The 53,146-nt window shown below is 63.9% G+C and carries 49 protein-coding genes; 32 read left to right on the forward strand and 17 right to left on the reverse strand.

Annotated features, from left to right (window positions below; genetic code table 11):
• Positions 1–43 precede the first annotated feature (43 nt).
• The 8 genes from AC1DX0_RS04440 (at position 44) to AC1DX0_RS04475 (ending at position 7,740) form a co-directional block, all read left to right on the forward strand.
• Positions 44–1,087: an ADP-ribosylglycohydrolase family protein gene (locus AC1DX0_RS04440; protein ID WP_477354362.1), complete on the forward strand. Its 1,044-nt coding sequence runs from the start codon at positions 44–46 to the stop codon at positions 1,085–1,087.
• Entirely contained in the window at positions 1,084–2,067 is a 984-nt protein-coding gene (locus AC1DX0_RS04445) for a PfkB family carbohydrate kinase (RefSeq protein ID WP_477224515.1), read from the forward strand. Before AC1DX0_RS04440 ends, AC1DX0_RS04445 begins: the two co-directional genes overlap by 4 nt.
• Before the next feature lie 38 nt (positions 2,068–2,105).
• Positions 2,106–3,167, forward strand: coding sequence for an ABC transporter substrate-binding protein (locus AC1DX0_RS04450; RefSeq protein WP_477224516.1), 1,062 nt, complete (start codon positions 2,106–2,108; stop codon positions 3,165–3,167).
• A gap of 66 nt (positions 3,168–3,233) precedes the next feature.
• On the forward strand, positions 3,234–4,103 hold the full coding sequence (locus AC1DX0_RS04455) for an ABC transporter permease (RefSeq protein WP_477224517.1): 870 nt from the start codon (positions 3,234–3,236) through the stop codon (positions 4,101–4,103).
• Positions 4,103–4,891: an ABC transporter permease gene (locus AC1DX0_RS04460; protein WP_477224518.1), complete on the forward strand. Its 789-nt coding sequence runs from the start codon at positions 4,103–4,105 to the stop codon at positions 4,889–4,891. The genes AC1DX0_RS04455 and AC1DX0_RS04460 overlap by 1 nt, the downstream gene beginning before the upstream one ends.
• Positions 4,891–5,958, forward strand: a complete 1,068-nt coding sequence (locus AC1DX0_RS04465; RefSeq protein WP_477224519.1) for an ABC transporter ATP-binding protein — start codon at positions 4,891–4,893, stop codon at positions 5,956–5,958. The genes AC1DX0_RS04460 and AC1DX0_RS04465 overlap by 1 nt, the downstream gene beginning before the upstream one ends.
• A gap of 64 nt (positions 5,959–6,022) precedes the next feature.
• Positions 6,023–7,273, forward strand: a complete 1,251-nt coding sequence (locus AC1DX0_RS04470) for an aconitase X (RefSeq protein ID WP_477224520.1) — start codon at positions 6,023–6,025, stop codon at positions 7,271–7,273.
• Positions 7,270–7,740 (forward strand): aconitase X swivel domain-containing protein, encoded by a 471-nt coding sequence (locus AC1DX0_RS04475; protein ID WP_477224521.1) that lies wholly within the window; start codon positions 7,270–7,272, stop codon positions 7,738–7,740. Before AC1DX0_RS04470 ends, AC1DX0_RS04475 begins: the two co-directional genes overlap by 4 nt.
• Here AC1DX0_RS04475 and AC1DX0_RS04480 read toward each other — a convergent pair.
• Positions 7,701–8,786 carry an SIP domain-containing protein gene (locus tag AC1DX0_RS04480; protein ID WP_477224522.1) on the reverse strand — a complete coding sequence of 362 codons (1,086 nt, stop codon included), beginning with the start codon at positions 8,784–8,786 and terminating at the stop codon, positions 7,701–7,703. The genes AC1DX0_RS04475 and AC1DX0_RS04480 overlap by 40 nt on opposite strands.
• Position 8,787: 1 nt before the next feature.
• Positions 8,788–10,911 (reverse strand): TonB-dependent hemoglobin/transferrin/lactoferrin family receptor, encoded by a 2,124-nt coding sequence (locus AC1DX0_RS04485; RefSeq protein ID WP_477224523.1) that lies wholly within the window; start codon positions 10,909–10,911, stop codon positions 8,788–8,790.
• A gap of 173 nt (positions 10,912–11,084) precedes the next feature.
• Between AC1DX0_RS04485 and AC1DX0_RS04490 the strand changes: the two genes are divergently transcribed.
• Positions 11,085–12,026 (forward strand): heme/hemin ABC transporter substrate-binding protein, encoded by a 942-nt coding sequence (locus tag AC1DX0_RS04490; RefSeq protein WP_477224524.1) that lies wholly within the window; start codon positions 11,085–11,087, stop codon positions 12,024–12,026.
• A gap of 26 nt (positions 12,027–12,052) precedes the next feature.
• Here the strand turns inward: AC1DX0_RS04490 and AC1DX0_RS04495 are convergent, their stop codons facing one another.
• Positions 12,053–13,081 carry a LacI family DNA-binding transcriptional regulator gene (locus AC1DX0_RS04495; protein WP_477354365.1) on the reverse strand — a complete coding sequence of 343 codons (1,029 nt, stop codon included), beginning with the start codon at positions 13,079–13,081 and terminating at the stop codon, positions 12,053–12,055.
• 357 nt (positions 13,082–13,438) lie between these two features.
• Here AC1DX0_RS04495 and AC1DX0_RS04500 point away from each other — a divergent pair, with 357 nt between their 5' ends.
• The 14 genes from AC1DX0_RS04500 to AC1DX0_RS04565 all read left to right on the forward strand — a co-directional run bounded on the left by AC1DX0_RS04500 (position 13,439) and on the right by AC1DX0_RS04565 (position 27,553).
• Positions 13,439–15,052, forward strand: coding sequence for an extracellular solute-binding protein (locus AC1DX0_RS04500; RefSeq protein WP_477224526.1), 1,614 nt, complete (start codon positions 13,439–13,441; stop codon positions 15,050–15,052).
• A 135-nt stretch (positions 15,053–15,187) separates the two neighbouring features.
• Entirely contained in the window at positions 15,188–15,994 is an 807-nt protein-coding gene (locus AC1DX0_RS04505) for a carbohydrate ABC transporter permease (RefSeq protein ID WP_477354368.1), read from the forward strand.
• The gene (locus AC1DX0_RS04510) at positions 15,991–16,950 is read left to right on the forward strand and encodes a carbohydrate ABC transporter permease (protein WP_477224528.1); all 960 of its coding nucleotides are present in this window, start codon (positions 15,991–15,993) and stop codon (positions 16,948–16,950) included. The genes AC1DX0_RS04505 and AC1DX0_RS04510 overlap by 4 nt, the downstream gene beginning before the upstream one ends.
• Positions 16,947–18,038 (forward strand): ABC transporter ATP-binding protein, encoded by a 1,092-nt coding sequence (locus AC1DX0_RS04515; protein WP_477354371.1) that lies wholly within the window; start codon positions 16,947–16,949, stop codon positions 18,036–18,038. Before AC1DX0_RS04510 ends, AC1DX0_RS04515 begins: the two co-directional genes overlap by 4 nt.
• Position 18,039: 1 nt before the next feature.
• Complete coding sequence (locus AC1DX0_RS04520; protein WP_477224530.1) at positions 18,040–19,101, forward strand: ABC transporter ATP-binding protein; 1,062 nt, start codon at positions 18,040–18,042, stop codon at positions 19,099–19,101.
• A 35-nt stretch (positions 19,102–19,136) separates the two neighbouring features.
• Positions 19,137–20,222 (forward strand): Gfo/Idh/MocA family protein, encoded by a 1,086-nt coding sequence (locus tag AC1DX0_RS04525; protein WP_477224531.1) that lies wholly within the window; start codon positions 19,137–19,139, stop codon positions 20,220–20,222.
• Between the two features lie 55 nt (positions 20,223–20,277).
• A complete protein-coding gene (locus AC1DX0_RS04530) occupies positions 20,278–21,192 on the forward strand; it encodes a sugar phosphate isomerase/epimerase family protein (protein WP_477354374.1) in 915 nt (304 codons plus the stop codon).
• A 56-nt stretch (positions 21,193–21,248) separates the two neighbouring features.
• Entirely contained in the window at positions 21,249–22,193 is a 945-nt protein-coding gene (locus AC1DX0_RS04535; protein WP_477354377.1) for a sugar ABC transporter substrate-binding protein, read from the forward strand.
• A gap of 61 nt (positions 22,194–22,254) precedes the next feature.
• On the forward strand, positions 22,255–23,259 hold the full coding sequence (locus AC1DX0_RS04540) for an ABC transporter permease (RefSeq protein WP_477224534.1): 1,005 nt from the start codon (positions 22,255–22,257) through the stop codon (positions 23,257–23,259).
• The gene (locus AC1DX0_RS04545; protein ID WP_477224548.1) at positions 23,256–24,038 is read left to right on the forward strand and encodes an ATP-binding cassette domain-containing protein; all 783 of its coding nucleotides are present in this window, start codon (positions 23,256–23,258) and stop codon (positions 24,036–24,038) included. Before AC1DX0_RS04540 ends, AC1DX0_RS04545 begins: the two co-directional genes overlap by 4 nt.
• A 10-nt stretch (positions 24,039–24,048) precedes the next feature.
• Positions 24,049–25,224, forward strand: a complete 1,176-nt coding sequence (locus tag AC1DX0_RS04550) for an aldose 1-epimerase family protein (protein WP_477354380.1) — start codon at positions 24,049–24,051, stop codon at positions 25,222–25,224.
• 49 nt (positions 25,225–25,273) lie between these two features.
• Entirely contained in the window at positions 25,274–26,356 is a 1,083-nt protein-coding gene (locus tag AC1DX0_RS04555) for a fatty acid desaturase family protein (protein WP_477354383.1), read from the forward strand.
• A 28-nt stretch (positions 26,357–26,384) separates the two neighbouring features.
• Positions 26,385–26,696: a MocE family 2Fe-2S type ferredoxin gene (locus tag AC1DX0_RS04560; RefSeq protein WP_477354386.1), complete on the forward strand. Its 312-nt coding sequence runs from the start codon at positions 26,385–26,387 to the stop codon at positions 26,694–26,696.
• 53 nt (positions 26,697–26,749) lie between these two features.
• Entirely contained in the window at positions 26,750–27,553 is an 804-nt protein-coding gene (locus AC1DX0_RS04565) for a 3-methyl-2-oxobutanoate hydroxymethyltransferase (protein WP_477354388.1), read from the forward strand.
• Here the strand turns inward: AC1DX0_RS04565 and AC1DX0_RS04570 are convergent, their stop codons facing one another.
• On the reverse strand, positions 27,554–29,062 hold the full coding sequence (locus tag AC1DX0_RS04570; protein WP_477224539.1) for an HAL/PAL/TAL family ammonia-lyase: 1,509 nt from the start codon (positions 29,060–29,062) through the stop codon (positions 27,554–27,556).
• Entirely contained in the window at positions 29,059–30,060 is a 1,002-nt protein-coding gene (locus AC1DX0_RS04575; protein ID WP_477354389.1) for an ornithine cyclodeaminase family protein, read from the reverse strand. The genes AC1DX0_RS04570 and AC1DX0_RS04575 overlap by 4 nt, the downstream gene beginning before the upstream one ends.
• A 121-nt stretch (positions 30,061–30,181) precedes the next feature.
• Between AC1DX0_RS04575 and AC1DX0_RS04580 the strand changes: the two genes are divergently transcribed.
• The 7 genes from AC1DX0_RS04580 (at position 30,182) to AC1DX0_RS04610 (ending at position 39,531) form a co-directional block, all read left to right on the forward strand.
• Complete coding sequence (locus AC1DX0_RS04580; RefSeq protein ID WP_477224541.1) at positions 30,182–31,615, forward strand: DHA2 family efflux MFS transporter permease subunit; 1,434 nt, start codon at positions 30,182–30,184, stop codon at positions 31,613–31,615.
• Between the two features lie 270 nt (positions 31,616–31,885).
• The gene (locus AC1DX0_RS04585) at positions 31,886–32,872 is read left to right on the forward strand and encodes an ABC transporter permease (protein ID WP_477354391.1); all 987 of its coding nucleotides are present in this window, start codon (positions 31,886–31,888) and stop codon (positions 32,870–32,872) included.
• Between the two features lie 86 nt (positions 32,873–32,958).
• The gene (locus AC1DX0_RS04590) at positions 32,959–33,984 is read left to right on the forward strand and encodes a sugar ABC transporter substrate-binding protein (protein ID WP_477224542.1); all 1,026 of its coding nucleotides are present in this window, start codon (positions 32,959–32,961) and stop codon (positions 33,982–33,984) included.
• 75 nt (positions 33,985–34,059) lie between these two features.
• A complete protein-coding gene (locus AC1DX0_RS04595; protein WP_477224543.1) occupies positions 34,060–36,183 on the forward strand; it encodes an ABC transporter permease in 2,124 nt (707 codons plus the stop codon).
• Positions 36,180–37,229: an SMP-30/gluconolactonase/LRE family protein gene (locus AC1DX0_RS04600; RefSeq protein ID WP_477354393.1), complete on the forward strand. Its 1,050-nt coding sequence runs from the start codon at positions 36,180–36,182 to the stop codon at positions 37,227–37,229. Before AC1DX0_RS04595 ends, AC1DX0_RS04600 begins: the two co-directional genes overlap by 4 nt.
• The gene (locus AC1DX0_RS04605; protein ID WP_477354395.1) at positions 37,229–38,725 is read left to right on the forward strand and encodes a sugar ABC transporter ATP-binding protein; all 1,497 of its coding nucleotides are present in this window, start codon (positions 37,229–37,231) and stop codon (positions 38,723–38,725) included. The genes AC1DX0_RS04600 and AC1DX0_RS04605 overlap by 1 nt, the downstream gene beginning before the upstream one ends.
• Before the next feature lie 398 nt (positions 38,726–39,123).
• Entirely contained in the window at positions 39,124–39,531 is a 408-nt protein-coding gene (locus AC1DX0_RS04610; RefSeq protein ID WP_477224546.1) for a carboxymuconolactone decarboxylase family protein, read from the forward strand.
• Positions 39,532–39,540: 9 nt separating this feature from the next.
• Here the strand turns inward: AC1DX0_RS04610 and AC1DX0_RS04615 are convergent, their stop codons facing one another.
• The 11 genes from AC1DX0_RS04615 to AC1DX0_RS04665 form a co-directional block, all read right to left on the reverse strand.
• Positions 39,541–40,428, reverse strand: coding sequence for an amidohydrolase family protein (locus AC1DX0_RS04615; protein WP_477354413.1), 888 nt, complete (start codon positions 40,426–40,428; stop codon positions 39,541–39,543).
• Complete coding sequence (locus AC1DX0_RS04620) at positions 40,428–41,564, reverse strand: vWA domain-containing protein (protein ID WP_477354396.1); 1,137 nt, start codon at positions 41,562–41,564, stop codon at positions 40,428–40,430. Before AC1DX0_RS04620 ends, AC1DX0_RS04615 begins: the two co-directional genes overlap by 1 nt.
• 220 nt (positions 41,565–41,784) lie before the next feature.
• Positions 41,785–42,666, reverse strand: a complete 882-nt coding sequence (locus tag AC1DX0_RS04625) for an AAA family ATPase (protein ID WP_477354398.1) — start codon at positions 42,664–42,666, stop codon at positions 41,785–41,787.
• A gap of 8 nt (positions 42,667–42,674) precedes the next feature.
• The gene (locus AC1DX0_RS04630) at positions 42,675–43,679 is read right to left on the reverse strand and encodes a xanthine dehydrogenase family protein molybdopterin-binding subunit (RefSeq protein WP_023779827.1); all 1,005 of its coding nucleotides are present in this window, start codon (positions 43,677–43,679) and stop codon (positions 42,675–42,677) included.
• A 1-nt stretch (position 43,680) separates the two neighbouring features.
• Positions 43,681–45,048: a xanthine dehydrogenase family protein molybdopterin-binding subunit gene (locus tag AC1DX0_RS04635; protein ID WP_477354400.1), complete on the reverse strand. Its 1,368-nt coding sequence runs from the start codon at positions 45,046–45,048 to the stop codon at positions 43,681–43,683.
• A gap of 11 nt (positions 45,049–45,059) precedes the next feature.
• Positions 45,060–45,542, reverse strand: coding sequence for a (2Fe-2S)-binding protein (locus AC1DX0_RS04640; RefSeq protein WP_477221825.1), 483 nt, complete (start codon positions 45,540–45,542; stop codon positions 45,060–45,062).
• Between the two features lie 61 nt (positions 45,543–45,603).
• Complete coding sequence (locus AC1DX0_RS04645) at positions 45,604–46,398, reverse strand: FAD binding domain-containing protein (RefSeq protein WP_477221826.1); 795 nt, start codon at positions 46,396–46,398, stop codon at positions 45,604–45,606.
• 11 nt (positions 46,399–46,409) lie between these two features.
• Entirely contained in the window at positions 46,410–46,853 is a 444-nt protein-coding gene (locus AC1DX0_RS04650) for an SRPBCC family protein (protein WP_477221827.1), read from the reverse strand.
• A 120-nt stretch (positions 46,854–46,973) separates the two neighbouring features.
• Entirely contained in the window at positions 46,974–47,801 is an 828-nt protein-coding gene (locus tag AC1DX0_RS04655) for a helix-turn-helix domain-containing protein (protein WP_477354404.1), read from the reverse strand.
• Positions 47,802–47,981: 180 nt separating this feature from the next.
• The gene (locus AC1DX0_RS04660) at positions 47,982–48,980 is read right to left on the reverse strand and encodes an ABC transporter permease (RefSeq protein ID WP_477221829.1); all 999 of its coding nucleotides are present in this window, start codon (positions 48,978–48,980) and stop codon (positions 47,982–47,984) included.
• A gap of 36 nt (positions 48,981–49,016) precedes the next feature.
• Positions 49,017–49,757, reverse strand: coding sequence for an ATP-binding cassette domain-containing protein (locus tag AC1DX0_RS04665; protein ID WP_475450007.1), 741 nt, complete (start codon positions 49,755–49,757; stop codon positions 49,017–49,019).
• Between the two features lie 450 nt (positions 49,758–50,207).
• On the opposite strand from AC1DX0_RS04665, the gene AC1DX0_RS04670 reads away from it, so the two are divergent.
• Both AC1DX0_RS04670 and AC1DX0_RS04675 read left to right on the forward strand, forming a co-directional pair.
• Entirely contained in the window at positions 50,208–51,197 is a 990-nt protein-coding gene (locus AC1DX0_RS04670; RefSeq protein ID WP_477354407.1) for a sugar-binding protein, read from the forward strand.
• 186 nt (positions 51,198–51,383) lie between these two features.
• The gene (locus tag AC1DX0_RS04675) at positions 51,384–52,166 is read left to right on the forward strand and encodes a FadR/GntR family transcriptional regulator (RefSeq protein ID WP_477221831.1); all 783 of its coding nucleotides are present in this window, start codon (positions 51,384–51,386) and stop codon (positions 52,164–52,166) included.
• 5 nt (positions 52,167–52,171) lie between these two features.
• Here the strand turns inward: AC1DX0_RS04675 and AC1DX0_RS04680 are convergent, their stop codons facing one another.
• Entirely contained in the window at positions 52,172–53,110 is a 939-nt protein-coding gene (locus tag AC1DX0_RS04680; protein ID WP_477354410.1) for an NAD(P)-dependent oxidoreductase, read from the reverse strand.
• Positions 53,111–53,146 lie beyond the last annotated feature (36 nt).

The raw sequence follows: 53,146 nt of genomic DNA on the forward strand, positions 1-53,146 counted from the left end.
GCTCAATCCCGCGCATTTCGCGCTGCATATGAGGTTCTGAGTGATGCCGGACACGCTTGATCGCGCCATGGGCGCGCTTGTCGGTGGAGCACTCGGAGACGCGCTCGGCATGCCGACGCAGCTTTTGTCGCCGGTCCGCATYGCCGAACTCTACGGCCATGTCGAGGATTTCATCGCGCCCTTCGCCGGCCATCCGGTGTCGAAGGGGCTCGCGGCCGGCACCATCACCGATGATACCGAACAGGCGCTGCTGCTCGGCCGCATCCTGGTTGAGTCCGGCGAGCGTTTCGACCATGCCCGCTGGGTCAACGCGCTGCTCGACTGGGAGCGCGAGGTGAAGGCGCGCGGCAGCTACGATCTTCTGGGGCCGTCAACCAAGCGCGCCATCGACGCCATCAACAATGGCGTGCCGGCCGAGGAGGCGGGACGCAGCGGCGACACCAATGGCGCGGCCATGCGCATCGCGCCGGTCGGCATCATGATGCCGCTGGAGCCGCTCGACACGTTCGTCGCCAAGGTGGCGGAGACCTGCCRGGCAACGCACAACACCTCGATCGCCATAGCGTCGGCCGCAGCGGTTGCGGCCGCCGTCAGCCGTGGCGTTGCCGGCGGTGACTGGCGCGCCGCGTCCGACAGTGCCATCGCGGCAGCGAGGCGAGGGGCGACGCTTGGCCATTGGGTGACCGGCGGCGACATAGCCGCGCGTATCGTCTGGGCGCAGGATCTGGTGCGCGGCAAGGTGATGAGGGATGCGATCCGGCTGATCACCGATCTGGTCGGCACCGGCGTCGCCAGCCAGGAATCGATTCCGGCGGCCTTCGCCGTGCTGGAGGTCGCTGGCGGCGACCCATGGCAAGCGGCTGAGATCAGCGCCAATCTCGGYGGCGACACCGACACGATYGGCGCCATCGCGGCCGGCATGGCCGGCGCCTGCRCCGGCTTTTCACGACTGCCAAGCGAACGCGTCGCCAGCCTCAGGGGCATCGACATGGCGGAAGTCCAGGCGCTGGCGGTCGATCTCGTGGCGGCACGGGCGTCGAAGGGTAGCGTGCCGAAAACCGGTTCCGGCAAGGACGCGGCGGCATGAGCGGGCGCCTCGTCCATATCGGCAGCGCGGTGGTCGACTATGTCTACCGCATCGACGCCTTGCCGGCGCCCGGCACCGAGAAGACGGCATCGAGCTATGCGCAGGTCGCCGGCGGCGGCTTCAACATGATGGTCGCTGCCACCCGCACCGGTATGACAGTGGTGTTCGGCGGCCAGCTCGGCAGCGGGCCGAATGGCGACTTCCTGCGCGCCGCCTTCGCCGCCGAGCGCATCGAAACGCTGACCCTGCCGTCCCCTGTGATGGACAGCGGCAATTGCGTCGCCATGATCTCGAGCGATGCCGAACGCACTTTCGTGTCATGGCCAGGTGCTGAAAGTGTGCTCAGCCTCGACATGATGGCGCCGGTCTCGGTGGCGCCTGGTGATTGGGTGTTCACCTCGGGCTATACGCTGAGCTATCCCCACAGCCGCGACGCGCTCACCGACTGGATCGAGGCGCTGCCGGAAAACATTCCCTTTGTCTTCGACCCGACGCCGGTCATTGCGGACATTCCACGCCCGATCCTGTCGCGGGTGCTTGGCCGCACCACATGGCTTAGCTGCAACATGACGGAAGCCGTCGAGGTTGCCGGCCCTGGCGATGTCGAGGGCCTCGCGGCGCGGCTGCTTGCCGACCATTGCCCGCAGGCCGCAGGTGTCGTCATCCGCTCCGCCGCCAAGGGCTGCCATATCAGGCTGGCCGACGGCAAGGCGCAAACCATCGCCGGGTTCAAGGTCGATGCCATCGACACCAATGGCGCCGGCGACACCCATATCGGCGCTTTCGTCAGCGCGCTGGCGCGCGGTGTGCCACCCTTCGAGGCGGCGCGCTACGCCAATGCGGCGGCGGCCATTTCGGTGACCCGTCATGGCGGTTCATCGGCGCCGACCGATGCGGAAATCCAGACTTTCCTGAGCCAGGCCAATGGTCCTTCGACCGGCACGCCGGGCCAGACAAAGAAGGCCCATCAGACAGCCTGACAAGCCCGGGAAGCGGGCAAACAAAGAGAGGAACCAACATGCGCATGCCAAGACTGACTGCTCTGCTGACGGCCACCGCCGTCTTCACCACCGCGCTCACGCTGGCCGCCAGTGCCGCTGAAGTGCATGTGCTCAACTGGAAAGGCTACGGCGCCGACGAGCCATGGGCCGTCGAGGCCTTCGAGAAAGCGACCGGCAACAAGGTCGTCAACGACTTCTTCAATTCCGAACAGGAAATGCTGACCAAGATCCGGACCAATCCCGGCCTGTACGACGTCGTCATGATCAACGCCGCCTTCAACGACCAGGCGATGGCGGAAAAGCTGATCCAGCCGATCGATACCTCGAAACTGCCGAACTATGCCGACATCAGCAAGGACAAGGCCGGCTCGCCGATGCTCGACCATGACGGCAAGGTCTATGGCGTGCCGTGGGTATGGGGCCTGACGGCGCTTGCCATCAATGAAAAATCCTTCGACAAGCCGCCGACGTCGATCGCCGAAATGTGGGATCCCGCGCACAAGGGCCGCGTCGTCATCCGCGACGACGCCGTCGAGGCGGTGCAGTTCGGCGCCATCGCCACCGGCCAGAACATCAACGACATCAAGGATATGGATGCGGTCAAGACGAAGCTGACTTCGCTGATGCCGCAGATCAAGACTTTCTGGAGCTCGGAGAACGACTGGAACCAGATGGTCGCCTCCAACCAGATCGACATCGGCACCTACTGGAGCGGCTCGGCCGACCGCGCCAAGACCCACTTCAAGCTGCCGGTTTCGCTGGTCATTCCGCAAGAAGGCGCCGTCGCTTGGCTCGACGCGTTCTCGATCCCGGCGGGTTCGAAGAATGTCGAAGGCGCGCAGGCCTTCATCAACTGGATGATCGACCCGAAATTCTATGTCGAATGGGTCACCAAGGTCGGCGCCCCGGTTTCCGCCAACACCAAGGCGGTGGACGCGCTGCCGCAGGATGCCTTCAACCGCAAGGTGATGGGYGATCCTGAGGTCGCCAAGCGCATCCAGTTCCAGGCGCCGATCACCGACGCCCAGCGCGAGGCCTATCTGGCGCTCTGGCAGCAGCTCAAGGTCGACGTGAAGTAAAGTTCGCGTCCGGACCAGCCGGCGGTTCGCGCCGGTTGGTCCTTCAATCCTGGGGAGGAGRGTGGCATGGCAGCACAGAGCGCGACCGCATCGCGCAGCGGGTTGAGATCGGCGCTGCCGCTGCTGGCACCGGCCTATCTCTGGCTGACGGTGGCGATCTTCCTGCCGCTTTCGGCGATGGTCTTTTTCTCCTTCATGACGGAGCTGCCGCTATCGGGAAAGCCTTGGGCGTTCACGCTCGGCAACTACGCCGCCTTCTTCTCGCAGAGCCTCTATCCGACACTGCTGCTCGCTTCGCTGCGGCTCGGCCTCGAAGTGACTTTATGGTGCATCGTCATCGGCTATCCTGCCGCTTACGTACTGGCCAAGGTGCTGAAGGGCCGCAGCCGCGAGGCGATTTTTCTCCTCGTCATCCTGCCCTTCTGGTCGAACGGGCTGGTGCGCATCTTCTCCTGGGCAATGGTGCTGCGCGAGGGCGGCATTCTCGATACGGCGCTCAATGCGGTGCTGCCGTTCAAGATCAACATCGATCTCATGTATTCCTATCCCGCCGTCATCATCGGGCTGGTGCACTCTTACGTGCCCTACATGGTGCTGACCTGTTATCTCACTTTGCAAGCGATCGACGACTCGCTGATCGAGGCCGGGCGCTCGCTCGGCGCGTCGCGGCTGCAGGTGCTGAAGCGGGTGATCATCCCGCTGTCGATGCCCGGCCTGGTCGCGGGGGCGGCACTCATCTTCGTGCCAGTCGTCGGCTCGTTCATGGAGCCGCGCATTCTCGGCGGCCGCACCGGCACCTTCTACGGCACTGTCATCGAGGACCAGTTCGTCGCCGTGTTCAACTGGCCGCTGGGTGCCGCGCTCTCCTTCATCCTGCTGGCCGTGGTGCTGGTCATCCTGGCGATTGCCTCGCCGGTGCTGCGGAGGGCTGCGTGATGATGACGACCCGCATCCTCGAAGGACTTGGCCGGTTCTATATCTTTCTGCTGCTCGCCTTCCTCTATCTGCCGATCATCATCATGGCGCTGATGTCTTTCAACGTCTCGCCCTTTTACCAGCTGCCGTTCGAGTGGACGACGGAATGGTACGCCTCGCTGTGGCAGAACGACCAACTGATCGCGGCCACCTGGAACAGCCTGGAGATCGCAATCATCACCACCATCATCAGCGTGGTGCTCGGCTCGGCGGCGTCGCTGGCGCTCTACCGCTATGAATTCCCTGGCAAGAAAGTGCTGCAGGCGCTGCTGTTTCCGCCGATCGCCATTCCGTGGCTGATCACCGGTACGGCGATGCTGATCTTCTTCTTCGGTGTCGGCATCGGGCGCGGCCTGTTCGCCATCCTGCTTGGCCATGTCGCGCTGGCGCTGCCCTATGTCATCGTCGTCGTCTCGGCCCGGCTGCAGACCTTCGCGCCCGAGCTGGAAGAGGCGGCGCGCTCGCTCGGCGCCAACCAATGGCAGGTCACAATGCGGGTCACGCTGCCCTGGATCATGCCCGGCGTCATCGCCGGCGGGCTGTTTGCGTTCGCCGTGTCGTTCGACCAGTTCGTCGTCTCCTACTTCCTGGCGACGCCGGGCCAGACGACGCTGCCGGTCGAAATCTACGCCGCGATCCGCAAGGGTTTCACGCCCGAGATCAATGCGGTCTCGACGATCATCATCGTCGTGTCGATGGCGCTGATGCTGCTGACGGCACGGTTCTTCAAATTCGGTGGAGAGAAATAATGGCCGGCGTGCAGGTATCGAACGTCTCGCGCAGTTTTGGCGCGCACAAGGCGCTGGATGACGTCTCCATCGACTTCGCCGATGGTGGCTTCTACGCGCTGCTCGGACCGTCGGGAAGCGGCAAGACCACGCTGCTCAGGCAGATCGCCGGCTTCGATTTTCCCGATTCCGGCCGCATCGCCATCGGCGGTGAAAGTGTGGAACGCGTGCCAGTCGAAAAGCGGCGCATCGGCATGGTGTTCCAGAACTATGCGCTGTTCCCCAATATGAGCGTCGCCGACAATGTCGCCTTCGGCCTGTCGGTGCGCGGCGAAGCCAAGGCGGTGATCGCCACCGAAGTGCAGCGCGCGCTGGACCTCGTGCAATTGGGCAAGCTCGGCGTCCGCCGTCCGCACCAGCTGTCGGGCGGCCAACGCCAGCGCGTCGCACTCGCCCGCGCCATCGTCACCAAGCCGCGCGTGCTGTTGCTCGACGAACCGCTCGGCGCGCTCGACAAAGCGCTGCGCGTCGACATGCAGATCGAGCTCAAGCGCATCCAGCGCGAGATCGGCATCACCACCATCTTCGTCACCCACGACCAGGAAGAAGCGCTGACGATGAGTGACCGCATTGGCATCTTGCGCGATGGCAAGGTGGTGCAGGAAGGGCCGCCGGAGGAAATCTACGACCGGCCGAAAAGCGAGTTYGCCGCGACYTTCCTCGGCGACGCCAACATYTTTCGCGGCGACTCSACSGGCAACGGCATCAGGCTGCCGGATGGCACAGCAATCGCGGCCGGCGCCGGCCCGACGCTTGCCGCCGGTGCCAAGGCGAGCTGCGCCGTACGGCCCGAGCGCATCCGGATTGGCATCGACGCAGGGGCTTCGGATGCCGCCAATGCCAACATGCTCAAGGGCCAGGTTTCCAAGCGCATCTTCGCCGGCAACAACAGCACCTATTTTGTCGAGCGTGCCGGCCAGACGCTGAAGGTCATCGTGCAGAACACCGGTGCCGACAGGCTGGCCGAAGGGCAGGATGTGGTGCTGCGCTGGTCGCCGGAAAGTACGGTGTTGATCGCGGCGGGTTGATTGATGGCATTGACAGCTGGGGCGCTGTCCCGCCATCAGGTCGAGTAAGGCCTGGAACACACCGATGACGCTTGAGCTGACCGCACAGGACCAATCCATGCTCGACGGCGGGCAAGGCCCATCCGCGGCCGCCGCGATGAAGATCCTCGTTGCCTTTTCCAACGCCATCGGCGCAGGCAGTCTGCTCGACATATCAGGCGCCCATATCGACGGATGCCTCTATCACGGCAAGGCCGGGCTCGATTTCGTCGAGCGGCTGGTCGAGGGCAGCGGCCGTGTGCAGGTGCCGACGACGCTGAATGTCGGCTCCTTCGATCTCATCCATCCCGGCATGGTGAAAATGCCGGTGGCGGAAGAGGTGCCGGCGCGGCGGTTGATGAAGGCGCATATGGAGCTTGGCTGCCAGGCGACCTTCACTTGCGCGCCGTATCAGACGCGGTTTCGGCCCAGTTTCGGGCAGCAGATCGCATGGGGCGAATCCAACGCCATCGTCTTTGCCAATTCGGTGATCGGCGCGCGCACCAATCGCTATGGCGATTTCATCGATTTGTGCTGCGCCATGACCGGACGCGCGCCGGCCTGGGGCCTGCATCTCAGCGAAAACCGGCGTGGCCGCATCCTGTTCGAACTGGACATCGCCGAGGCCGAACCAAGCGACAGCCTGTTCGTCGGTGTCGGGCTGATCATCGGGCAATTGAGTGGCGACCGCGTTCCGGTCATTGTAGGCCTGCCGCAGCCGCGCGATGAGGACCAATTGAAGGCGCTGGGCGCGGCGGCGGCGACGACGGGCGCGGTGGCGCTGTTCCATGCGGTCGGCATCACGCCGGAGGCCAGGACGCTCGACGAAGCGTTCCACGGCCATGTGCCGGAAGAGACAATCCGCATCACCCGTGCCGATCTCGATCATGCGCTTGCAAGGCTGTCGATGGTGCCTGACGGCGCGCTGCTTTCGGCGGTTTCGCTCGGCACGCCGCATTTCTCGCATGAGGAATGGATGCGCCTGTTGCCGCTGCTGCGCGAGGCAGCCCCTGGCCGGGGCATCCCGATCTACGTCAACACGGGTCGCGCGACGCTGACGCGGCTGCAGGAGGAGGGCGCGCTGGCCGGGATGGAAGCGTTCGGCCTGATCCCCGTCGCCGACACCTGCACCTATGTCACCTCCATCCTCGAGCGGCTCGACGGCGTGGTGATGACCAATTCCGGCAAGTGGGCGCATTACGCGCCGGGCAATATCGGCGTGACCGTCGCCTTCGCCGACATGAAGGATTGCATCCGCTCCGCGGCGGTCGGGCATGTCGTGCGGAGCGCCTCATGACGCAACCGGTTGCAATGGCAGTCGAACGGCTGGGCACTTTCCAACTCGCCGGTGAGGCCGATGGCCTGGCTCTGGTGTTGACGCAGCCGCTCAGCTTCTGGGGCGGCATCGACGCCGAGACCGGTGAAATCATCGATCATTCGCATCCGGCCCTCGGCCAGAACGTCGCCGGCAAGATCCTGGTCATGCCGAGCGGACGCGGCTCGTCCTCCTCGTCCTCGGTGCTGGCCGAAGCGATCCGCCGGGGGACGGCGCCGGCCGGCGTTCTTTTGCTGCGGCCGGACCCGATCCTGGCGGTGGGGGCGATCGTCGCCGAGTTTCTCTACGCCATACATATGCCGCTGGTGGTCTGCGACATTGCGGGGATTGTTCCCGGCGATGGGATCGCAATTGGCGTTGGTGCGGATGGCTCGGCGATCGTTAGAGTTCATCCAGCCATCAGCCCCGCGGCACCCCGCCGCCAATAGGCAGCCGCCAGCGTTTGATCGCGGCCGAGCCCCAGCGTGTCGCGCCAATATTCGCGCACGATCCTGGCGGCGTAGGCTTCCGCGGCGAACCAGCCGAAGGCCGAACCGTCCTGCGGCCATGCCACCGAGCGCACCGCCGCGGCCAGCAGCCTGTCCTCGCCCGCCGGCACGCCGTCCCGCGTCAGCCAGTGCAATTCGATGCCGGTGGCGTTGTCGACTTTCTGCTTCTCGCGCTCATCGGCGATTTCGACAAAGGCGACACCCCTGGTTTGCGCCGGCAAGGTTTCCAGCAGCCGCGCCAGTGCGGGGAGACCGGTTTCATCTGATCCCATGACATACCACTCGGCCTGCCGTACCGGGCGCCCGACCGGCCCCATGATGCCGACCTTCATGCCTGGTGCCGCCTGCATGGCCCAGGCGGAGCCGACACTGTCACCGGGATGGACGAGAAAATCGACATCGATGATGCCCCTGGCCACGTCAAGCGCGCGGATGGTGTAGACACGCGCCACCGGGCGCCGGTCGTCGGCGGGCCAGGCCGGCAGGCCGTTGCCGCCCAGCACCGGCCACAGCGGATCGGGCACATCTCGGGTCGGAAACAGCATGCGGATATGCATGCCGCCGAACTTGGCGAAGCGCGAGAGATTCTCGCCGGCGAGACGGATGCGGCGCATGTGCGGAGTGAGGTCGCGAACCTCCGTCACCACCATCTCGCGGAACTGGGCGAGGCTGGTTTCATCGGAGAGATCGCCGGTCCAGACGATCTCTGGGTTTTCCTCCCTGGCATAGACCTGGACTGCCGTGGCGAGCAGATCCTTGATGCGGGCGAGCCCGTCGCGGTCGACGGCGTTGGCCCGCATCACCAACTGCTCCGTGTCGATGGAGGCGCCGCCGAAGGCAAAGCGGAAATCGATGCGCTGGCCGTGATGCGAAGCATCGGCCTCGAAGCTCCGCAGCCTGTCGGTGATGCTGTCCATGTAGTCGGGTAGACGCCTCAGGTTGAGCCGCGCCTCGCAGGCCAGTTCGCGCACCGATGCTTGGCTCATGTTATCCTCCGATCCTGCCGGTGAGGGCAACCTTGAAGGTGCGGCCCTTGCCCTGTTCCGTTGCCGCCGTCGTCGACCATGCGCTTTGCGGGTCGGTGTAGGCGGTGTTGAAGACGTTATCGACGCCGAAATCGAGCTTCAGGTTGTCGTTGACGCGCCAGTTGGCGAAGACATTCACCAACTCGAAAGCGTCATCGACCACCGGGGTGGCATTCGGATTGGTGCGGCTGGTGCGGGTGATCTCGCCGATGCTGAGATACTGAGCGCCGATGGTGAGCTGGTCCTCCAGCATGCGGAAGCCGATCGTCGCCGAGAAGCGGTCGAGCGGCGTGTTGTTCAAGGCCTGGCCGGAATAGACGCCGCTGACCACCTTGGCGTCGATCAGCGCGCCGGCGAGGTTCACGAAACCCCAGCCATAATCGTAGACCATTTCGGCCTCGACACCCCTGAGGCGCGCGTCGCCGATGTTGATCGCCGTGCGCGGCAGCACGGTGAGGTCGACATCGATGTAATCCTCGACATCGGTGTGGAAGAGGTTGAGCTTGGCGCGCAGCCGGTCGCCCGCGGTCAGCACGTCGTCGTACTTGACGTTAATGCCGGCCTCCCAGTTCTTGGCGGTTTCCGGCTGCAGCAGAAGGTTGGGCCGGTAGCTGTCGCCGCCGCCATGCGCGCCGCCGCCGCGGAAGACATCCTGCAGGCCGGGCGCCCGGTAGCCTTCGGAATAGGTGCCGTAGAGCTGAAAACCTTCGAACGGGGTGACGCCGACAGTCAGGCGCGGCGACCAGCGGTCACCGGAGATCGAGGCTGGCTGTGGCGGCGTGGTCCGGGTTTCGCCGTCAAGCTGGTAGCCGTCATAGCGCAGGGCCGTGATGACCTGCAGCCAGTTCTCATAATCGCCCTGCCATTGCAGGAAGCCGCCATAGCCCTGCTGCTCGCCGGCACCGAAATGCGCAGCTTCCGAGGAGGCTTCGAGATAGTAGTAGTCGAGCCCATAGGTCAGCGTGTGGGCGAGGCCCCAGGCGTCGAAGCGCGAGGAATTCTTCACGTTGAAGCCTGATGTGGCGACATCGTAGAAGCGGAAATTGCCGATCGCGGAGGTCGGCCACACCTGCGTCTGCTCGGCGCGCGTGCGGTTGTGATAGGCATTGGCGCTGAGGTCGATCAGGTCGTTGTCGTCGGGCTTCCAGCTGTAGGCGGCAGTGTAGGTCTGGTTGGTGGTGTTGGTGTCGTAGCGGCTCAGCGTCGGCGAGGTCGAGCCGCTCGATCCGGTGATCTGGTCGTTGTAGCGCTGCAGGATGGCGCCGAGCTTCAGCTCATGGCCATCGGCCGGCCGTAGCGTCGTCTTCAGGTAACCGCTGGTTACCCGCTCGCCGGTCCACGGCACGGTCTCGCCATTGCCGTCAGTGTAGCTGTCGCGGTCGCGGTAGATGAGGTTGCCGATGATGTCGGCGTCGTCGCTGAAGCGGTAGGCGCCGGTGGTGCTGGTGGTGAAGCCGTCGCCATTGCTTTCATAGCCGAGCTTCTCGCTCAGCGCCCAGTTCTCCCCGGGCTTGAGGAAATCGCCGGCATCCTTGGTCTCGAACGAGACGACGCCGCCAATACCGCCCGAACCGTAAGCGTTGGACACCGGGCCGCGAATGACGGTGGCCTCCTTGATCAAGTCCGGCTCGACATAGAACGAGCCCGAACCATGGCCGACGCGCCAGTAATCCTGGCGGGCGCCGTCGAGCGTGACGACGACGCGGCCATATTGTTCCAGGCCGCGAATGTTGATGGCGGTCGCCGGGTCATCGCCATTCATCGAAGCGGCGACGCCGGGCGTGGTGCGAAAAATGTCGGCGGCGGTGTCGGGTTGGATGCGGTCGAGCTCGTCCTGGTCGATGGCGCTGATGGCGGCCATCGATTCGATGACGGCGGTCTTGATCATCGTCGCCGAGATGGTGATGACGTCGAGCATGGTCGCCGGTTGGTTCTGCCCGGCAGTGGCCGGCGCCAGGCGGTCGGCCTTGGCGGCCTTTTTCTCCTGCTCCTGTTCCTGCGCACTGGCGAAAGGCGCGGCCCACAGGCCGAGCACGAGGGCGAGCGCGGTGCTCGCCATCAAGGTCGTGTTTGTTGTCGTTGTCATGCAAGCCCCAAATGCAGTGCTGGCGGTGGCTGAACGGCCTTGGCTGGCATGATGGAATCCCTTGACCCAAGCGGTCGGGCAGGGGTCACATATTAAAACATGATGACACAAGTCAACTTTAAATTTATAGGCCACGTCAGTCATCGAAAAGGCATTCGGACAGGAAGCCAGATATGGTCGGCAGTGTGGGTGAGGGCAGGTGGATGCCATGGTTCCAGCCTGGCAGGGTCGCGGCGGTGCTGTTTCTGACGCTGTCGCTGCTGGCGCCGTCCTGCGGCTTCAAGGCGCTGGCTGCCGAGAGCGTTGTCGATGCGCTGGGGCGAACTGTCATGCCGGGGCCGGCAAGCAGAATCCTGACGCTTGGCTCCGACGTCACCGAGATCGTCCATGCGCTCGGCGCCGGCGAACGCATCATCGCCGTCGACCGGGGCAGCAAATATCCGCCTGATGTGACCGAAAAACCCAATGTCGGCTATCGCCGCCAGCTTTCGGTGGAAGGGCTGGCAGGCCTGCGCCCCGATCTGATCCTGGCGGCCGAAGACAGCGGGCCGCCGGAGGCGATGGAAGTGCTGAAGTCGCTGGCGATCCCGATCGTCTTCATCCCGCAGGACAACACCCCGCAAGGCATCGAGCGCAAGATCACGCTGATCGCCGCCTCGCTTGGGCTCGAGGACAAGGGCAAGGCGGTTTCCAGCGACGTGCTCGCTGCCTTCCGGGCCGCAGCCGATCTGGCCGCAAAGATCCCGCCGGAGCGGCGCAAGAAAGTCGTGTTCTTCCATGGCCTGGTGAAGTTGAGCGCCGCTGGCGCCGGCACCTCGGCCGACGCCATCATCCGCTATGCCGGCGGCCTCAATCCCATGGATGTCGTACAAGGCTACAAGCCGGCATCCGAGGAAAAGCTGGTCGAGATGGCGCCGGACGTGATCCTGATGATGAGCGACGGCAAGGGCGGCCCGACGCCGGAGCAGGTGTTTTCCAACCGGGCGCTGGCGGCAACGCCGGCGGCGGCGAACAGAGCACTGGTCGTGCTCGACGGCGCCTACATGATCGGCTTCGGCCCGCGCACAGCGGATGCGATCCGCGACCTGGCGAAGGCGCTCTATCCGGAAGGGTAGTGCCGCTGATTAGCAGTTCAGACCACTCAAATCTCTGGGATGTTTTCCTTGAAGATCACCTGCAGCCTCGGCTGGTGTAACTCGTAGGGCAATCCCCGGACCGCGTGGGTCAAGGTGTTGAGCGCCTCGCGGGCCTCGACGCGCGGGTTCTGGTCGATGACCGCGTCGAGCGTGCCGTCGAGCAGCAGGTCCTTGGTGCCATCCGTCACTTCATGGCCGAGGAAAACCATCGATTGCGCGCGGCCGCGCTCCTTGAGCGCGCGGGCGATGCCGGTGTTGCCAGCACCGACATTGTAGATCGCGGCAAGGTCGGGGTGCCGGTCGAGAAGCGCTGATGCCTCCGAATAGGCTTTTTCGCGGTCGTCGAGCATTTCGCGCATCTCGACGATCTCGAGATTTGGCGATTCCTCGGTCAATATATGCCGGAACCCCATCTCGCGTTCCTCGTGTCCGCGATAGGACAGCGAACCGGCGAACAGCGCCACCTTGCCGGGGCGTTCCGACCCCATGAAACGGTTGAGCAGATAGCCGGCCAGCCGCCCGGCGGCGCGGTTGTCGATGCCGATATAGGCGACCCTCGGCACATGCAGGATGTCGGAGGCTATGGTCACCACCTTGATGTCGTTGGCCGACAGCGAGCGGATCGCCTCGCGCACCGTTGGATGGTCGAGCGCGATGACGCCGACGCCTTGCGTCTGKCCGCGCAAMTCCTGCAGCAGMCGGGCGAGSCGGTCGGGATTGAAGCCTTCTATCGTGGCGATGTGGACATCGAGATCCGGTCGCGCCAAAGCCTGCGCCTCAATGTGGCGGTGCAGCATCTTGATGAAGGAATTGGTGCCGGCCGGCAGCGCAAAGTCGAGCCGGATGACCTCGCCGGGCAAGGCGCGCGGCGGCGCCCCGTTCGGGCCTTCGGCGATGTAGCCGAGGCGCTGCGCCATTTCGAGCACGATTTCGCGGGTCCGTGCCCGCACGCCGGCGCGGTTGTTGAGCACTCGGTCGACGGTGGCSGCGGAAACRCCGGCTTCCCGGGCTATGTCAGTCAGGGTGGAACGCACCGTCTTTCATCTCCTCAACGCATCAGGATCACGCAATGCCGGGAGCCGGCCTGATGGCCACGACTCTTCGCCATCGGCGATTCTGATGGGAAATGATGTATCCGGCCTTGGCCGAAGCGCAAGCCGTCGGGCTAAATCAGGCCGCCCGGCACGGCTATTCCGGGACGGGAAGGCACATTTCCCATCAAATCGAGGCATCTGGAGCGGTATATGGACCCCGGTATGACGCATTTCCTCGCCTCATTGCGATGTTGTGAGGTATTTTGATTATTTATGATGTTGACAGCCTTCCGATCCTGCCGTCAATATCCCTCATGGGCTCGTGGAGGAAACATTGGCCCTGAGGGAGGAATTCCAATGTCTGATCTGATCCGCATATCGCGACGCCGGTTGCTGGCGTCCGGAGGAAAGGCGGCGGTGTTCGTTGCCGCCACGGGTATCGCACCGCAATTCATTCGTCCCGGCCGCGCCTTCGCTGCCGACGCATTGGCGCCGGGCATGATCGGCGGCCCCACCGGTTTCGAGGGCGCTGAGCGCTATCAATACGGCGCGGATACGCCGGAGGGCCGCGCCATCGAGGCGGCCAAGGCGCTGAAGGGCGCCGGCAAGGCGCCGGCCAAGATCGTGCTTGGCCTGTCGGACGGCTCGATCGGCCAGCTCACACAGCCTTTCCCGGCCGGCGCGCCGTCGATCAAGGAACTCTGGGAAAAGGAAACCGGCATTCCGATCGAGATCGTCGGCCTGCCGAACGGCCAGGAATTCACCAAGACGATGCAGGACATCTCCACCAAGGGTGGGGCCTATGACATCTATTCCACAGAATGGAACCGCCTCGGCGACCTCGCCGAGACCGGCGGCATCGCCAAGCTCGACGACTTCGTCGCCCAGTACAAGCCAGAGTGGGACGATCCCAAGACCGGTTATGTCGACGGCGCCAAGGGCGTGTCGCTGCTCAACAAATATCGCGGCTCCAACTATGGCGTGTCGCTCGACGGCGACTTCCAGACCTGGGTCTACCGCACCGACCTGTTCGGCGACGCCGCCGAGCAGAAGGCGTTCAAGGACAAATACGGCTACGATCTGGCGCCGCCGAAGACCTGGAAGCAGCATGGCGACATCGCCGCCTTCTTCCAGCGTCCGGACAAGGGCCTGTTCGGCTCGACCGACCTGCGCAACCAGGGCTGGGGCTACACCAACTGGTACCAGCGCTATGTCTCGATGGGATCGCCCAACCAGTTCCTGTTCGGCGATGACGGCAAGCCGCTGATCAATTCCGAGCACGGCATCGCCGCCACCAACGAGTATGTCGCCTCGCTCGCCCACCATTCGCCGGATGCGATCTCGTGGGGCTGGCCGGAGCAGTATGGCAATTTCGCCAAGGGCGGTGCGGCGATGACCTGCGCCTTCTCCAACCTGCCGAAATTCCTCGACAATGCCGGCAACAAGGATTCGGCCGTCACCGGCAAGATCGGCTCGATGCTGCCGCCCGGCCGCGAGATCGACGGCAAGCTGATCAGCCGCTCGGTGCTGTGGTTCTCGCTGACCGGCATGGTCTCGTCGCAGTCGAAGAACCAGGAGGTCGCCTATCTCCTGCTGCAATGGCTGGGCTCGGCCCGCATCTACGCCTGGATGAGCGCCAATCCCGGCGGCTATCTCGATCCGTTCCGGCTTTCGGACTTCTCCGATCCGCTGGTGCGCCAGACCTACCACGCCTACCACATGGACGTGGTGCGCGAGACGGTCGCCCGCACGGTGCCGACCATCAACTATCCCGGCGCCACCGCCTTCCACAATGCGCTCGACGAAAACCTCATGGCCTCGCTGACCAAGGCCAAGACATCGGAGCAGGCGATGGCAGACACCGAGACCGAGTGGAAGAAGATCGCCCGGCGCATTGGCGAAGACAAATTGCTCGAAGCCATCAGAACCAACAAGGAGGCCTGGCCGACCGTTCTCGATCCGATCAGCTGATCCGTCTCCCTGGATCAGAGCCGGAGGGGAGGGGCGTAGCTCTTCCCCTCCGCACTCAACGCCACCAGCAAAAGCAGCCAGATGAAGCGTTCCRTTCCYTTCGAGATATTCCGYTAYGCCGCGATCSTCGCGGCGATGGCGGTGACGYTGRTSCCGATCCTGTGGATGGTGTCGATGGCCTTCAAGCCGATCGCCGAATGGTCGGCGACCGGCGCCGACCTGACATGGTGGCCAAAGAACCCGACACTCAGCAATTTCCGCTTCGTCTTCGGCGAGTCCACCAACAGCCTGATCGTGGCGCTCGACCGCACGGCGCTGAAGCCGATCATGTCGTCGCTGCTGTCAGCGGTGTTCGGCACCGCGATTGCCATGTCGGCGGGCACGGCGGCGGCCTATGGGCTGTCGCGCTTCGGCTCGGGCCAAAACCTGCCGCTGGCGCTGATCCAGCTCAGGCTGTTTCCGCCGATGGCGGTGATGATCCCTGTCATGATCATGTGGGCCTTCCTGAACTTCACCGACAGCTGGTGGGGCCTGGCGCTGATCTATGGCATCGTCACTCTGCCGTTCGCCTTCTGGCTGATGAAGACTTTTTTCGACGACATGCCGCGCGAGATCGAGGAGGCAGCACTTGTCGAGGGCTGTTCGCGGCTGCGCGTCTTCACCCGCATCACGCTGCCGATGATGCGTGCGCCGCTTGCCAGTGCCGCACTCTTCGTCTTCATCCTCAACTGGTCGGACTATCTGATCGCGCTGCTTTTGACGACGCGTGAATGGGTGACCATCCCCGTCTACATGGCCTCGCTGTCATCCTCGATGACCGGCCAGCTCTATGGCGCCAAGGCGGCGCTTGGCCTCATCGCCGCCGTGCCGCCGGTGATCATGGGCATCGCCATCCAGCGCCATCTGGTGCGTGGTCTCACCTTCGGGGCGCTCAAGCAATGAGCGCGGTGACCGTGACTGTTTCGGAGGACGAAATGGGTGCTGCGCGTGCGAAGCCGGCCATGCGTGACGAGGGCGCGCGGCTCGGCTTCCGGCTGACGCTGCCGGCGCAGATCCTGGTGCTGTTCATCTCGGTCTTCCCGCTGCTGATGCAGCTCTACATCAGCGTCACCGACTGGTCGCCGCTCTCGGGCCTTGGCTGGTGGAATGCCTGGGAGATGTGGAACAGCTTTGCCAACTATACGGACCTTGCCGCCGATGCCCGCTTCTGGAGCGCGCTGAAGCGCACGGCCATCGTCATGATCGTCTGCGTGCCGGCGGAGTTCCTGCTCGGCCTCGCACTGGCAACGCTGTTCGCCGACGATTTTCCAGGCAAGCGCATCTTCTATTCGATCCTGCTGATGCCGATGATGGTGGTGCCGGCGGTGGCCGGCTACATGTTCTTCATGCTGTTCCAGTCGGGCGGGCCGGTGAACGACATCCTGTCCGCCCTATCGGGCACGCAAGTCACCATCGCCTGGCTGTCGGACCCGACGCTGGCGCTGATCGCGGTGATGATCGCCGATATCTGGCAGTGGACGCCGCTGATGTTCCTCATCCTGCTCGCCGGCCTGGTCGGCGTGCCGGAGGACCAGATCAAGGCGGCGACCTTGCTCGGAGCCAATCCGTGGCAGCGCTTTACCACCATCGTGCTGCCGAAGATGAAGACCATCATCATCATCGCGCTGGCGATAAGGGTGATCGAGAACTTCAAGATCTTCGACACGCTCTACATCATGACCGGCGGCGGCCCCGGCGTCGCCACGGAAACGATCTCCGTCTACATTTACAAGGTCACCACGCAGGATTTGATCTGGGGCTATGTCGCGGCGATCGCGCTCGCCATCCTGGTCGTGCTCTCGATCGTTGCGGTGTTCGCCATGAAACGCATGGCGCGGACAAGGCAGGTGGCGGCATGAGCACGATCCAGCTGCGCAACCTCACCAAGAMGTTCGGCGACTTCACCGCGCTGAAGACSATGGAYYTSGMYATMGCSGATGGCGAGTTCATGGCGCTGCTCGGSCCWTCCGRCTGCGGCAAGTCGACGACGATGAACATGATCGCCGGCATGGARGAGCCGACCRGCGGCAAGATCCTGTTTGGCGAACGCGACATGGCCGGCGTGCCGATGGGCCGGCGCGGCGTCGGCTTCGTCTTCCAGAACTACGCCATCTTCACCCATATGACGGTGCGACAGAACCTCGCCTACGGGCCGAGGATGCGCGGTGCGGCGAAGGCCGAGATCGATCGCCGCGTCGGCGCCATCGCCGAGCTGCTGCAACTGACACCGCTGCTCGACCRCAAGGCCGACCGGCTTTCGGTCAACATCCTGCAGCGCGTGGCGATCGGCCGCTCGGCGATCATGGAACCGGCGATCTTCCTGCTCGACGAGCCGCTGTCCAATGTCGACGCCGCCTTCCGGGCGGTCATGCGAACCGAGCTCAAGCAGTTGCAGCGCCAGTTCAAGCAGACCATGGTCTATGTCACGCATGATCAGCTCGAAGCCATGACCATGGCCGACCGCATCGCCGTCATGGACCACGGCGTGCTGCAGCAGGTCGGCACGCCGCTCGAGGTCTACAACAATCCGGTCAACGTCTTCGTCGCCCGCTTCATCGGTGCGCCAGGCATGAACCTGCTCAAGGGCAAGCCGGCGGAGAGTGATCGCGGGCTGGTCGTCGATCTCGGGCCGCTGGGCATCACACCGCCGCTGCCGGATGGACTGGCGGCGACCTTGCGCGGTGCACGCGGCGACGTGCTCTACGGCTTCCGGCCGGAGCAGGTGGCGCTGGCGCAGGACGGGCGCGGGCTTGCCATGCCTGTCACCTTCGTCGAGCGCATTGGTGCGCGCACCATCGTCCATCTCGGCCAGGGCGAGGGCGCCGTCAAAGCGGTCTTCGACAATGATGTGGGGTTGTCGATCGGGCAAACCGCAGTTGTCACCCCCGACGCGTCGTCGGTACGTGTCTTCGATGCCGCCTCTGGTGTTGCGATGAAGGCAGGTTGAGATGGCTGACATCGTCTTTCGCAATGTGACCAAGCGCTACGGCAACACACTCGCCGTCGACGACGCCTCGTTCACCGTCAACGACAACGAGTTCTTCTGCTTTTTCGGGCCGCCGCTGTCGGGCAAGTCGACAATCCTGCGCCTGGTGCTGGGGCTGGAGACGCCTGATACCGGTGAAATCCTGATCGGCGGCAGACCGGTCAACGCGGTGTCGCCGGCCGAGCGCAATGTGGCGATGGTGTTCCAGAACCTGGCGCTGTTCCCGCATATGAGCGCGCTCGACAATGTGCGCTTTCCGCTGGTCGAACGCGGCGTCGCCGAACTCCAGATCAAAAAGCGGGTCGCCGACGTCGCGGCCAAGCTGCATATCGGCCACATACTGCACAAGCCGCCGGCGCAGCTTTCGGGCGGCGAACGGCAGCGTGTGGCGATCGCGCGCGCGCTGGTGCGCGACCCCAACGCCTATCTGATGGATGACCCGATCTCGGCGCTTGATGCGCGGCTGCGCGAGGAGACGCGCGTCGAGCTGAAGCGCATCCAGCGCGAGCTCGGCAAGACGCTGATCTATGTCACCCACGACCAGGAAGAGGCGATGTCAATCGCCGACCGCATCGCCATACTGGACAATGGCAGGATCAGGCAAATCGGCGCGCCGGCCGAGATCTACGACCGACCGGCCAGCACCTATGTGGCGCGGCTGCTCGGCTCGCCTGTCATGAACATCCTGAAATCGGCGCGGGGCGAGGGCGGCATCGAAGCCGCCGAAGGCACGATCCGGATTGCCGACAAAACTGCTCCCGCCGATGCTGTCGAGATTGGGCTGAGGCCGGAAGACATCAAGGTCAGACCGTGGGCGGACGGGCTGCCAAGCCGCCCGGCGCGGGTGTTCGAGGTCGAGCCGCTCGGMGGCTACACSGTCGTGACACTCGCCGCCGGGCAGGCGCGGCTCAAGGCGCTGCTGCGCGGCCAGCCYGACATCAGGCCTGATGCGATGGTGGCGATATCCTGCGAGCCGGCGCGCGTGCATTATTTCGGGCAGAGCGGGGGAGCGCTGGCACGATGACTGCGGCCGTGAGCAAAGAATTCCGGGAGGACGATATGACTGCCAAAGGCTTCGAGCCGGACGTGAAGGTCCGCACCAAGGAATACAAGATCGGCTGCGTCGGGGCCGGCATGATCATGGCCGAATGTCATCTGGCTGCCTACAAGGAAGCCGGGTTTCCAGTCGTGGCGATCGCCTCGCGCACCCCTGCGAACGCGCAAAAGGTCGCGACGCGCTGGGGCATCCCGACCGTGCATGACACGCCGGAACAGCTGATCGAGGACGAAGCTGTCGAAATCATCGACCTGGCCTTTCCGCCCGACCTGCAGCCGGCGCTGATCCGCCATGCGCTGAAGCAGAAGCACATCAAGGCGATCCTGGCGCAGAAGCCTCTGGCGCTGTCGGTCGAGGAAGCCGTCAAGCTGCGCGACGAGGCGGCGAAGGCCGGCAAGATCCTCTCGGTCAACCAGAACATGCGCTACGACCAGTCGATGCGCGTSYTGAAGCAGATCATGGACAGCGGCGCGCTGGGCGACATTGTCTTCGCGCAGATCGACATGCACGCCATCCCGCATTGGCAGACTTTTCTCGAGGATTACGACCGGCTGACGCTCGCCAATATGAGCGTGCATCATCTCGATGTGCTGCGCTTCCTGTTTGGCGATCCGGACGAGATCACCACGCTGACGCGCAAGGATCCGCGCACGACATTCGACCATCTGGACGGCATCACCGTGTCGACGCTGTGCTTCCCGTCCGGCGTGCTTGCCGTGTCGCTGGAGGACGTCTGGTCCGGCCCGCGTCAGGATGGATACAAGGACGATCAGCACATCAACTGGCGCGTCGACGGCACCAAGGGCGTCGCCAAGGGCACGATCGGCTGGCCGACGGGTGCCGCCTCGACTCTGACCTATGCCTCGGCCGAGACGACCGGCGGCGAATGGGTGACCCCAAGCTGGGAGACGATGTGGTTCCCGCACGCCTTCATCGGCGTGATGGAGCAACTGCAGCACGCGGTGAAGACCGGCACGCCGCCGGCGCTCTCCGTCGCCGACAACGTCAAGACCATGGCGCTGGTCGAAGCGGGCTACCGCTCGATGGCATCGGGCCGCACGGTCAAGCTTTCCGAAATCGCCATCTGATCACCGCAACTGAAACACCAGACAACTGAATCGCTTACAGGGAGGAATTCACACCATGATGCAGGCAGGTATTTTCACGGGCTACTTCCCGTACGGCCTCGAAGAGACGGCGAAAAAAATCCGCGGCCTCGGGTTCAACACGGTGCAGCTCGATCTCCACTTCAAGGATGTCGACCTGTCGGCCGGGCAGATCACCAAGGATAAGGCGAAGAAGGTGCGCGACGTCTTCCGCGACCACAATCTGCCCGTCTGCTGCGTGTCGGGCTACACCAACATCATCCATCCCGACAAGGCCGAGCGCGACAAGCGCGTCGGCTATCTCAAGGAGATCATCCGCAACGCCCGCCATTTCGGCTCGCCTTACGTGATCTCGGAAACCGGCACCTACAACACCGAATCCGACTGGGTGCATCACCCCAAGAACAAGACCGAGGAAGGTTTTGAGGAATGCCGCAAGGTGATCGCCGACCTTGCGCAGACAGCCTACGACCACGGCGCTGTGTTCCTGCTCGAAACCTRTGTCAACAACGTCGTCGGCTCGGTCGAGGAGACGGTCAAGATGTTCGCGCAGGTCGACCATCCCGGKCTCGGCCTGCTGATGGACCCGACCAACTAYTTCGAGASCCACAACATCGACMAGATGGACMAGRTSCTSAACCAGGTGTTCGACACGCTGRCSGACAAGRTCARGATTGCGCAYGCCAAGGACGTCAAGCGCTCGGGTGGCGACAAGTCGGAGAAGCACGCCGATATTGGCGACGAGGATGCGCTGGAGAGCCATACGTTCCGTGGCGTTGGCGAGATCGAGCTGCCGGCGCCGGGTCTCGGCTCGCTGAACTATGATCTCTACCTCAAGCGGCTGGCTGAGAAGCATCCGAACATCCCGGTCATCATCGAGCATCTGTCGGAAGACGACGTGCCGCGCGCCAAGACATTCCTTGACGGGAAGTTCCGCGCCAACGGCCTGTGATGATCACTCCGCGCTGCCGGTTTGCGGCGGTGCGGCTCCAAACAAGGGAGGAAAGAATGTTGAAATTCGCATTGAAATTGGYGGCCGCGGCGACGGTGCTTGCCGGCGTCGCGCTTGGTTCGGCCGCACAGGCGCAGGATGGCCAGAAGACCTTCTATCTGCTGTCGCATGGCGGCCCGTCGGACGCGTTCTGGATCGACTGGAATGCCGGCGCGACCAAGGCCTGCGACCAGCTCAAGGTGACCTGCAAGATCTCCTTCAGCGGCGGCGACATGGCGGCCCAGAAGGAGGCCTTCAACTCGGCCCTTGCCGCCAAGCCTGACGGCATCGCCACCACGTCGGCGCAGCCGGGCCTGTGGACCGAGGAGGTTAAGGCGGCCAAGGCGGCCGGCATTCCGATCGTGTTCTTCAACACCGATGATCCGGCGACGGGACGCCAGGCCTATGTCGGCGCCGACCTCAAGGAAGCGGGCGTCATCTGGGCGAAGTACCTAGTCGACCACAAGATGGTGAAGCAGGGCGACAAGGTGTTCCTGCCGGTGGAGGTTCCCGGCGCCAGCTATCAGCAGCTGGAAACCGAAGGCATCGCCAGCGTGTTCGATCCGTTGGGGATCAAGTATGACGTGGTCGATTGCGGCACCGATCCGGCCGGCATCATCGCCAAGATGACCGACTATATGGTCGCCAACAATCCGCCGGCGATCATCGCGCTCGGCGATTCCGTCGCGGCCAGTGTCAAGCGTGTCTTCGACGGCGCGGGCGTTGCGGCCGGCAAAATCCCGGTCGTCGGCTGGGGCAATTCCAAGGAGACGGCGCAGGCCGTCAAGGATGGCTTCGTCAACGCCGCCGCCTGGCAGTATCCCTCAGCGCAAGGCTTCATGCCGGTGGCGTTACTCGGCCTCGCCGCCTCGGGCGAACCGATCGGCTACGACATCCACACTTTCGGTCTCTACGACGCCTCGAGCGTCGACCCGATCCTGAAGCTCTACGACAAGAAGTGAGAAAAGCAGCGCCCGCTGCGAAAGCGGCGGGCGCCATTTTCAAAGCATGGTTCAAACAGTCATGACGATCGCCGCAGAAGACGAAATGCCTGTCGGGAAACGCGGATCGAGCCTGATACGCTCGCCGCAATTCTCCTCGCTCGTCATCCTCATTGTCCTGCTTGCGGTGTTTGCAATCGCTGACCGCAATTTCCTGTCGCCGCTCAACATCTCCAACATGATGGCGTTCCTGCCCGAGCTCGGCATCATCGCGCTCGGCATGACGCTGCTTTTGACGGCGGGCGAATTCGACCTGTCCGTCGGCGCTGTGTTCGGACTGGCGCCGGTGCTGGTGATGCTTTTGGTTCAGAACGGCGGCTGGGATATCGGCGTCGCCCTTCTGGCAGGGCTCCTGCTCTGCATAGCGATCGGCGCGATCAACGGGCTGATCGTCACCAAGATCGGCATCTCGTCCTTCCTGGTGACGCTGTCGATGCTGCTCGTCGTGCGCGGCGCGGCGCTCTACATCACGCAAGGGTTTCCGCTGAAATCCTGGGACCAGCCCGGCTTCTTCGTGACGCTGCTCGCCGGCAGCTTCAACATCGGCTCATTCCGTTTCTACACCTCGCTGTGGTGGTTCGTCGGCCTGTCGTTGTTTGCCATCTACATCCTGCGCTACGCCAAGCTCGGCAACTGGATCAGCGCCATCGGCAGCAATCGCAACGCAGCGGTGGCGCGCGGCGTGCCGGCCGACGCCGTCAAGATCTGGCTGTTCATCGCGACCTCGGTGCTGGCCGGGCTCGCCGGCATGATCAGCGCCTTCCGCATCTCCGCCGCCTCACCGGTGGCTGGCACCGGCTACGAGCTCGAAGTGATCGCCATGGTGGTGGTCGGCGGCACCGCGCTGACCGGCGGGCGCGGCACCATCCTCGGCACCATCGTCGGCGCGCTGATGCTGCGCGCCATCCGCAACGGCATCGTGCTGATCGGCGTGCCGGGGCTCGCCTACAACATCTTCGTCGGCCTCATCATCCTCGCCATGCTCATCCTGCACGCTCTGCTGCAGAAGAACGCCGCAAGGAGCTGACGATGGAAGTGCTGCGGTTGCAGAATCTGCAAAAATCCTTCGGCAGCGTGCGTGCGCTGAAGAATGCCTCGCTGACACTGCGGGAAGGCGAGGTGGTGGCGCTGCTTGGCGACAATGGAGCCGGCAAATCGACGCTGATCAAGGCGATCTCGGGCGTATTCCCGGTCGATCGTGGCGATATCTTCGTGCGCGGCGAAAAGGTCTCGATCCGCTCGACCCGCGATGCGATGGACCTCGGCATCGAGACCATCCACCAGGACACGTCGCTGGCGCCGGATCTCAGCATCGCCCGCAACCTTTTCCTCGGCCGTGAGCCGGTCAATTTCGGCTGGCTCGGCGTCTTCGCGCCGCTGGATCTGGCGAAATTGCGCAAGGCCGCCTCGGAACTGCTCAAGCGCGTCGGCATCTCGAAAAAGCTCGACGCCGATGCGCTGGTCTCGACGCTGTCGGGCGGCGAACGCCAGTCGATCGCCATTTCGCGCGCCATGCAGTTCGCCGCCAAGGTGATCATCCTCGACGAGCCGACCAACAATCTCGGCGTCGAGGAAACCCATGGCGTGCTGCGCTTCGTCAAGGAGGTGCGCGACGCCGGCCATTCGGTGCTGCTCATTACCCACAACATCCATCACGTCTTCCAGGTCGCCGACCGCATCATCGTCATGCGCCGCGGCGAGATCGTCGCCGAACAGATCGTCGCCGACACTGACCTCTTGACCGTGGAAAGCATCATCACCGGCGCCGACATGTCGGCCCTGCTGAAGGAGGCGAGGGCAAAGTGAAGGGCGTCGCATGGTAGAGCTTTACGGCAAGACGCTGTCGCGAAGGCAAGTGGCCGAGCGCTCCGGCATGCTGTCGCAATTCGCGGGCGTGCGGCTGATGACGCTTGGCGACGGCGTCGAGCGCGGCATCCGTATGCTGGAGTTCCGCACCGGCTCGGGCCTGCGCTTCACCGCGCTGGTCGACCGGGCGCTTGATATCGCTGACTGTGACTTCAAGGGCCAGGCGATCGGCTGGCATTCGCCGAGCGGCTTTCGCCATCCGGGCCTGCATGATTATGAGGGGGAGAGCGGGCTCGCCTGGGCACGCTCSTTTTCCGGCCTGCTCGTSACTTGCGGACTCGACCACATATTGGGCCGCGAWGAMGTGCCGGCCGAMASCTACAACTACCCCGGCAAGAAAACCGTSRYCCATTCGCTGCAYGGCCGCGTCGGCACCATCCCGGCGCGGCTGACYGGCTATGGCGAGAGCTGGGATGGCGACCGCTGCGTGCTGTGGGCGGAAGGCATCGTCCAGCAGTCGGCGGTGTTCGGTGAGGATCTGCATCTTATCCGCCGCATCGAGGCCGATGTTGGCGGCAACGAGATCCGGCTTTCCGACCGTGTCGTCAACCACGGCTTCAACCGCACGCCGCATATGTATTTCTAYCACRTCAATGTCAGCCATCCCTTGCTCGACSAGGGCTCGCGCTATCTGGCGCCGATCCGCGACGTGGTGTGGGCCGGCCATGCCGGCGAGCGCTACGAGGCGCAGAAGGTCGGCTACCGCACCGTGCCGGCGCCGCAGCTGGGGTTCAGCGAGCAGGTCTGGCAGCATGAGATGGGCGCTGACGAAAAGGGGGAGGTGCCAGTGGCGGTGGTCAACGACCGGCTCGGCCTTGGCTTCGAAGTGGTGACGCGCAAGGATCAGCTGCCTTGCGCCTATCAATGGCAGAATTTCCAGGCCGGGCAGTATGCGCTGGGCATAGAGCCCTCGACCCATCATGTCCTCGGCGATCTGGCGGCGCGTGAGCGCGGCGAGATGATCTGGCTGGAGCATGGCGAAAGCCGGGCCTACGATGCGGCGTTTCGCGTCCTCGATGGCGCCGGCGAGATTGCGGCGGCGGAAGACAGGATCGCCGCGATCGCCAGGCAGCCGCAGCAGGATTATCCCAGCCCGTCAGGCAATTTTGCGAGATTGGGGGCATGATGCGACAGGAATGCTCCGGCTGGCGGGCCGGAAACCGGAGGTCGGTGTGATGGGCAACAAGCGCGACTACAGCCTGGTCGGCGAAAGCACGCGGGCCGCGATCGAGACCGGCCTGGCCTCGGCCGAGTGGTACCACACCGACGTGCCGCGCAAGGCGATGAAGGAGCTGATGCAGCGCTCCGACGGTCCGGCGATCCGCGACACCATCATTTGGCTCGCCGTCATCGTGGGCTCCGCCGCCGGCATCGTCTGGTTCTGGGGTACTTGGTGGGTGGTGCCGTTCCTGTTCGTCTATGGCTTGCTCTACGGCTCGTCGAGCGACTCGCGCTGGCACGAATGCGGCCACGGCACGGCCTTCCGCACGCGCTGGATGAACGATGTCGTCTACCACATCGCCTCCTTCATGSTGRTGCGCAATCCSGTGMMMTGGCGCTGGAGCCATGCCCGYCACCACACCGACACSATCATCGTCGGCCGCGACGCCGARATCGCSGTCATGCGSCCGCCGGACCTGTTGAAGGCGGGGCTGGCCTTCACCGGCATTCTCGATTTCCGCTATTCGCTGCCGACGCTGGTGCGCCAGGCCTTCGGCACGCTGTCGGAGGACGAGAAGAGCTACATCCCGGAGATGGAACAGCACAAGGCCGTGGTCGTCGCCCGCTGGCACGTCGCCATCTATGTCGCGACGATCGCGCTTGCGATCGCGCTGAGGTCATGGATACCGCTGGTGCTGATCGGCCTGCCGCGCCTTTACGGCACCTGGCACATGGTGACGACCGGCCTGCTGCAGCATATCGGWCTYGCCGACAATGTCATCGACCACCGGCTCAACACCCGCACCGTCTACATGAACCCGATCAGCCGGTTCATCTACTGGAACATGAATTATCATGTCGAGCACCACATGTTCCCGATGGTGCCGTACCATGCGCTGCCYMGGCTGCAYGARYTGATCAAGCACGATCTGCCCGAGCCGAACCCGTCRATGTGGCATGCCTATCGCGAGGTCTGGCCGGTTCTGCTCCGGCAGCTGAAATACGAGGATTACTACCTCAAGCGCGAATTGCCGCCGACGGCCAGGCCTTATCGCGGCGAGTTCCACGCGGTCGATATGTCGGCGGCGGCCGAATAGCGGTCGCGAATTTCCTGAGGAGAACGAGATGGCCGATTGGGTTGAAGCGTGCGCSGTSGAYGACGTCGASGAAGAGGAYGTCATCCGCTTCGAYCATGGCGGMCGCAGCTTYGCGRTCTAYCGCTCGCCSGAYGACGMGTTCTTCGCCACCGACGGKTTCTGCACGCATGAGAAGRCGCAYCTGGCCGAYGGGCTGGTGATGGACGACATCATCGAATGCCCSAAGCACAATGGCCGYTTCAAYTACAAGACCGGCCAGGCCAAGGGCGCACCGGTCTGCGTCAATCTCGCGACCTATCCGGTGAAGATCGAGGCCGGTAAGGTCATGATCCAGATCTGAAAACGTGGCGACCGATCCGGCACCGCGTCAAGTAAGCACAGAGGGACGTTTTCATGAGCCGAAAGAGACCGACCGTCGCCGATCTGCGCGCGATGAAGGGCAAGCGCCAGCTGACCATGCTGCGCGTGCTCAACCTGGACGAGGCGGAGGCCGCCGAGCGGGCAGGGGTCGATATCGTCTCGGTACCGCCCGAACTGGTGCTCAACCCGCAATACCGCGATGCCGCGCCCAGCCTGTTCACCATGCCGGGCGAGAATTTCTTCGAGATCGGCACGGCGGATGATTTCGTCCGCTGGGCCTTCCGGCTCTACAAGGCAAGCGCCGACGCGGTCTATTGCAGCGCCGGCTATGCCACCATCAAGCGCATGGCCGACGATGCTATCCCCGTCATCGGCCATGTCGGCCTCATTCCATCCCGCGCCACCTGGACCGGGGGCTTCAAGGCGGTCGGCAAGACCGCCGACACCGCCCTGCAGGTCTTCGAGGCRGTGAAGCAGCTGGAAGCGGCCGGCGCCRTCGGCGCCGAGATCGAAGTGGTKCCGGTCGAGGTGGCCAAGGCGATCTCSGAGCGSACSTCGYTGATCATGCTGTCGATGGGAGCSGGCACMGGCTGCGAYGCGCARTAYCTGTTCGCCGACGACATTCTYGGCCAGAACCGGGGCCACATGCCSCGCCACTCCAAGGTCTATCGCAAYTTCGCCGCCGAGTATGACCGGCTGCAGGCCGAGCGGGTGGCGGCATTTTCCGAATATGTCGCCGACGTCAACAGCGGCGCCTATCCAGAAGACAGGCACATCGTGCACATGGACCCGACCGAGCTCAGCCTGTTCCTGAAAAAGGTAGACGCAAAGAGCTGATTACTCCAGTTCTTTGCCGAGCTTCGCAGCGCCTTGCCATGTTCCATCGGCGAGCATGGCGTGAAGCACCTCGGCGTCTGCCCCCAGCGGCCGGTCGTCCTTCAGCATCGATACATGCGCGCGCACCGCCGCATAGATCGCACCGGTGCGTGGTGCCAGCGTCAATCCTTCACGCAGGTCGACGGCCTGGGCGGCGGCCATCAGCTCGAAGGCGATCAGCCGCCGCCACAGCGCGATCATTCCGGTGCATTTCGAAACGGCGAGGAGCGACTGGGTCGCGTGGTCCTCGACGCCTTCCGAAACGGGCAGGAAGTCGAGCATCACCGGATTAGCCTTGTGGCGGATGGCGGCCAGGATCGATGTCGCCGTCTTCTGCAGCGGCACGAAACCGGCCGACGCGCCACCGATGGGCGACAGATATCTGGTCAGGCCGTTGCGGCCCGAACCGCTGAGCTGGATGAAGCGGGCGACGCTGGCGGCGGCGCATTGCGCGATCGCCAGGCCGAGCGTCTCGAAGGCGAGCGAAAGGGCGGCCGTGTGGAAATTGCCGGTCGACAGCACCAGTTCGTCATCGCCCAGTACCAGAGGGTTGTCGGCGGCGGCGTTGAGCTCGATCTCGACGGCGCGTTTTGCTTGGCCGATCGCCTCGATCAGCGCGCCATGGATCGACGGCATGCAGCGGATCGACAGCGGGTCCTGAATAGTGGTCGGCGCCGGCGCCTCGTCGCGGGCGAGCAGATCGTGCAGCGCCTTCGCCGCCTCCTGCTGTCCTGCGGCCGGCCGCGCCATCTGCAGGCGAGGATCGAGGATGGTGCGGTTGGCGCCGAAACCTTCCATGGTCAGCGCGCCGGCCTGCTGCTGCTGGGTAAGCGCCGACAGCGCATCCGTAACGCAAAGCGCGCCGCTGCCCGAGGAGACCGCCGAGGCGTTGATCAGCGACAGTCCGTCCTTCGGCGCCAGGCTGATCGGGGCGAGGCGCGCCATCATCAGCGCCTTGACCGCCGGCATGCGTCTTCCCTGGTAGTCGGCTTCGCCTTCGCCGATCAGCACACGGGCAAGCGCGGTCATTAGCACGAGGTCGCCGGCGCCGATCGAGCCTAGCGACGGCATCACCGGATGGACGCCGGCATTGAGCGCATCGACCAGGGCGACAAACACGGCGGGAGAGAGGCCGGAGCCGCCGGCCGACAGCATCGATGCGCGAGCAAGCATAGTGGCGCGGACAGTTTCGACCGGCAGGGCTTCGCCGACGGCACCGCTTCGACCTTCCAGAAGCTGGCGCTGGAAGGCGCTGGCGTCGCCTTCAACGGAGGTGCCGAGATTGGCGCCGAGCCCGGTGTTTAGGCCATAGATCTGCTGGCCGGAGGCGGCGGCCTGGTCGAGCACTTTGCGCGCCTTTTCCAGCCTGCCGATGACATCGGGTCCGATCTCCACCTTGCGCGCCTCGCGGGCGACGGTGGCGACATCGCCGATGCTGACATTGCTACCGGTGAGGACGAGCGCGCTCATGCGAAACGCAGCCTTTGGCCGATGCCTTGCGACTGTGCCTTCGCCAGCATCGCCTTCCCCAGCGCAATRTCGGASAGCGASAGSCCGCGATGCCAGAACAGGATCGTCTCGTCGTCGCTCWGYCGTCCCGGYTTSAGSCCGGCGGCGATCTGGCCGAGTTCGGCATGCAGCGTCTTTTCRCTCAGCCGTCCGGTCTCGACATGSGCGCGCAGCGAGCCGAACTTGCCRCCCTTGCACTGRCCCCAGTCGTCGACGACCATTTTCTGCATGATGTCGGTCAGSGACAGCTCGACCGCGCTCATCGTGCCATAGGGCACAACCAGCGCACCAGGCTTGATCCATTCGGTCTTGAGCAGCGGCTGTGGCTCCGGCAGGCGCGAGGCCTCGACAACGATGTCGGCACCCCTAACGCAGCTCTCCCAGTCGGCAACCGCAGTGATCTTCTTGCCGAGATCGGCGGAGAGTTTGGCGGCAAAGCCGTCGCGGCTTTCCGGGCGGCGCGAATGGACGCGGATCTCGTCGAAATCGAAGAGATGGTCGAGCAGCCGCACATTCCAGTAGGCGGTGCCGCGCGCGCCGATATGGGCGAGCACCTTCGAATTCTTGCGCGCCAGATGTTTGGCGCCGATGGCGGTGACGGCGCCTGTGCGCATGTCGGTGATGACGGTGGCGTCGAGAATGGCGCGCGGCATGCCGGTGCGTGGGTCGAACAGATTGAGGATGCCGAATTCCGAAGGCAGGCCATGCAGATAGTTGTCGACATAGTCGCCAACGATTTTCACGCCCGCCGTGTCGAGCGGCGCCACATAGCCACGCAGGACATTGAAATGACCATGGAAGGAAGGATCCGGTTCGAGATGGACGCGCGGCTCGATCACCGTCTGGCCCTTGCCCTGCGCGATAAGGCCTGCTTCGACAGCGGCAATGATTTCGCCATCGGTCATATCTAGCGCTTCGATGTCGAGGGCATTGAGATAGTCGATATAGATCGCCTTCATTTTACGCGCACACTTTCCTCCGTCGCCCCTTCCATCCCATAGCAGGCCGCGACGCGACACGAAAGTTTGTTGCGCTGTGTCTGGACGCAGCCGGGCAAATGCTGTTCAAACCGGACCCGTCATGACTGCCATTCCCGACACTGAAGCCTTATCCGAAACGGCCACCAATGCGCGGCGCGTGGCGCTGATCGTCGCCATCGCCTTCTTCATGCAGCTGCTGGATTCGACGATAATCTCGACCTCGTTGCCGCAGATGGGTGAATCCTTCGGCGTACCGGCGGTGGCGATGAGCATCGGCATCACCGTCTATATGCTGACCATGGCGGTCTTCGTGCCGCTGTCGGGTTGGCTCGCCGACCGCTTTGGTGCGCGCAACATCTTTCTCGTGGCGATCGCGCTGTTCACGCTGGCCTCGCTCGCCTGCGGCTTTTCGCAAAACCTGACCCAATTTGTCGCCGCTCGCGCCGTGCAGGGGCTGGGCAGTGCGCTGATGACGCCGGTCGGCCGCATTCTTGTCCTGCGCAACGCCTCGAAATCCGAGCTGCTCAACGCCACCGCGCTGATCACCTGGCCGGCGCTGTTCGCGCCGGTGGTCGGGCCGGTGCTCGGCGGTTTCATCACCACCTATCTGTCCTGGCACTGGAATTTCTTCATCAACATCCCGCTTGGGTTGATCGGGCTGGCGCTGGTCGCGCGCTTCATCCCCGGCGATCGCGAAGCCGATCCCAAGCCGCTCGACTGGCCGGGTTTCGTGCTGACATCGGCGGGACTTGCCCTGCTGCTCTATGGCTTGGAACGCATCGCGCATCCTGAGGATGGCGTGCTGGCGACGGTCCTGCTGATCGTGGCGGGCATCGTCATCGGCTGGCTGGCGATAAGGCATCTGAGCCGCGCGGTGTATCCGCTGCTTGATCTCTCCTCGTTCAAGGTACTGACCTTCGCCATCTCGACGCTTGCCGCCGGCACCATCTTCCGCGTGGCGATCAACGCCACGCCGTTCCTGTTGCCCCTTTTGTTCCAGGTTGGCTTCGGCCTCTCGCCCGTCGATGCCGGCTTGATGATCCTGGCCTATTTCCTCGGCAATCTCGGCATGAAGACGGTGACGACGCCAACGCTGCGGCGTTTCGGCTTTCGCTCGGTGATGGTGGTCAACGGCATCATTGCCTCGGCCTCGATCATGGCTTGTGGAGCGATCTCGCCGCAGACACCGCAAGCGCTGGTGGTGGCGCTGATGCTGATCGCCGGCCTGTCGCGCTCGATGCAGTTCACGGCGCTCAACACGCTGGCCTTCGCCGATATCGATGCGGCGCAGCGCAGCTCGGCGGCGACGCTGTCATCGATGCTGCAGCAGGTGGCGATGCTGTTTGGCGTCGCGGTCGCGGCGGCGATCCTCAACCTGTCGCAGATCGCCAGGGCGCAGCCGGCGCTCGACCTCGTGGATTTTCGAATCGCCTTTCTGGTGATCGGCGCCATCGGGCTGGTGGCGGCGCTGCGTTTTCTGGTGTTGCCGCCCGCCGCCGGGGCAGAGGTTTCCGGCCATGAAGCTCGGAATTGAAATCGAGTTTCCTCGCTTGATGCGGAGATAAATTCCGCCTCATCCTTTCGCCTTGATACAGCGCTTTCGCGAATGGCTGCGATGGCGCAATCGATTGCCAAAAAATACAGGAGTTTCCGCGCATTGCGCCAGTTTTGGCAATCGATGCGTCCACTCGGCAAATATCGACACCAAGGCTCGTTCTGAACGCAGATTCATTTGACGAACTGGCGCCGAGGCGATTAGCTCTGCGTTCGGGATGGCAGCGCTGCCATCGGGGCAAATGCAGACATGAACGCGATTGGCTGGCTAAATCTCAGGAGCCTGAATCAGGAAGGCATTGTCTTTGCCATCGCGGTGGTGCTGTTCGTTGCCGCCGCCATTGGCCTGCCGGGCTTCATCGACCCCAACAACCTCGTTGCCATCGTCCGCTCGGTGTCGGTGCTGGGCATATTGGCGCTCGGCATGGCGGTCGTCATCATCGGCCGCGGCATCGACCTGTCGGCGGTGGCCATCATGGCGATGTCGGTCGCCTGGTATCTGCAACTGCTCAACACCGGCACTTCGGACGGGCTTGCCTTCGCCTATGTGCTGGCCGGCGTGCTCGCCATCGGCCTGCTCAACGGCTTTCTCGTCGCCTATGCTGACGTGCCGGCGATTTTCGTGACGCTGGCTACCGGCTCCTTCGTCTTCGGCTATGTCCGCTCGCAACTGATCACGCAGGATGCGGTGCCGGTGCCGCAGGGCCATTGGGTCGAACTGCTTGGCGGCCTGCGCTTTCTCGACATTCCGATCGAGGTGTTCGTTTTCGCCGGGCTGGCTTTCCTGTTCTTCCTCTTCCTGCGTTACACCAAATGGGGCCGCTACATCTATTTCGCCGGTGACAATCCGGTCGCGGCCCGCAACATTGGCATTCCGGTGCGGCCGATGCTGGTGCTGCGTTATGTGCTATCGGCTTTCGTGGCGCTTATCGCCGGCCTGCTGACGGCGGCCAGTCTGCACTCGATCAACACCCGCATCGTCAACTCGACGCTGCTCTACGACATCGTGCTGGTGGCGGTGATCGGCGGCATCGGCCTGTCSGGCGGSMGSGGCGGSGTGCGCAAYGTGCTGGTCGGGGCGGCTCTGATCGGTATCCTGCTCAACGCCATGACCATCATCGACATTCCGCTGCTCTACCAGAACCTGATCAAGGCGGCGATCCTGCTCGGCGCCATCATCGTCGACGGCATCATCAATCCGCGTGACGAACAGACCGCGCAACAGGGTGACATTTAGAGCAGATGGGCTAGCCCATCTGCTCGGGGTACCCGGTGCGATCGCGACGATCGGCCGGCAATGAAAACCGAACCAGAGGACGTGACATGAGACTGATCAAGACACTTATGGCCGCCGCGACGGCGCTCGCCGTTACCGCCTTCGTGGCGCCGACCTTCGCCGCCGACGATCCCGGCCCGGCCGCCTACGCGCAGGCGCTCAAGGGCAAGCGCGTCATGCTGGTGCCGCTGGCGATGGGCTTCGACCTCGCGCAAGGATGGGCGCACTATCTGAAGAAGGAAGTAGACGCCTGGGGCGGCACGTTCGAGACGCGCGATCCGAACTGGGTGGTCGATGCCGGCGCTCAGGCGATCACCGACGCGATCTCGTCGGACACCAGGCCTGACGTGCTGATCATCCATGCGCCGGACCTCAACTCCTATTCCAAGCTGATGAAGAAGGCGCAGGCCGCCGGCACCTATGTGATCCTGGTCGACAATCCCGCCAACTTCCCGGCCGACGCCTTTGTCGGCAGCGACTGGGATCGGCTTGGCCAGCTCGAGGCCGAAGCGGCGATCAAGGGCTGTGGCGAGAACTCGTCGAAGAAGATCGGACTGGTGCAGGGCGACCAGGCGAACTCGTCGAGCCTCTATCAGTATGCCGGCATCATGAAGGTGCTAGACAAGCATCCCGACTTCAAAGTGGTGGCCAAGCCCGACTCCAACTGGGACGCGACGACCTCGCGCAACGTGACGACGACAATGCTGCAGCAGAACCCGGACATCTGCTCGATCATCGATTTCTGGGATGGTGACGCCACCGGCGCATCCGCCGCGATCCGCGACGCCAAGCTCGATGGCAAGGTGTTTCTGGTCACCACCGGCGGCGGCGAGAAGGCCGCCGATTGCGACAAGCTCGCCGATGGAACCTATGGCGCGGTCGTCATGACCGATCTTGCCCGCCAGTCGGGTGACATGAACGCCATCATCAAGTTCCTGCTGCAGAGCGGCCAGCCGGCCGGCACCTCGCACACCTACATCTACACGCTGGAGAAGGCGACGACCAAGGCAGACCTCAAGCCCGACAGCTGCTGGGACCTGAAGGCGCTGCAGGCCGAAGCGGCGGCGAAGTAAGCCACGCCGTCGAGTAGACTCCACGAGGTGGCCGGATCAGTTCGGCCACCTCTTTCTCTTGAGCAGCGGCAGCCAATGTCCTTTCGCGAACGCCTCCAGTCCTGGCGCTACAATCTCGTGCCCGACCATCTGGTCGGCGAGATCCTGACCAAACGCTGGACCGACAACGCCATTCCGTTCCTGGCGCTGGTGGTGACATTGGCGACCTTCGGCTCGGTCATTCCGGGCTTCTTCAAGCTGAACGCGCTGCAGGAATCGACCCGCCAGCTCGGCGAGTTCTCGATGGTGGTCACCGGCATGACCGTGGTGATGCTGGGTGGCGGCATCGACCTTTCGGTCGGCTCGATCTTCGCGCTGTCCTGCTTTTCCGCCGTCTATGTCTTCTTCATCCTCGAACAGTCGATCTGGCTGGCGATGGCCGCATCGCTCGCCACCGGTCTCATCTTCGGCGCCATCAACGGCTACCTCGTCGGTTACCTCCGCCTGCGCGCCTTTCTCACCACGCTSGTMACYTTCATTTTCGGRCGGGCGCTSTTYGACATCCTGGTCACCACCTATGCCGCCGACGTGCAGCTCTCGACCGCCACCTCGGATGTGCTCGATTTCATCGGCGACAGCACGTTCTGGGGGCTATCCGTCTCGGTCTGGCTGGCGATCATCCTGGCCATCGTCACCCATATCGCGCTGACGCGCTCGCGGCCCGGCTGGCACGTGCTGGCGGTTGGTGGTTCCCGGCGCTCGGCGCACAATGCCGGCATTCGCGTGCGCCGCACCGTCTTCATGACCTATGTCTTCTCCGGTTTCTGCGCCTCGATCGGCGGCTTCCTCATCGCCTGCCGGCTGAGCGGGGCAGGGCCAGGCACAGGCCTCAACCTCGAAATCATGGCGCTGACGGCAGCGGTGGTCGGTGGCGTCAGCCTGGGCGGCGGCCGCGGTTCGGTGATCAAGGGGTTGATGGGCGCCATCATCGTCTTGACCATGACCAACGGGCTTATCCGGCTGGGCTACGGCACCGGCACCAACCAGATGGTGCTCGGCATCATGCTGGCGGTGGCGGTGACCATCGACATCCGCTGGCTGAAGAACCGCCACAAGGTGTTGAACGAGGTCTATGTCGCGCCGGTCTATCTCAAGATGGGCGAGACGCAGTCGGCGGTGCCGGGCTCCGGCACGCCCTACGAACTCGACAATCGGCTGTCGGCCGCCGACCATATCGGGCTTGGCGAGCTGGAAGGGCCGGAGGACGTCATCCTCGACCGCGACGACCATCTGTATTGCGGCACGCGCCATGGCGAGATCGTCCGCTTCTTCGCACCGGACTACGTCAAATCGGAAGTGTTTGCCCATATTGGCGGCTTCCCGCTGGGGCTGGCCTTCGACAAGTCAGGCAATCTCATCAGCTGCGTCGGCGCCATGGGGCTCTATTCCGTGTCGCCGGATCGGGACGTAAAACGTCTGTCGGCCGAGACGTCGCGCTCCTGGACCTCGATCGTCGACGATGCGCGACTACGCGATCCCAACGACTGCGACATCGCACCCGACGGCCGCATCTATTTCACCGACTCGACGAAGCGCTATGACGCCCATGACTGGGCGCTGGACTCGATCGAGAACCGCGCCACCGGCCGGCTGCTGGTCTATGACCCGAAGGACGGYTCGACGAAGACGYTGCTYGACGGCTAYCGCTACACCAATGGKGTGTGCATGGCGCATGACGGCAAGTCGCTGTTCTTCGCTGAAAGCTGGGCCTGCCGCGTGCATCGCTACTGGCTGGAAGGGCCGAAGGCCGGCACAGCCGAATGCGTCATCCGCGACATGCCGGGCTATCCCGATAATATCAACCGTGCTTCGGACGGCAATTACTGGATGGCGTGGCTCGGTATGCGCACGCCGAGCTTCGATCTGTCGCTGCGTCATCCCGACATGCGCAAGCGCATGACGCGCCGGCTGCCGCAGGACGAGTGGCTGTTTCCCAACATCAACACCGGCGGCGTGGTGAAATTTACGGAGAAGGGCAGCATCGTCGAGGCGATGGGCGACCTCTCAGGCGGCGCGCATCCGATGGTCACCTCGATGCGCGAGCACAAAGGTTTTCTCTTCGTTGGCGGCATCCTCAACAACCGCATCGGCCGCTACAAGATATCAGGCGCCGACCCGAGCTGGACCAGCCCCGCTTCCTATTGGGGAGCGAAATCATGATCCTCGATCCSATCCTGGACMTGTTTCGCGGCAAGGCGGTGACMATCCCGCCGCTMGACGGCGCYTTCCGCCCCAACACGCGGCTGGATGATGCGCCAGCTTTCGCTGAGTTGAGCGAGCCGGACAATCTGCTGGCCGACGGTGACCGGCTGCTCGCCTCCAGCGGCAACACCATCTATTCGCTTGCTGCTGGCGCGGCACCCGAGGTTGTCGAGACATTTCCATCTCCCGTCACCGCGTTGGCGCTGTCGCCGTCGGGCGAACTGACGGTGGCGCTCGAAAGCGGCAAGCTGCTGGTCGCCGGCAAGGAGTTTTCGCTGCCGTCCAAAATCCGCTGCATCACAGCACTTGCCTATGCCGAGGACGGCACGCTGTGGCTGGCCAATGGCTCGGCCGAGCATGCGCCATCGCAGTGGGCCGCCGATCTGATGAAGAAAGGCGCGTCCGGTTCGCTTTGGAAACGGGACGCGGCAGGCGGCGAATTCCGCAAGGTGGCCGGCGATCTCGCTTTTCCCTATGGGCTCCATCCGGTCGGCGGTGATGTGTTGGTCAGCGAGAGCTGGCGCCATCAGCTCATCCGCTTCGATGGCGCGACTGGCAACCGCCAGACGGTGCTGACGCATCTGCCCGGCTATCCCGCGCGGCTGGCGCCGTCCGCCGATGGCGGGGCATGGCTAACCTTGTTCGCGCCGCGCAACCGGCTGATCGAATTCGTGCTGCAGGAGACGCACTACCGGCAGGACATGATCGACCAGGTGCCGCCGGCCTACTGGATCGCGCCGGCGCTGGCCTCCAGCCGCAGCTTCCTCGAGCCGCTGCAATGCGGCGGTATCAAAACCATGGGCATCCACAAGCCATGGTCACCGAGCCGTTCCTATGGGCTGGTGGTAAGGCTCGACCAGAAGATGCAGCCGCAATTCAGCCTGCACAGCCGCGCCAACGGCACGCGCCACGGCATCTGCAGCGTGGCGGAAAAGAACGGCCGGTTGTTCATCGCTTCCAAGGGCGGTGATTGCGTGCTGGCTGTCGACGCGGGAGGTTTCTGATGGAACCGATCGTTCGCCTGGAGAATGTCACCAAGAACTATCGCGGCGTTCCCGCTGTGAAGAATGTCAGCTTCGAATTGCGCAAGGGCGAAATCCATGCSCTGCTCGGYGAGAACGGCGCCGGMAAATCGACGCTGACCAAGATCATCGCCGGKGTCGTCGACGCYACCTCGGGCAAGATGTTCCACAARGGCCRGGAGATCGCTTACGCCTCGCCGCATGCAGCCCTTGAAGCCGGCATTGCCATGGTGTTCCAGGAGACCAGCCTGGTGCCATCGATGACGGTGGCGCAGAACCTCTATCTCGGTACTGAAAAATTCCTCAACCGGCTGCGCGGCACGTATATTTCAGCACAGCAGTTCTTGCAGTCGCTGAATTTCCCGGTCGATCCGAACGCCATGGTGGCGACGCTGGGTGCGGCCAAGCGGCAGATGGTCGAGATCGCGCGCGCGGTGCACCATAATGCCGAGATCATCATCTTCGACGAGCCGACGGCGACGCTGACGCCGGAGGAGAAGCGCCACTTCTTCGCGCTTATCCGGCGGCTGAAGGCGAGCGGCGTGTCGATCGTCTTCATCAGCCACGCGCTGGAAGAGGCGCTTGCCATTGCCGACCGCATCACCATTTTGCGCGACGGCGAGCTTGTCATCACCGACGATACGCCGGCCTTCGACCGCGACAAGATCGTTGCCGCCATGGTCGGGCGCACACTGTCTGGCCAGATCTACCGCCAGCGCGACGAGGCCAAGCTGCGCAAGGCCGGCAAGAAGGTGCTGTCGGTGCAGGACATTTCGATGAGCAATGTCGTGCGCAACAATTCCTTCTCGATCTTCGAGGGCCAGATCACCGGCGTGTTCGGGCTGATCGGCTCCGGCCGCACCGAGACCTTCAAGATCGTGTCGGGCATCTACAAGCGCGACTTTTTGCGCGGTGGCGCGATCGAGCTCGACGACAAACCGGTACGCTATCTCGTGCCGAGTGAAGCTGTTGCCGACGGCATCGTCTATGTCACCGAGGACCGCAAGAGCGAGGGCATTTTCGAGACGATGGGCATTGCCGAGAACCTGTTTGGCGGACTGCTGGCGGCAGGGCGCGAAAAGGCCTGGGTGATCAACCAGCAGGAGATGCGGCAGCTGTCGGCGGAGTGGACGAAGACGTTGAACATCAAGACGATCAACGACAATGCGCGCGTCGTCGAGCTGTCCGGCGGCAACCAGCAGAAGGTGGTGATCGGCAAGGGGCTGGTGCAGCAACCGCGCATCGTCATCTTCGACGAGCCGACGCGCGGCGTCGATGTCGGCGCCATCGCCGAGATCCACCAGATCATCAACCGGCTGGCCGATGAGGGMTTGGCCGTSGTSGTYATCTCGTCYTACYTGCCGGAGATCATGAACYTGTCGGAYCGGATTCTGGTGTGCCGGCARGGGCGTATCGTTGAGGAATTCTCGCCGGCGGAGGCGACGGAGGAGAAGATCATGTACGCCGCGGTGCATTAGGTTGCTGGCCGGTGAGGCAAGGCGGATGATCGCACCGTTGGATCGAACACTGGAGATTAGCCGAGGCATTCGTCAATTCGTCATCCACGGGCGGAGCAAGGAGCGTAGCGACGCGGCGCAGACCCGAGGATCCATGCCGGGACTCGGATGCGCTGGCACGGTACAGAATTCTGCTCCGCTGCACACTCCGATAGACGTCACGGAATGGATCCCAGGGTCTCCGCGACGGAGCTTCGCTCCTGCTTCGCCCTAGGATGACGAAGGTGAGGTGCTTCGGCCAACCTCCACGGTTCTGCGCTAATCTGCAGCGAAAACTGAATCAGAAGAGCCGATTAGCCATCTTTGTTTGAGACCTGATTCAACGACCTAATTCATCGATCGAAACGAAAGGAAACGCCATGGCCACCACAAAACTCCTGAGCGATGCCGAGGTCGAAAAGATCCCGGCCGTGAAGGCGGTGTTCGACGATATCAGGGCGGCGCGCAAATCCGACTTCGTCAACAATTTCTGGCGTGGGCTGGCCAATGATCCGGCGTCGCTGAAGCGGGTGTGGGAGCAGCTGAAGGCGGTGATGGTGGCGGATAGCGCCATCGATCCGCTGACCAAGGAAATGATCTACATCGCGGTGTCGACCGCCAATGGCTGCTCCTACTGCGTCCACTCGCATACCGCCGCAGCGCGCGCCAAGGGCATGAGCGATGCGCAGCATGGCGAGCTGGTGTCGATCATCGGGCTGGCCGGCCAGACCAACCATCTGGTGACGGCGATGCAGATCCCGGTCGACCCGCAATTCGAGGTGAAGTGAGGCGGCGCGTTACACCGGCCGATAAACTTTCTCCGCCGTGTTCCAGAAAATATCGACCTCGGCCGCCGCGCCGTGCTTCGCCACCGCATCGCGGTGCGCCTTGATTAGCTCGGCGTGGCTGGTCCACAATTTCTCGATCGGGAAGTTCGAGCCGAACATCAGATGGTCCGCGCCCAGAATGTCGAGCGCGTTGTCGACGATATAGGTGATCAGCGCAGGATCGTTGCGGTGGACGAAGGTGCCGAGACCGGACAGCTTGGCGTAGAAATTGGGCGCGGCTGACAGCGTGCGCAGGCCGGCCTTCCAGGCTTCGGTGGTTTCCGGCTCCATGCCGGTCAGCATGCCGGCATGGGTGAGGATGAAGTTGGTTAGCGGGTTTTCGCCGACCAGCGYYAGYCCGTCCTTCATCTGGGCRGGGAARAGCTGCAGGTCGAAGGACAGGCCATAGTCCTTCAACCTCGCCACATTGGCGCGCACCTTGGGGTCGATGACCTGGTCGGCAGAGGCGGCGAAGCGGAAGGCCGGCGTCTCGTGCCAATGAAGTTGCATGCGCACGCCGCGCAGCAGSKKRTATTTCWTCAGCCGGTCGATCTGSGGCCTGAYATCGTCCACSGTCATGTCGGYATAGCCGACGATGGCATGCGGCCAGCCGGTCTCGTCAGCGTTCTTCTGCAGAAAGGCAACTTCCTTCTCGAAATCCTCCTTGGCCCAGTTGGTCTGGACATAGACGGCCTTCTCGACGCCTGACCCTTTCTGGTCTTTGAGGAATTCGCCGATCGGATAGTCGCGGCGGATCGGCTCGTAGGGGCCGAAGATGCGCGGCACCATCGGCCCGACCAGCCAGGGCTGGTCYTGTTGSCGCCAGATGTGGAAATGCGCGTCGATSGCYTTCTGCATCACGAAACCCTYTTCCAGRTTGTCGATGCCGCTGGGGCAGGGTGGGCAAGCGACAGGATGAAATCGGTGAGGCCGGCGAGCGACGAGCCGTCGACCAGATCGTCCAGGTCAGGCAGGATGGCGCGGAGAGCAGCCGTCACTGGGCGAAAACGCGGGTCGCCGGCCAAGGGTGTGGCCAGTGACAGCCGGAAGGCGCGGGCACTCAGGCGGCGCATCGCCATCTCCAGTTCGGCATGGTCGCCGCGCTCCAGCGCATCGGACAGGATGACGACCGCGGCGCCACGCGCGAAGGACGAAAAGCGCGGCACGGAGAGGAAAGCCAGCAGCGTCGGTCCCATGCGGGTGCCGCCGTCCCAGTCGTCGACCTGGGCGGCCGCGCGCGCCAGCGCCTGGTCGCGGTCGCGGATGCGCAGTGCCGAGGTGATGCGGGTCAGCCGCGTGCCGAAGGTGAAGATCTCGGCGCGATCCGCGCCCTGCACGGCGGCATGCGCCAGCTTGAGATAGTCCGCTGTATGCAGTTTCATCGAGCCGGAGACGTCGATCAGCAGCAGCAGCTTGCGCGGCACCGTTTGGCGGCGGCGCAGCAGCGGCGAGGGGACATCGCCATCGGCGCTGACGATTTCGCGCAGCGAGCGGCGCAAATCGAGCTTGCCGCGCGAATGGGTGCGCACGGTACGGAAGGAGCGGCGGGCTGGCAGGGCGGAAGCGAGGTTGCGGCGGAAGGCGGTCAGCCTGTCGTCGTCGCGCTGGAAATCGCGGGTGCTCAACTGCTCCAGGGCGGAGGACAGCTCGCCGCCTTCCTGGCTGTGCTCGACTCCAATCCGCTCGTCGTCGGCGCCGTCATTATCCTTGATGCGGGTTTCTTCGTCGGCGTCGCCTTCGATTACGGCTGAAGTGTTGCCATAGAAATGGCTCTGGAAATGCGCTTCGAATTCGTCGCGGCGGTCGGGGGGTGGCGCCAGCGTGGCAAGGGCGGCCTCGCGGATATCGGCCATTGAGCGGGGGCCGAGCAGGGTCACCGCCTGCATGAAGCCGGAGACCTGTTCGGGGGCGATGGCGAAGCCGTAGCGGCGCAGCAGGCGGCCGAAGCCGAGCAGGGGGGCTGCGGCGCGGGGCAAGCTTTCTTCCCGCATCATTCTGTGTCGCCCCGCTCTGTCCTGCCGGACATCTCCCCCTCAAGGGGGGAGATTGGCAGCTTCGAGGCTTCGCTCAGTTCTGCCTCGCTGGAGATTAGCGAAAGCCGAAATGACAGCAAATCTCCCCCCTTGAGGGGGAGATGTCCGGCAGGACAGAGGGGGGTGCTGTCCYGCCAGCGTTGCGGAATGAACGGGGAGAAGCGGTCGCTAAGATCCCGCATCACGCCAGCGCCTCCTCGACAATCCGGCCAAGCTCCGGCGCGATATAGGACAAATCCTCCTCATCCTTGATCAGCACACCGATGGCGCGGCGGAAGGCTTCGGGCCACGGGCTGCCGCCCTTTTCGAGGATGGTGGCGGCGTTGGCCCATTCGACTGCTTCGGCGATGCCGGGGGGCTTGGCCAGCGGCCTAGCGCGAATGCTCTGTACGGCTGCCGCCACGGCGCGCGCGGTGGCCTCTGCCACATCGCCGGCGCGCAGCATGATGATGGCGGCCTCGCGCTCGGCGTCGGGATAGCCGATCCAGTGGTAGACGCAGCGGCGCCGCAATGCCTCAGCGAGCTCACGGGTGCGGTTCGAGGTCAGGATGACGATCGGCTGCGCAGCAGCGCGGATGGTGCCGCGTTCGGGAATGCTGATCTGAAAATCGGAGAGGAACTCCAGCAGTAGCGCTTCGAATTCGTGATCGGAACGGTCGATCTCGTCGACCAGCAGCACGCGCTGTTCCGGTGCGCGCAGCACCTGCAGCAGCGGCCGGGCGATGAGAAAACGGTCGTCATAGATGTCGATTTCGTGTTCGCCGGCATGGCGGATGGCGAGCAGCTGGCGCTGGTAGTTCCACTCGTAGAGCGCGTGCGCGGCRTCGATGCCTTCGTAGCATTGCAGCCGCACGAGATCGCGGCCGAGCAGCTGGGCGATCGCCTTGGCSGCYTCSGTCTTGCCGACGCCCGGYGCRCCTTCGAGCAGCAGCGGCTTGCCSAGCCTGATSGCCAGGAAGATGGCGGTSGCCAGGCTKTCRTCRGCSAGATAGCGCGAGGCGGCGAGATGCTGCGCCACCGCCTCCGGCGAGGTCGCGACAGTCTCTGCATTCACTCCAGACATCTTGTCTCTCAATTCGCCGCTTGCGCCTTSAGCGCGCGCAAAATGCGCTCCGGCGTGATCGGCAGYGTGTCGATGCGCACGCCGACGGCGTCGAAGACGGCATTGGCGACGGCGGGGATTTGCGGRTTGGCRCACATTTCGCCCGGTCCCTTGGCGCCGTAAGGCCCATCAGCCGAAGGCCGCTCCAGCACGATGATCTCGGTCTCGGCGAGATCGCCAGGTCCCGGCATCAGATATTGGTTGAAGTCGGTGCCGCCATGGTCGCGGTTGGGATAATAGGGCTCGGTCGTCTCGTAGAGCGCGTGGCTGATACCCATCCAGGAACCGCCGACGAGCTGCTGCTCGACCATTTTCGGGTTCAGCGCGCGGCCGATCTCGAAGACGTTCTTGACCGTCAGCACGGTGACCTCGCCGGTCTCGTCGTCGACCTCGACTTCGGCCACGGTGCAGGCATGCGCGTAGCAGGTCGACGGCTTCATCGCGCCGGTCTCTTTCTCCGGATAGGAGCGCGGAATCAGGAACATGCCGCGGCCTGAGATGGAGCGGCCGCGCTTGAAATGCGCCGACAGCGCGACATCGAAGATCGAGATCGATTTTTGCGGCGCGCCCTTGACCAGTATGTTGCCCTGGCCRTCGGTCTCGAGGTCGGAGGCATTCACCTCCAGCTCTTCCGCCGCCACTTCCAGCATCACCTGGCGCGCTTCCTTSGCYGCCTGGATGACGGCATTGCCGGCGCGGTGCGTRCCGCGCGAGGCAAACGTGCCCATGCAGTGCGGACCTGTGTCGGTGTCGGCSGTGTCGACGACGACGCGRTCGGTCGGCACGCCGATCGTCTCGGCGCAGATCTGCGCCATGATCTGCTTCATGCCCTGGCCGAGATCGACCGAKGACARMGTCACCATGAAATTGCCGGTCGGKGTCGAATGCACCAGCGCTTGCGTCGGGTCGCCGCCGAGATTCATGCCGGTGGGATAGTTGATCGCGGCAACGCCGCGTCCGCGCCGGATCGCCATCTCAAGCTCCCTTCACATAGGAGGACATCGCCATGTATTTCTCCGCCACCGGCCAATTGGCGGCGCGCGAGGCTTCCTGCATGCATTCGATCAAGGCTGCGCCCTCGGTGGGCTGGCGATGCGCCTTCATGTCGCCGTCGCGATAGGCGTTGATGAAGCGGAATTCGAGCGGGTCCATGCCGATCAGCCGCGCCAGCTTGTCCATCTGCACCTCCAGCGCGAARTCGCCGATGGTGACGCCGAAGCCGCGCATGGCCGACGACGGCGTGCGGTTGGTGTAGACGCAGTAGGTGTCGATCCAGACATTGGGGATGGTGTAGGGGCCGGGATAGTGCCCGGCACCCTTCTGCGCGCCATAGGGCGAGTGGCGCGAATAGGCGCCGGCATCGGTGTAGCCGGTAACCTTGCGCGCGATGATGCGGCCGTCCTTCATCACGCCGTCCTTGATGACGACCTTTTCGGCGGCGCGCGGTGACGAGATCTGCATCTCCTCTTCGCGGCTGTAGATGAAGGACACCGGGCGGCCGGTCAGCTTGGCGCCGAGGATGGCGATCGGCTCGACGATGACATCGACCTTGCCGCCAAAGCCGCCGCCGACGGTGCCACCGACGAAATGCAGCTTGCTGCCCGGCATCTGCAAGATGATCGAGGCGTTGTCGAGAGTGAAGAACATCGCCTGTGTGTTGGTGTAGCAGGTGAAGCGGTCATTGCCCTCGGGCGCCACCACGCAGCCGGTGGTCTCGGTCGGTGCATGCTCGATCGGCGAGGACTGGTAGCTCTGTTCAAGGATGTGGTCTGCGCCGGCAAAGCCCGCCTCGACATCGCCGAAGCGCACCTTGCGGCACTCGCCGCTGTCATAGAGGTAATAGTTCTGGCCGTGATATTCGTTGACCAGCGGCGCGCCGGGCTTCAGCGCTTCCTCCATGTCGAAGACGGCCGGCAGCACCTCGTAGTCGACCTTGACCTTGGCGGCGGCCTCTTGCGCGGCGCGTTCGGTCTCGGCCAGCACCGCCACCACGGCCTCGCCCTTCCAGCGCACCTTGCCGTCGGCCAGCACCGTCTCGTCCTCCGGCCCGATCTGAATCAGGATCAGGATGGTGTAGACATTGTGCGGCACGTCCTTGGCGGTCAGCACCTTGACGACGCCCGGATGCTTCTCGGCCTCCGATGTGTCGATCGAGCGAATGCGGGCGTGATGGTGCGGGCTGCGCACCATCTTCAGGTGCAGCATGCCGGGAAAGTTGCGGTCGGCAAAAAAGGCGGTCTTGCCGGTGACATGGCCGGGTGAATCCGAGCGCGGCCTCGGCTGGCCGATCTCGTGCAGATCGTCCTTGCGCWSATCGGCGAAGTAGTTCTTGCGCAATTCCATATTGTTTCCCCTCAGGCCACGTTCTGCGAATTGGCGCGGGCGGCAGTGAGCACCGCCTGGATGATCGGCTCGTAGCCGGTGCAGCGGCAGATGTTGCCCGACAGTGCCTCCACCACCTCGTCGCGGCTGGGGTTGGGCGTGTGGTCGAGAAGCACCTTGGCGGCCATGATCATGCCTGGGGTGCAGAAGCCGCATTGCGTGGCGAAGGTGTCGAGAAAGGCGCGCTGCAAGGGATGCAGGACGCCACTTTCAGACAATCCCGACGTCGTGGTGATTGTTGTTCCATTGCAGGTTTCAGCCAGCGTCAGGCAGGACAGCCGGAGCTCACCGTCGATGATAACGGAGCAGGCGCCGCAGGTGCCTTGGTGGCAGCCGCCTTTCGGCGAGGTGTCGCCGATCTTGTCGCGCAAGGCGTTGAGCAGCGTGGTGCCGCTGTCGATGAATTCGGCTTTCTCGGAGCCGTTGAGCGTGAATTGAACCGGGACCTTCGCCATGTTTCCTCCTTGCGCGCCTGTCCGACGGATCGGACAGACGCGCGCCCCCCAACGGTTGATTTCAGGTCAGCAGCAGCCGGCCGAGATGGACCGGCAGGACTTCAGCGCGATACCAGGCGCTGGCGATCGGATCGGTGATGGGCGCGATGCCTTCGGTGGCGGCGGCCAGCGCTGCCGCGATGCCGTTTTGGTCGAGCGACTTTCCCTTGAGCGCCTTTTCCGCCGCCTTGGCGCGCACCGGCCGGTCGGCCATGCAGCCAAGCGCGATCCGCACGGAGGACACGGTGCCGTCGGCAGCCTGTTCCAGAACGGCGGCGATGCTGAGCACCGAGACGCCCTTGGGCTTGACCCGCGACACTTTCAGGAAGCGGAAGCTGTCGACCTTCGGCAGCGTGAAGCTGACTGAAATGACGATGGCACGGCTGCCGTCCCGCCCGGCCAGGAAGGTACCGATCGATGTCTCTCCATCCTCGGTGCCGACCGTGGCATCGAGCGCCAGCAAGGCAACGGCGAAGTCGCCATAAGGCGCCGGCGCGAACAGATTGCCGCCGACGGTCGCCATGTTGCGGATTGCCGGGCCGCCGACGGCGCGTGCGGCCTTGGAGAGCGTGCCGAGGTCGGGATGGCCCGCGATCGCCGCCATGGTCACCGAGGCGCCGATGCGGACCTTGCCGCCGGCGACCGCGATGGCCGACAGGGCCGGATCGGTCGACCTGACAAGGCCGGAGACCGAGACATCGCCTTCATTGGCCGCGCGCACGACCAGCGTGCCGCCGCCGAGATAGCGCGTGCCCTGGGCTTTCAGTGCCGCGTTCGCATCTTTCACCGTTGCGAAAGTCTGGAGTGCAAGCGTCATGGCCCGCTCCTTCAGCTCTGGTCGGAAAAATGGCTCTTCAAGGCGTTGAAGCCGCCCTGGAAGACATTGGCGCCCATGCCGGCGGCGATCTTGTCGGCTTCTTCGGGTGCCGCATCGAAGCTGGCGGTCCATTCGGCGTAGGTGCGGTCGCCATCGGTGACGCGCCTGAGCTGCAGCGTCGCCTTGTGGTTGGTGAGCGGCTGTGGCGTTTCCAGGATGGAGTAGCTGACGAGAAAATTCTCATCGGAGAAGTCGAGCAGCTTTTCACGGATGCGCGCGCCGCTGGCGAGCTCGAAATTGCGAACGCAACCGATCGCGCCAGCGTCCTTGCCCTCCTCGATATGGCTCTCGACCATGCGCGGATGCCAGCCCGGCAGGCCGTTGAAGTCGCGTATGCGCGCCCAGACCTTTTCGACCGGCGCGTCGATGACGCTGGAGATGGTGACTTTTGCCATAGGACGTTCCCTTGCGAATGCGACAGCTGGGCAAGGGTAGGGCGGCGGTCAGGGCGACGCTTATCAAAGCGTCTTGTGCGCGTATCAAGGAGTCTGAAAAAGCGGACTCGGCAGGCCGGCTCAGGCATTCACCCGTGCGGCCTCTCGGTAAAGCGTCGGCGGTACGCCGACATGGTCGCGGAAGAAGCGCGAGAAATTGCCCTGGGTGGTGAAGCCGAGRTTGCAGGCGACCGAGATCAGCGGCTCCTGCGACCACTGCAGCTGCCGCACTGCTTCCTCCATGCGCAGCGTGTTCCAGTAGACGTTTGGCGTCAGATTGGTCTGTTCCTTGAACAGAGCGAAGAAATGCGGCCGCGACAGGCCAACGCTGCGCGCCACGTCGTCGAACGAGATGCGCTCGCAGACATTGGCCTTCATCAGCTGGATTGCCTTGCGGACGCGGAAATCCTGCATGGTGATGATGCGGATGCGCGCCTCGTGCGGCGCCGAGGCATCGGCGGCGTCGAGGACCGAATCGATGAAGCGCTCGATCTCGTAATTGGCGATATCGTCGACGCTTTCATTGTCGGTCAGATGGTCAAGCAGGCTGGCGGCGGCCTGATGCAGCCAGGGCTCCAGCGTGATCGCTGCCTGCGAAAACAGCGGCGCGGAGGAGGGCAGGTCACGGCGACGCCGCGCCCAGTCGGGATCGATGTAGAAGGCGAGGAACAGGCCGGGCCTGCCGTTCTGCGACAGGACGTGGCTGTGCGGYTSGAAGGAATTGATGCCGGCGGCGGTGYMRGGSCCRAGCYKSACCGTYTSGCGGCCGATGGTCATCTCGCCGGCAGTGCCTTCGAGCCAGATGATSAKATGYGCCTCGACATGGGCATGGGTGACGAAGTCGCTKGCGACATTCAGGACAGAAACATGTCCGAACCGGCCCCAGTAGAGCCTGATCGCGTCCGTCATGGGTATTACCTCCCGCAGACGACTGGCCTCCCTTCGCCTGCATCGAGGATAGTGCGGCCGGTTTTCGGTCTCCGTCAAGGCATGGGCTGTTGGCCGGCAGCCGTGGCGAGCCGCATCAGCCGATTTTCAGACTGAGCGATAGGTTTCCCCTTCTCCCACACGGGGAGAAGGAAAGGCGCTTCAATCGCTGCGCCTGAAATTGCGGATGCGGTCGAACAGCACGGCAAGCAGGATGGCGCCGCCGATGAAGACACCTTGCCAAAAGGCGTTGATGCCGAGCAAGCCAAGGCTGTTGCGGATAACCTCGATGAGGGCCGCGCCGACAATGGCGCCGAAGGCGGTGCCGACGCCGCCGGCCAGATTGGCGCCGCCGATGACGGTGGCGGCGATCACCTGCAATTCCATGCCGGTGCCGAGATTGGTGGTGACGGCGCCCAGCCACCCGGTCTGGATGATGCCGGCAATGCCGGCCGCCAGCGCCGAGATCATGTAGACCGCGACCTTGATCTGCTTCACCGGGACGCCGGTCAGCGTTGCCGCGTGCTCATTACCGCCAATGGCGAAGATGTGGCGGCCGAACTTGGTCCAGCGCAGGGTAAAACCGGTGATCAGCGCCAGTATGATGGTGTAGAGCACCGGATTGGCGATGCCGAATACCCAGGCACCGCCGCCAAGCGCCAGCAGCTTGTTGTGGTCCGGGCCAAACTGGAAGACGACGGTGTTGTTGGAGGCGACCATGGCCAGGCTGCGGGCGATCGACAGCATGCCAAGCGTCACCACGAAGGGTGGAAAGCCGATATAGGCGATCAGAATACCGTTGAAGGCGCCGATGGCGAGCGCGGTGGCGATCGACGCCAGGATGCCGATCTCGATCGAGTAGCCGGCATGCATGGTGACGGCCAGCACCATCGACGACAGGCACAGCACCGAACCAACCGACAGGTCGATGCCGCCGGTGATGATGACGAAGGTCATGCCGAGCGCGATGATGGCGACAAAGGTGATGTTGCGGGTGATGTTGTAGAGGTTCTTCGAGGTGGCGAAGGCGTCGGTGGCAAATGACAGGAAGATGCAGGCGAGGATGACGGCGATCACCACCCAGAAGGTCTGGCTGGCGAACATCCTTGCCAGCAAGGATTGCTGCTTCTGCACGATCGGCTGGTCAATTGTCAGTGCCATCGTCGACCTTTACCCCATAGAGAAAATGCTTGAAAATCAAACCTGTTCGATGGCGCCGGTGATCAGCCCGGTGACTTCCTCGGGCGAGCTCGACGCGATCGTCTTGTCGGCCACCTTGCGACCGCGCCGCATGACGATGACACGGTCGGCGACGTCGAAGACGTCGGGCATGCGGTGGCTGATCAGCACGACTGATATGCCCTGGTCGCGCAGCCGGCGGATCAGGTTCAGCACTTCGGCGACCTGCCTGACCGAGATCGCCGCCGTCGGCTCGTCCATCAGCACGATCTTGGCCTGCGACAGCCTGGTGCGGGCGATTGCCACCGCCTGGCGCTGGCCGCCGGACATCTGCTTGACGAGGTCGCGCGGCCGGGTCTCGGACTTCAGTTCGGCGAAGATCTGGCCGGCGCGCTTGTACATTGTGGCATAGTCGAGAATGCGGAACGGACCGACGCCGCGCCGCAATTCGCGGCCGAGATAGACGTTCGCCGCAGCGGTCAAATTGTTGCAGAGCGCCAGGTCCTGGTGGACGATCTCGATGCCGTGTTGGCGCGCCTCGACCGGCTTGTGCAGGATCAGCTCCTTGTCGTCCATGCGCATCGAGCCATGGCTCGGCCGGAAATTGCCGGCGATCATCTTGACCAGTGTCGACTTGCCGGCGCCGTTGTCGCCCATCAGGCCGACGACCTGGCCGGGCTCGATCGACAGCGACACGTCGTTGACCGCCTGGATGGCGCCGAAATGCTTCGAGATATTGGTGAGTTCGAGAACCGCCACCAGCCTGTTGCCTCCCCATGCCTTGCTGCGCACCTGCTGGAGGCGCGCCCTAGCATCGCTTCTCCAGCTCCTCCCGGAAACAGCGATATCAGGCATTTACGCAAATGCTTGTGCGGGCGTCAATTGTCCGATGAATAGGAAAAGGGTAATTGTCGGACGAATAGTGGAGCGCGGTTCCAAAAAATCCGTTTTGTAGGACAAATAGCAATTGACGTTGGCGCCTCGCCGTTATTAGCTGAGACTCGGAGGAAGATTTGCCGGTCCCCAAGTCATGATTGACGGCGGGGTCGGCGGGAGATCATCGATTGTATCGGCGCTGCCGGTCCGGTCGCATACGAAAATGCTTATCGGCCTTGCCTGGTGACACGAGCATTCGCTCTGCCATCTCGCGTTCAGGCCGATTTGTGTGGCGGGCACGCCGTGTCCGTCTRTTTYMAMGGGAGGACTGACATGAGGAAAWCASTWTTGCTYGCCRCYGYCGCCGYCATGGCGCTGGGCGCCGGGCCGGCTWTGGCCAAGAAGCAGCTCGTCATCGTGGTGAAAGGTCTCGACAATCCGTTCTTCGAGGCCATCCACCAGGGTTGCGAGAAGTGGAACAAGGAAAACGCCAGCTCGGAGTATGAATGCTTCTACACCGGCCCGGCATCGACTTCCGACGAGGCCGGCGAGGCCCAGATCGTCCAGGATATGCTGAGCAAGGCGGATACAGTGGCGATGGCGATTTCGCCGTCCAACGCGCCGCTGATCGCGCAGACGATCAAGACCGCCAACCCGACGATCCCGATCATGACCATCGACGCCGACCTCGCCAAGGAGGATGCCGCACTTCGCAAGACCTATCTCGGCACCGACAACTATCTGATGGGCAAGAAGATCGGCGAGTACATCAAGAAGGGCAAGCCGAACGGCGGTACGATCTGCACCATCGAAGGCAATCCCGCGGCCGACAACATCCTGCGTCGCGCGCAAGGCATGCGTGACGCGCTGTCGGGCAAGGACGGCCTCGCGGCACTTGCCGGCGAAGGCGGCTGGACGGAAGTCGCCGGCTGCCCGGTGTTCACCAATGACGATGGCGCCAAGGGCGTTCAGGCGATGACCGATATCCTCGCCGCCAACCCCAAGCTCGACGCCTTCGGCATCATGGGCGGCTGGCCGYTGTTCGGCGCSCCGCAGCCCTATCGCGATCTGTTCGGGCCGCTGAAGGACCGGATAGCCAGCAACGACTTCGTCATCGGTGCCGCCGACACGATCGGCGACGAGGTGGCGATCGCCAGGGACGGCCTCGTCACCGCGCTGGTCGGCCAGCGGCCCTTTGAAATGGGCTACAAGGCGCCGTCGGTGATGATCGAGCTGATCGAAGGCAAGAAGGTCGACGATCCGGTCTTCACCGGCCTCGACGAGTGCACCAAGGATACGGTCGACACCTGCATCCAGAAGTAGCTTGCGATTTCGGGGCGCTCGGCAACGGGCGCCCCGTTCCCATTGAATTCTTGAACTTGGCGCCGTGGCGAGGGGCAACAGGCTCCGGCCTTGACGCGTCCAGAGTTTGGATTTTCGGCAACGGGATCGGCACCGTGCAACTCCGGATCAATCCGGGTGACAGGCGGCCGACCTATTGGAACGTGGATGCCGGACGAGAAGGCAAAGATACAATCCAGCCGGGCCAAGACGCAAGCCAACCGCAATCCGGCGGTCGTGCGCAGGGCGGATGCGGCGCACTTTGTCGGGTCCAGCGTCCATGCCTCGCTCGCCAGCGAGATCGGTCTGCGGATTGTGCGCGGCGACTATCCGCCCGGCAGCATCCTGCCCAATGAGGCCAAATGGGCCGAAACCTTCAATGTCAGCCGCTCGGCGGTGCGCGAGGCGATCAAGATGCTGATGGCCAAGAGCCTTTTGGCATCGCGCCCCAAGATCGGCAGTTGGGTCGAGCCGAAGGAGCGCTGGAACCTGCTCGACCGCGACGTGCTTGCCTGGTACGCGACCGCACCCGACCGCGAAGCCTTCCTGCGCACCGTGCAGGAATTCCGCCACATCATCGAACCGGAAGCCTCCGCCTTTGCCGCCATGCGGCGCAGCGACGAGCAGATGGCCGAGATCAGCCTGGCCTGCCGCGAGATGGGCGAGGCTGCGAACCTGCCGGAGCGCATCCGCGCCGACACACGCTTTCATCTCGCCATCCTGCGRGCSTCGGGCAACGACCTKYTGGTGCCGCTCGGCGTGCTGATCGAATCSGCRCTCGACCAYCTCTTYGTCTTCACCACGCGCCAGGTCGGCGATCAGCGGCGCGCGCAGAAACTGCATGAAGCGATCGAGAAGGCCATCCGCCTGCAGCGCCCCGCGGCGGCGCGCAACGCCGTGCACAAGCTGCTCGCCGACACCGATGAGGGGATCGGAAGCAGGCGGCGGTAGGGCTCTCAGATCGTCTGCTTCTTACCGTCCTTCGTCGGCATCAGGTCCACCCCATTCACCTTGGCGATGTGCGTTGCCAGCATCGGCACGAACTGTTCGGCCGGGCCGGTGGCGTGGGCGCCGGCGAAGGAATTCTTGGTGGCATTGCCGAGCGGGTTGGCGATGCCGGCGGCACCTGCCATGGACTCCAGATAGGTCAGATCCTTGAAGGCGTTGGCGATGGTGAATTTGTGGGCGTCGCGGTCGCCCTCCAGCGTCCAGCGCATGAAGGTCTGGTAGAARCCGCARTCCATGCGGCCGTTGCGGATGACGCTGTCGAAACGCGSCGGCGAGATGCCGACCTTYTCGGCCAGCGCCAGCGCCTCGGAATAGATSGCGGCRTAGCCCAGMGARATGAAATTGTTGAGCAGTTTCATGCGGTGGCCGTCGCCGGTGTCGCCGATATGGACGATGCGGCCGGCCCAGGTTTCGATCACCGGCTTGACCCGGGCAAAGAGAGTATCGGGCGCGCCGACCATGGCGTCGAGCGTGCCTTCCCAGGCTTCCTTCGGCGTGCGGCTGAGCGGCGCATCGACAAAATCGACGCCGATCTCCTTCAGTTCCGCGGCGAGCGCCACGGTCGAAACTGGATCGGAAGTCGAGCAATCGACGACGACCGAGCCTTTTTTCAAGCCTTCCTTGAGTCCGCCGGGGCCACGGATGATGGCTTCGACCTCGCGCGAACCGGTGACGCAGATGAAGACGATATCAGATGCCGCTGCGACATCGCGTGACGTCKCTGCCTCCTTGGCGCCGCGACCCAGCAGATCTTCCGCTGGCTTGCGGTTCTTGCGGCCGAGGAATGTCAGGGGATAGCCCTTGTCGACGATGTTCTTGGCGATGCCGTGCCCCATCAGGCCAAGGCCGATGAAGCCGATCTTTTCGCGCGTGGCGGAGGTGTTCATGTCGTCTGTCCTATCCCGGATTATCGATAATTGCGC

The organism is Mesorhizobium sp. P3_A9 (assembly GCF_056402975.1).

What these genes read in the sequence shown, in the direction of transcription:
- AC1DX0_RS04445 (WP_477224515.1), top strand. Translation starts at nt 1,084, where the DNA reads ATGAGCGGGCGCCTCGTCCATATCGGCAGCGCGGTGGTCGACTATGTC.
- AC1DX0_RS04455 (WP_477224517.1), top strand. Translation starts at nt 3,234, where the DNA reads ATGGCAGCACAGAGCGCGACCGCATCGCGCAGCGGGTTGAGATCGGCG.
- AC1DX0_RS04460 (WP_477224518.1), top strand. Translation starts at nt 4,103, where the DNA reads ATGATGACGACCCGCATCCTCGAAGGACTTGGCCGGTTCTATATCTTT.
- AC1DX0_RS04470 (WP_477224520.1), top strand. Translation starts at nt 6,023, where the DNA reads ATGACGCTTGAGCTGACCGCACAGGACCAATCCATGCTCGACGGCGGG.
- AC1DX0_RS04475 (WP_477224521.1), top strand. Translation starts at nt 7,270, where the DNA reads ATGACGCAACCGGTTGCAATGGCAGTCGAACGGCTGGGCACTTTCCAA.
- AC1DX0_RS04480 (WP_477224522.1), bottom strand. Translation starts at nt 8,786, where the DNA reads ATGAGCCAAGCATCGGTGCGCGAACTGGCCTGCGAGGCGCGGCTCAAC.
- AC1DX0_RS04485 (WP_477224523.1), bottom strand. Translation starts at nt 10,911, where the DNA reads ATGACAACGACAACAAACACGACCTTGATGGCGAGCACCGCGCTCGCC.
- AC1DX0_RS04490 (WP_477224524.1), top strand. Translation starts at nt 11,085, where the DNA reads ATGGTCGGCAGTGTGGGTGAGGGCAGGTGGATGCCATGGTTCCAGCCT.
- AC1DX0_RS04500 (WP_477224526.1), top strand. Translation starts at nt 13,439, where the DNA reads ATGTCTGATCTGATCCGCATATCGCGACGCCGGTTGCTGGCGTCCGGA.
- AC1DX0_RS04510 (WP_477224528.1), top strand. Translation starts at nt 15,991, where the DNA reads ATGAGCGCGGTGACCGTGACTGTTTCGGAGGACGAAATGGGTGCTGCG.
- AC1DX0_RS04540 (WP_477224534.1), top strand. Translation starts at nt 22,255, where the DNA reads ATGACGATCGCCGCAGAAGACGAAATGCCTGTCGGGAAACGCGGATCG.
- AC1DX0_RS04570 (WP_477224539.1), bottom strand. Translation starts at nt 29,062, where the DNA reads ATGAGCGCGCTCGTCCTCACCGGTAGCAATGTCAGCATCGGCGATGTC.
- AC1DX0_RS04580 (WP_477224541.1), top strand. Translation starts at nt 30,182, where the DNA reads ATGACTGCCATTCCCGACACTGAAGCCTTATCCGAAACGGCCACCAAT.
- AC1DX0_RS04590 (WP_477224542.1), top strand. Translation starts at nt 32,959, where the DNA reads ATGAGACTGATCAAGACACTTATGGCCGCCGCGACGGCGCTCGCCGTT.
- AC1DX0_RS04610 (WP_477224546.1), top strand. Translation starts at nt 39,124, where the DNA reads ATGGCCACCACAAAACTCCTGAGCGATGCCGAGGTCGAAAAGATCCCG.
- AC1DX0_RS04640 (WP_477221825.1), bottom strand. Translation starts at nt 45,542, where the DNA reads ATGGCGAAGGTCCCGGTTCAATTCACGCTCAACGGCTCCGAGAAAGCC.
- AC1DX0_RS04645 (WP_477221826.1), bottom strand. Translation starts at nt 46,398, where the DNA reads ATGACGCTTGCACTCCAGACTTTCGCAACGGTGAAAGATGCGAACGCG.
- AC1DX0_RS04650 (WP_477221827.1), bottom strand. Translation starts at nt 46,853, where the DNA reads ATGGCAAAAGTCACCATCTCCAGCGTCATCGACGCGCCGGTCGAAAAG.
- AC1DX0_RS04660 (WP_477221829.1), bottom strand. Translation starts at nt 48,980, where the DNA reads ATGGCACTGACAATTGACCAGCCGATCGTGCAGAAGCAGCAATCCTTG.